Annotated in this window: 47 protein-coding genes (1 of these 47 only partly in view); 30 read left to right on the plus strand and 17 right to left on the minus strand. The window is 50.0% G+C overall.

Going from position 1 to position 57,671, the window contains the following annotated elements:
• Window positions 1-138 precede the first annotated feature (138 nt).
• The 3 genes from BLQ88_RS30650 to BLQ88_RS30660 all read right to left on the minus strand — a co-directional run bounded on the left by BLQ88_RS30650 (window position 139) and on the right by BLQ88_RS30660 (window position 3,823).
• Entirely contained in the window at window positions 139-1,473 is a 1,335-nt protein-coding gene (locus BLQ88_RS30650; RefSeq protein WP_090156837.1) for a GntP family permease, read from the minus strand.
• Window positions 1,474-1,475: 2 nt separating this feature from the next.
• A complete protein-coding gene (locus BLQ88_RS30655) occupies window positions 1,476-2,627 on the minus strand; it encodes an alpha/beta hydrolase family protein (protein WP_090156838.1) in 1,152 nt (383 codons plus the stop codon).
• A gap of 299 nt (window positions 2,628-2,926) precedes the next feature.
• Window positions 2,927-3,823 (minus strand): diacylglycerol/lipid kinase family protein, encoded by an 897-nt coding sequence (locus tag BLQ88_RS30660; protein WP_090156839.1) that lies wholly within the window; start codon window positions 3,821-3,823, stop codon window positions 2,927-2,929.
• A gap of 45 nt (window positions 3,824-3,868) precedes the next feature.
• Between BLQ88_RS30660 and BLQ88_RS30665 the strand changes: the two genes are divergently transcribed.
• The 6 genes from BLQ88_RS30665 (at window position 3,869) to BLQ88_RS30690 (ending at window position 12,893) form a co-directional block, all read left to right on the plus strand.
• Window positions 3,869-4,906 carry an App1 family protein phosphatidate phosphatase gene (locus BLQ88_RS30665; protein ID WP_090156840.1) on the plus strand — a complete coding sequence of 346 codons (1,038 nt, stop codon included), beginning with the start codon at window positions 3,869-3,871 and terminating at the stop codon, window positions 4,904-4,906.
• Between the two features lie 108 nt (window positions 4,907-5,014).
• On the plus strand, window positions 5,015-5,701 hold the full coding sequence (locus BLQ88_RS30670) for a response regulator transcription factor (protein ID WP_090156841.1): 687 nt from the start codon (window positions 5,015-5,017) through the stop codon (window positions 5,699-5,701).
• Window positions 5,702-5,707: 6 nt separating this feature from the next.
• Window positions 5,708-7,075: a HAMP domain-containing sensor histidine kinase gene (locus tag BLQ88_RS30675; protein WP_090156842.1), complete on the plus strand. Its 1,368-nt coding sequence runs from the start codon at window positions 5,708-5,710 to the stop codon at window positions 7,073-7,075.
• 102 nt (window positions 7,076-7,177) lie between these two features.
• Window positions 7,178-8,425, plus strand: a complete 1,248-nt coding sequence (locus BLQ88_RS30680) for a TolC family protein (protein WP_090156843.1) — start codon at window positions 7,178-7,180, stop codon at window positions 8,423-8,425.
• A gap of 53 nt (window positions 8,426-8,478) precedes the next feature.
• Window positions 8,479-9,567 carry an efflux RND transporter periplasmic adaptor subunit gene (locus tag BLQ88_RS30685; RefSeq protein WP_090156844.1) on the plus strand — a complete coding sequence of 363 codons (1,089 nt, stop codon included), beginning with the start codon at window positions 8,479-8,481 and terminating at the stop codon, window positions 9,565-9,567.
• Between the two features lie 218 nt (window positions 9,568-9,785).
• Window positions 9,786-12,893, plus strand: a complete 3,108-nt coding sequence (locus tag BLQ88_RS30690; RefSeq protein WP_090156845.1) for an efflux RND transporter permease subunit — start codon at window positions 9,786-9,788, stop codon at window positions 12,891-12,893.
• Between the two features lie 51 nt (window positions 12,894-12,944).
• Here BLQ88_RS30690 and BLQ88_RS30695 read toward each other — a convergent pair whose 3' ends face one another.
• The 6 genes from BLQ88_RS30695 to BLQ88_RS30720 all read right to left on the minus strand — a co-directional run bounded on the left by BLQ88_RS30695 (window position 12,945) and on the right by BLQ88_RS30720 (window position 19,334).
• On the minus strand, window positions 12,945-13,802 hold the full coding sequence (locus BLQ88_RS30695) for a hypothetical protein (RefSeq protein WP_090156846.1): 858 nt from the start codon (window positions 13,800-13,802) through the stop codon (window positions 12,945-12,947).
• An 83-nt stretch (window positions 13,803-13,885) separates the two neighbouring features.
• Window positions 13,886-15,313, minus strand: a complete 1,428-nt coding sequence (locus BLQ88_RS30700; protein WP_090156847.1) for a hybrid sensor histidine kinase/response regulator — start codon at window positions 15,311-15,313, stop codon at window positions 13,886-13,888.
• Between the two features lie 20 nt (window positions 15,314-15,333).
• Window positions 15,334-16,797, minus strand: coding sequence for a sigma-54-dependent transcriptional regulator (locus BLQ88_RS30705; protein ID WP_090156848.1), 1,464 nt, complete (start codon window positions 16,795-16,797; stop codon window positions 15,334-15,336).
• Between the two features lie 26 nt (window positions 16,798-16,823).
• The gene (gene rpoN, locus BLQ88_RS30710) at window positions 16,824-18,266 is read right to left on the minus strand and encodes an RNA polymerase factor sigma-54 (RefSeq protein ID WP_090156849.1); all 1,443 of its coding nucleotides are present in this window, start codon (window positions 18,264-18,266) and stop codon (window positions 16,824-16,826) included.
• A 460-nt stretch (window positions 18,267-18,726) separates the two neighbouring features.
• Complete coding sequence (locus tag BLQ88_RS30715) at window positions 18,727-19,038, minus strand: hypothetical protein (protein ID WP_090156850.1); 312 nt, start codon at window positions 19,036-19,038, stop codon at window positions 18,727-18,729.
• A gap of 11 nt (window positions 19,039-19,049) precedes the next feature.
• Window positions 19,050-19,334, minus strand: a complete 285-nt coding sequence (locus tag BLQ88_RS30720; protein ID WP_090156851.1) for a YtxH domain-containing protein — start codon at window positions 19,332-19,334, stop codon at window positions 19,050-19,052.
• Between the two features lie 210 nt (window positions 19,335-19,544).
• On the opposite strand from BLQ88_RS30720, the gene BLQ88_RS30725 reads away from it, so the two are divergent.
• Window positions 19,545-19,922 carry a response regulator gene (locus BLQ88_RS30725; RefSeq protein ID WP_090156852.1) on the plus strand — a complete coding sequence of 126 codons (378 nt, stop codon included), beginning with the start codon at window positions 19,545-19,547 and terminating at the stop codon, window positions 19,920-19,922.
• Between the two features lie 126 nt (window positions 19,923-20,048).
• Here BLQ88_RS30725 and BLQ88_RS30730 read toward each other — a convergent pair whose 3' ends face one another.
• The 3 genes from BLQ88_RS30730 to pgmB all read right to left on the minus strand — a co-directional run bounded on the left by BLQ88_RS30730 (window position 20,049) and on the right by pgmB (window position 25,429).
• Window positions 20,049-22,160 (minus strand): tetratricopeptide repeat protein, encoded by a 2,112-nt coding sequence (locus BLQ88_RS30730; RefSeq protein WP_229212940.1) that lies wholly within the window; start codon window positions 22,158-22,160, stop codon window positions 20,049-20,051.
• 306 nt (window positions 22,161-22,466) lie between these two features.
• Window positions 22,467-24,782 carry a glycoside hydrolase family 65 protein gene (locus tag BLQ88_RS30735; RefSeq protein ID WP_090156854.1) on the minus strand — a complete coding sequence of 772 codons (2,316 nt, stop codon included), beginning with the start codon at window positions 24,780-24,782 and terminating at the stop codon, window positions 22,467-22,469.
• A complete protein-coding gene (gene pgmB / locus BLQ88_RS30740; RefSeq protein ID WP_090156855.1) occupies window positions 24,779-25,429 on the minus strand; it encodes a beta-phosphoglucomutase in 651 nt (216 codons plus the stop codon). Before pgmB ends, BLQ88_RS30735 begins: the two co-directional genes overlap by 4 nt.
• Window positions 25,430-25,559: 130 nt before the next feature.
• Between pgmB and BLQ88_RS30745 the strand changes: the two genes are divergently transcribed.
• The 3 genes from BLQ88_RS30745 to BLQ88_RS30755 all read left to right on the plus strand — a co-directional run bounded on the left by BLQ88_RS30745 (window position 25,560) and on the right by BLQ88_RS30755 (window position 29,336).
• Window positions 25,560-27,299 carry an alpha-amylase family protein gene (locus BLQ88_RS30745; RefSeq protein WP_090156856.1) on the plus strand — a complete coding sequence of 580 codons (1,740 nt, stop codon included), beginning with the start codon at window positions 25,560-25,562 and terminating at the stop codon, window positions 27,297-27,299.
• 131 nt (window positions 27,300-27,430) lie between these two features.
• Window positions 27,431-28,249: an N-acetylmuramoyl-L-alanine amidase-like domain-containing protein gene (locus BLQ88_RS30750; RefSeq protein WP_090156857.1), complete on the plus strand. Its 819-nt coding sequence runs from the start codon at window positions 27,431-27,433 to the stop codon at window positions 28,247-28,249.
• Between the two features lie 7 nt (window positions 28,250-28,256).
• Window positions 28,257-29,336 carry a mechanosensitive ion channel family protein gene (locus BLQ88_RS30755; protein WP_090156858.1) on the plus strand — a complete coding sequence of 360 codons (1,080 nt, stop codon included), beginning with the start codon at window positions 28,257-28,259 and terminating at the stop codon, window positions 29,334-29,336.
• 288 nt (window positions 29,337-29,624) lie between these two features.
• Here BLQ88_RS30755 and BLQ88_RS30760 read toward each other — a convergent pair whose 3' ends face one another.
• The 3 genes from BLQ88_RS30760 to BLQ88_RS30770 all read right to left on the minus strand — a co-directional run bounded on the left by BLQ88_RS30760 (window position 29,625) and on the right by BLQ88_RS30770 (window position 32,441).
• Window positions 29,625-30,995, minus strand: a complete 1,371-nt coding sequence (locus BLQ88_RS30760) for a HAMP domain-containing sensor histidine kinase (RefSeq protein ID WP_090156859.1) — start codon at window positions 30,993-30,995, stop codon at window positions 29,625-29,627.
• Window positions 30,992-31,669 (minus strand): response regulator, encoded by a 678-nt coding sequence (locus BLQ88_RS30765; RefSeq protein WP_090156860.1) that lies wholly within the window; start codon window positions 31,667-31,669, stop codon window positions 30,992-30,994. The genes BLQ88_RS30760 and BLQ88_RS30765 overlap by 4 nt, the downstream gene beginning before the upstream one ends.
• 211 nt (window positions 31,670-31,880) lie before the next feature.
• Entirely contained in the window at window positions 31,881-32,441 is a 561-nt protein-coding gene (locus BLQ88_RS30770) for a DinB family protein (protein WP_090156861.1), read from the minus strand.
• A 390-nt stretch (window positions 32,442-32,831) separates the two neighbouring features.
• On the opposite strand from BLQ88_RS30770, the gene BLQ88_RS30775 reads away from it, so the two are divergent.
• The 3 genes from BLQ88_RS30775 to BLQ88_RS30785 are packed head-to-tail and all read left to right on the plus strand — an operon-like array spanning window position 32,832 to window position 36,285.
• Window positions 32,832-33,443, plus strand: a complete 612-nt coding sequence (locus BLQ88_RS30775; RefSeq protein ID WP_090156862.1) for a DUF4136 domain-containing protein — start codon at window positions 32,832-32,834, stop codon at window positions 33,441-33,443.
• 3 nt (window positions 33,444-33,446) lie between these two features.
• Complete coding sequence (locus BLQ88_RS30780) at window positions 33,447-34,106, plus strand: porin family protein (RefSeq protein WP_090156863.1); 660 nt, start codon at window positions 33,447-33,449, stop codon at window positions 34,104-34,106.
• Between the two features lie 10 nt (window positions 34,107-34,116).
• Complete coding sequence (locus BLQ88_RS30785; protein WP_090156864.1) at window positions 34,117-36,285, plus strand: hypothetical protein; 2,169 nt, start codon at window positions 34,117-34,119, stop codon at window positions 36,283-36,285.
• Window positions 36,286-36,356: 71 nt separating this feature from the next.
• On the opposite strand, the gene pheA is transcribed toward BLQ88_RS30785, so the two are convergent.
• On the minus strand, window positions 36,357-37,430 hold the full coding sequence (gene pheA / locus BLQ88_RS30790; RefSeq protein WP_090156865.1) for a prephenate dehydratase: 1,074 nt from the start codon (window positions 37,428-37,430) through the stop codon (window positions 36,357-36,359).
• A gap of 109 nt (window positions 37,431-37,539) precedes the next feature.
• The gene (locus BLQ88_RS30795) at window positions 37,540-39,411 is read right to left on the minus strand and encodes a DNA topoisomerase IV subunit B (RefSeq protein ID WP_090156866.1); all 1,872 of its coding nucleotides are present in this window, start codon (window positions 39,409-39,411) and stop codon (window positions 37,540-37,542) included.
• A 275-nt stretch (window positions 39,412-39,686) separates the two neighbouring features.
• On the opposite strand from BLQ88_RS30795, the gene BLQ88_RS30800 reads away from it, so the two are divergent.
• The 17 genes from BLQ88_RS30800 to BLQ88_RS30880 all read left to right on the plus strand — a co-directional run.
• Window positions 39,687-42,227 (plus strand): SLBB domain-containing protein, encoded by a 2,541-nt coding sequence (locus BLQ88_RS30800; protein ID WP_090156867.1) that lies wholly within the window; start codon window positions 39,687-39,689, stop codon window positions 42,225-42,227.
• A gap of 2 nt (window positions 42,228-42,229) precedes the next feature.
• Entirely contained in the window at window positions 42,230-43,321 is a 1,092-nt protein-coding gene (locus BLQ88_RS30805; RefSeq protein WP_090156868.1) for a hypothetical protein, read from the plus strand.
• A gap of 2 nt (window positions 43,322-43,323) precedes the next feature.
• On the plus strand, window positions 43,324-44,157 hold the full coding sequence (locus BLQ88_RS30810) for an ABC transporter permease (RefSeq protein WP_090156869.1): 834 nt from the start codon (window positions 43,324-43,326) through the stop codon (window positions 44,155-44,157).
• 17 nt (window positions 44,158-44,174) lie between these two features.
• The gene (locus BLQ88_RS30815; protein WP_090156870.1) at window positions 44,175-45,431 is read left to right on the plus strand and encodes an ABC transporter ATP-binding protein; all 1,257 of its coding nucleotides are present in this window, start codon (window positions 44,175-44,177) and stop codon (window positions 45,429-45,431) included.
• Complete coding sequence (locus tag BLQ88_RS30820) at window positions 45,424-46,506, plus strand: DegT/DnrJ/EryC1/StrS family aminotransferase (RefSeq protein ID WP_090156871.1); 1,083 nt, start codon at window positions 45,424-45,426, stop codon at window positions 46,504-46,506. The genes BLQ88_RS30815 and BLQ88_RS30820 overlap by 8 nt, the downstream gene beginning before the upstream one ends.
• A 4-nt stretch (window positions 46,507-46,510) precedes the next feature.
• Window positions 46,511-48,568 carry an ArnT family glycosyltransferase gene (locus BLQ88_RS30825; protein ID WP_090156872.1) on the plus strand — a complete coding sequence of 686 codons (2,058 nt, stop codon included), beginning with the start codon at window positions 46,511-46,513 and terminating at the stop codon, window positions 48,566-48,568.
• 8 nt (window positions 48,569-48,576) lie between these two features.
• Window positions 48,577-49,275, plus strand: a complete 699-nt coding sequence (locus BLQ88_RS30830; RefSeq protein ID WP_090156873.1) for a WbqC family protein — start codon at window positions 48,577-48,579, stop codon at window positions 49,273-49,275.
• A 2-nt stretch (window positions 49,276-49,277) separates the two neighbouring features.
• Entirely contained in the window at window positions 49,278-49,934 is a 657-nt protein-coding gene (locus BLQ88_RS30835) for an acetyltransferase (protein WP_090156874.1), read from the plus strand.
• Between the two features lie 41 nt (window positions 49,935-49,975).
• A complete protein-coding gene (locus BLQ88_RS30840) occupies window positions 49,976-51,199 on the plus strand; it encodes a glycosyltransferase family 4 protein (RefSeq protein ID WP_090156875.1) in 1,224 nt (407 codons plus the stop codon).
• A complete protein-coding gene (locus BLQ88_RS30845; RefSeq protein WP_090156876.1) occupies window positions 51,196-52,179 on the plus strand; it encodes a glycosyltransferase family protein in 984 nt (327 codons plus the stop codon). The genes BLQ88_RS30840 and BLQ88_RS30845 overlap by 4 nt, the downstream gene beginning before the upstream one ends.
• On the plus strand, window positions 52,179-52,934 hold the full coding sequence (locus BLQ88_RS30850) for a DUF5672 family protein (RefSeq protein ID WP_090156877.1): 756 nt from the start codon (window positions 52,179-52,181) through the stop codon (window positions 52,932-52,934). Before BLQ88_RS30845 ends, BLQ88_RS30850 begins: the two co-directional genes overlap by 1 nt.
• Window positions 52,935-52,940: 6 nt before the next feature.
• Window positions 52,941-53,894, plus strand: coding sequence for a hypothetical protein (locus tag BLQ88_RS30855; protein ID WP_090156878.1), 954 nt, complete (start codon window positions 52,941-52,943; stop codon window positions 53,892-53,894).
• An 18-nt stretch (window positions 53,895-53,912) separates the two neighbouring features.
• On the plus strand, window positions 53,913-54,797 hold the full coding sequence (locus BLQ88_RS30860; protein ID WP_090156879.1) for a glycosyltransferase family 2 protein: 885 nt from the start codon (window positions 53,913-53,915) through the stop codon (window positions 54,795-54,797).
• Complete coding sequence (locus tag BLQ88_RS30865; protein WP_090156880.1) at window positions 54,794-56,140, plus strand: hypothetical protein; 1,347 nt, start codon at window positions 54,794-54,796, stop codon at window positions 56,138-56,140. Before BLQ88_RS30860 ends, BLQ88_RS30865 begins: the two co-directional genes overlap by 4 nt.
• 52 nt (window positions 56,141-56,192) lie before the next feature.
• The gene (locus BLQ88_RS30870; RefSeq protein ID WP_090156881.1) at window positions 56,193-57,242 is read left to right on the plus strand and encodes an acyltransferase family protein; all 1,050 of its coding nucleotides are present in this window, start codon (window positions 56,193-56,195) and stop codon (window positions 57,240-57,242) included.
• Between the two features lie 91 nt (window positions 57,243-57,333).
• On the plus strand, window positions 57,334-57,630 hold the full coding sequence (gene trxA / locus BLQ88_RS30875) for a thioredoxin (protein WP_041736444.1): 297 nt from the start codon (window positions 57,334-57,336) through the stop codon (window positions 57,628-57,630).
• 15 nt (window positions 57,631-57,645) lie between these two features.
• On the plus strand, window positions 57,646-57,671 hold the beginning of the coding sequence (locus BLQ88_RS30880) for a pentapeptide repeat-containing protein (protein ID WP_090156882.1). The gene runs 538 nt beyond the window's last position; 26 of the gene's 564 nt are visible here — the first part of the coding sequence; the start codon lies at window positions 57,646-57,648; its stop codon lies off the right edge, out of view.

The raw sequence follows: 57,671 nt of genomic DNA on the forward strand, positions 1-57,671 counted from the left end.
AGGTGCAGCGCACCGCAATATTTGTAAATAAACGGACGTCAACCATTAACCCAAACGCCCAGGTGCAGCGCACCGCAAGAAAAGCAACATTTGACGATTCCTGACAATACCTGACCTAATTATCCTCGCCACCTTTCCCTATCCAAGAATAAAATACAACACCATCGTCGCCGCAAAACTCGCAACGCCCTGCAAGCCGGTGAGAATGGTATGCGTGCGGTAGGTGTCTTTGGCTGAAATGCCGGTGAACTGCGATACCACCCAGAACCAGGCGTCATTCGTATGTGAAACGATCATCGCGCCGCTGCCTACGGCCATTACGACCAGCGTTATTTGAACGGGCGTTACAAAACCGAGCGATGCCAGTAATGGCGCCAGAATACTGGTAGTAAGTACCATCGCGGAAGTAGTAGATCCTTGCGCGGTTTTGAAGAATATTGCAATCAAAAACGCGATCACCAGCAAGTAGCCACCCGACATTTCATTGTGCAGCAGCCATTCGCTCACCATTTCTTTCAACGAAGTTTCTTTTAAAATCGCGCCGAATGCTCCTCCGGCGCCCACTAGCACGAGTGTGGTGCCGCAATGCTCGATACCGCTTTTGAAACAGGCCATCATGCGCTGCGAAGCATTCTCCGGAAATAAGGAGTAGCTGAAAAATATCGCGAGCAGGAACGATACGAGCGGACTTCCGAGGAAGCTCAGCCAATGCGTGAGTTCTTCCGGGAAATGCAGGATTTTGGCAAATGAGGCAAGGGTAATGAGCAAAATCGGCAGCACGATCGGCATGAATGCTTTCCAGGCCGGTGGTAGCAATTGTCCCTCGATCATCTGAGGCTCCTCTACGGCCGCATCGTCGACCAGTTTTACATTCTTTGCATATTTTCCGGCAAACCAGGTTGATAGGAAAAGACTGGGGATGGAGACGATCAAACCGATCAATATCACGAGGCCAATGGAATCCGGGATGCCCAGGTTACCGGCCGCGGATAATGGGCCGGGCGTCGGAGGGACTAATGTATGGGTTGCAAACAAACCGCCGGACAGCGATAATGCAATGGTAGCGAGCGGCTTACCGGTTCTTTTCGCGACGATCTGGTTGAGTTTATGCAAAATAATAAACCCCGAATCACAAAACACCGGAATACCAACAATGCCTCCGATAACCGACATGGCAAATGCAGGCCGCTTCTCTCCGAACAGCTTCAATATCACATCGGCTACTTTGATAGCCGCGCCGGATTTATCGAGAATTGCGCCTATTACACAGCCAAGGATTACCATTAGCCCTATTTTCGACATCAGTTCCCCAAAACCTTTGCCGATGGTTTCGGCTAGCTTATCAATGGGCAAACCGGCGAAAACGCCTACACCGATTGCCGCCAGCAGTAACCCGACCAGCGGGTGCATTTTTAAAACGGTGGAACTGAGGACGATAAACGCAATAGCAGCCAGTACGATGATGAAGATCATGCTTACAGGAGTTTGAGCACGGCTTCATCGCCCATTATCGCGTTGGCCGGACGTGGATGGCTGGCATCGAAAACGGCCAAATCCTTTTGTTCGAGCACTTTGGCCGGCTCCTCGTCGATTTGTCCGTCCTTGTTGGTGACGGCTTTCAGGTCGAGTTTCAAATGTTTGGCCATGAATGCGTACATCGCTTTCCGCTTCGACGGGCCGTAATCGTGCTTCTCGTCGGCCAAATGCATGGCTTCGAGGTTATCTTTTTTGTTATACAGCGAATAAATTTTCTGCATGAACGGATATTCGACATTCGGTGTGTTTTTGGTCCAGTCGCCGCCATCCGAGATCATGATCATAGGGCGCGGTGCGGTTAATGCGGCTATTTCCACATTGTTAGTTTGATATTCCCCTTTTTTATGAATAGGCAGACCACTTTCGCAAACGCAACCGCCGAAGAAATAAGCGGACACCATCACAACCGGCACAGAAACCTTCACCCGGTTATCCAATGCAGCGAGCAGGAACGTCTGCGTTCCCCCGCCCGATTCGCCGGTGCAAGCCACGCGGTTCGGGTCGACGCCCGGAACGGATAGCAGAAAATCTAAGGAACGAATGCTATTGATGGTCTGCAATTTCAATGCTTTGGCCATTTTATGTCCGCATTGGCCGGCATCACCCTGCCCTACCATGTCCCACACGAATACGATCGCGCCCATACGTGCGAGGGTCGCGCAGCGCTTCTGAGTCTGCTCGCGGAAGCGCCCGTGTGGGTTCTCGCCATGCCCGTGCGGCGCGAGGATGGCCGCGTAGGATTTCTGCTGTTTGGTCGGCCGGTACAAATTGCCGGTCACGTAAATGCCGGGCATGCTCTCGAATGCGACATTTTCGATGGTATAACCGTCCATTTCCTTTTTGGAATGGATGATCGGTTTCGAAGCCGGTTTCTCAGGCATTGATTGTAAATCCATACCATTGCGGATCTGCTGGCGGATTTCCGCGGCGCGGGCCTCCCATTCCACTTTGGAAGTGGGAACGTGCTTGTCGAGGAATGCTTTGCCTTGTTCTTCGGTGAAATAGGCCCCTTGGCAGAGTTCGGCCTGCTGGGCGTAGGATGCGGAAGCGAGGCCGAGCATTCCTGCAAGTATGGTATATCGGATTTTCATAGGGAATTGCAGTTTGGTAGCAAAAGCATGTCAAGCAAACAGAATACTGTAAAATACAGCCATTATTGGCCCAGAGGGCCATCCTGTTTATAGCAAAACGTGTTATGGTGAATGTTTACACCCCAGCGGGGTGTCCTGCGTCGTTTCGTAGCGTCGCAAAACAGGAGGCCCCGCCGGGGCCAAACCGCAGGTGATGCGGTCGGATTTGCTACAAACAGGAAGCCCCTACGGGGCGGTTTCGTTGTGAAATTCCGTTAATGGACCTCCGCCATCAGCCGTCGGCGGTCGGCCGTCGGCGGTCAAACCTCTTCCCGCAACCCGACCGGAATGGCGATCCGAACATAGCTTGGCAATATCACTGCTTCCAGCTCTTCCACAAGCCCCTTATATTCCCCATCGATCTGAAAATGCGCTGCTTTCTGCACGCATTCGATCTTCGCCTTTTCAACGGAAATTACCTTCATAATCTCGGGGTTGAAATCCGTACTGCCGGCGAGAATTTTGGCGGTTTCGATGAAGTCGAGCTTTTTGGCGATGACGAGTTCGAAAAAGCCGTCGCACATATCCCCTATTGGATTGATACTCACCCCCGTACCGTACTTTTTAGCATTGGCAATGATGACGATCAATGCCTCTGTTTCGAGCACTTCATCGCCCGCCGTGATTTTTACGTCGAAGTTTTCATGCTCGCTCAGCGTCCGCAGCATCTCCCGCGCATAGCCCAGTTTACCGCGCGTATCACTGTCCTCATAGTTTTTGACCAGTAATGCATTTAAACCAATATCCGCCAAATGCAAGCTGATTTCCCCATTGATTTCCACGGCGTCGATCGCGGAAACTTCGCCTTCGAATGCTACTTCCAGGGCCTGGTCGATGGAGCCGGTGAGCCCGAAATCTACGGACAGGCCGTTCGCCGAGCCGGCGGGGATAATGCAAAGAATAGAATCGGTACCATGCATTGCCTGTGCTACCATGGAAATAGTGCCATCGCCGCCGGCCACGAGCACGCGCTCCGGCCTGATATTTTCAACCATTTCTCTGATGGTCTGCTGATCGTCGTCGCCGGTGGTGTTGTAAATGCGCAGGTCGCAACCCTCGGCTTCCGATTTTTCAATAACCCTTTCAAAAATTACATCCTTGTTCACGTCCCCGGAAATGGGATTTACTACCAGCAAAACTTTCGGTTGTGAAGACATATTCGATAAATTAGGGACCTGATGTCGTAGAGGATAAAGATAGTTATGAAACGTTGTGACTTAAAACTATACCGCGGCTACGCCAACAAAAAGGAACTCGTTGTGTTTGGCCATGTGGTGAAAAAATACCCCTCGGGTGACCGGAAGTATACCAGACGCGGCTTTCGCTACGCAAAAACCATCATCGAGCTCTTTTCCATTAAAACCATTCCGTTCCTGACGCTCACGCTGCACGTGGGCGAAAAGACGTTCGAAACGACGGCGGAGGCGGATGGCTATTTCCGCTTCCAGGTGCCGCTCGACGCCGAAATTCCCGGCGGCTGGCATACCTACCGGGTTACATTAGACGACGAGATCAACGGCAAAAAGTACCACGCCGAAAGCTCCGAAGAATTTTTCGTGCCCTACAAAAGTTCGTACGGCCTCATTTCCGACATCGACGACACATTCCTGATTTCGCATAGCCGCCGTTCGTTCAGGAAGTTATTTGTCTTGTTATCCAAAAACGTGCAGGCCCGGAAGCCCTTCGACGACGTGGTGAAGCACTACCAGCTGCTTTCCTTCGCGAGCCGCACGCATCCGCAGAAGGACAGCAATATCTTCTTTTATGTGTCGAGCAGCGAATGGAATCTGTATGATATGATCGTGCGGTTCGCGGAGTTGAACGGGTTGCCGAAGGCTGTTCTGAAACTTAAAAAAATCAAATCGGGACTGGATGATTTTGTGATGACCGGCGGCGGTTCACATGAGCATAAGTTGCGAAAAATCCACAATATCATCAATTTTTACCCCGAATTGCAGTTCATATTGCTCGGCGACGATTCGCAGAAAGATCCTGAAATTTACGAGGAAATTTGTCGCACGTTCCCGCAAAGTATCCGCGCCGTGTATATGCGCCAGACGCGCCGACGGACCAAACCTCATACCACCGTATTGCTGAAAAGCATTCAGGAAATGGGTATCGATACCTGCTATTTCGCACACAGCAACAAGGCGATCATCCATTCGCTGGATACCGGCCTCGTGTTCCAGACTCCGGCCGAACCCGAGGTAAAAGAAATTGTGTCAAAAGCGATATCCTGACCGGCAAAGCAATGCAGGCAGGCTATTTCAATGGCGCCCGAACCGGCACGGGTTTGGGCAAATAACCACGGTTTCGTAACTTGACCCTCCCCATTATTTGGAATAACCATGAAAAAAATCCTGATCGTTGAGGATGACCGCAGGATCGCACAGAACATTTTTCGCGGGCTGGCTGCCGAAAATTTCGAAGCGGAGATTGCCTATGACGGCATTACGGGCAAGCAAATGGCCCTCGAAAAGAAGTTTGACCTGGTACTGCTGGATGTAAACCTGCCGGGCATGAAGGGCTATGACGTTTGCCAGCAGATCCGGATTTACAAGCCATCGCTGCCCATTATCATGCTCACGGCTTTCGGGGAAATCGAGGATAAGGTGGAAGGGCTCAACAGCGGCGCCGACGATTACATTGTTAAACCATTCGATTTCAGGGAATTACTAGCAAGGGTCAATGCCGCATTGCGCGTTTCCGAGCTCATGAATCCCGAAACTTCCGACAAAATCCTGCGCATTGCCGACCTGGAAATGAACCTCGGTACCAAACAGGTGAAGCGTGCCGGTAACATTATCGATCTCACGGCCAAGGAGTTTGCATTACTGGAATACTTCCTGCTCCATCGGGGAAGGGTAGTTTCGAAAATGGACCTGGCGGAGCACGTCTGGCACCTCAATTTCGACCCAGGGACCAATGTAGTAGAGGTGTATATCAATTATTTACGCAAAAAAGTCGATAAGGACTACCCTACCAAGCTCATCCATACCCGGCCGGGAATGGGGTACATTATGAAAGAAGAATAGCCTCCTATGAAGATCAAAGACCGTATCGCCCTTCAATTCACGCTCCTCGTGGCGGGGGTGCTGCTGGTGTTTTCCATTGCCATTTACAGCGTTTCGGAGCATTACCGACAGGAAGAATTTTATGATCGCCTCCGCGGCCGTGCCCGTACAACCTGCCGCCTGCTCGTGAAAGTGAAGGGTATAGACAAAGATTTGCTCAAAGCGATCGACCAGAACACGCTTTCGGAAATGCTGGATGAGAAGGTACTGATTTTTGATTCCAAGAACGAACTGATCTATTCTTCCGTCGACGACAAGCTGCTTACCTACCATACCTCCCTGCTGAATGATGTGCGGGAAAAGGAATATATGGAGTTTCACCAGGGCGAAAATGAGGTGATAGGCCTGCTGTACCAGGAGGGCGACGATCCGCTGGTGGTACTGGCGTCGGCTTACGATACTTTCGGGCATAGCAAGTTGCAGAACCTGCGGAGTACGCTCGGCTGGGGATTGGTGGCGGGGATAGCGTTGACGGTCGGGCTGGGGATTTACTTTGCAGGCAATGCATTGAAACCCATTAGCCGCATCAATGCGCAGGTATCCCTCATTACGGCGCAGAATTTGTCCCAAAAACTCGATGAAGGCAATCGGAAAGACGAGATTGCGCAACTCGCAATCAACTTCAATACAGTACTTTACAGACTTAATAAAGCATTTGAACAACAAAAAAGCTTTGTGTCCCACGCTTCTCACGAGCTCAGGACACCGTTAGCGGCCTTGAAATCCGAAATCCAGCTCGGGCAACGTTTCAACAAGGATAATCCTGAAATCGAGGAGGTTTTCGCGAACCTGTTTTCGGATACCGAACGGCTCATCAGCATTACCAACAACCTGCTGTTCCTCGCGCGCTCGTACGAGAATATGGGTAACATGAAAATGTCGCATATCCATATCGAGGACCTTGCCTTTGTGGCGAAAGAAGAGCTACTCTCCTCCCACCCCGATTACAATGTGGTGATCGACTACGAAACGATCCCCGAAAACGAGAACGAAACGGTGATCGAAGGCAATGAGGAACTGCTCAAAAGGGTATTTACCAACCTGCTCGACAATGCCTGCAAATATTCGTCCGACCACAGCGCGCAGATTCTGATCTCGTCGGACGACAAATCCTGCATTGTGAAAGTCCGCGACCGCGGCATCGGGATCAGCGAGGATGATCTTCCGCATATTTTCAACCCGTTTTTCAGGTCGTCCAATGCCACCGAACTGCCGGGGTTCGGCATTGGGCTCTCCATTTGCCAGCGGATCGTGGAGCTGCACCACGGTACTATTTCCGTGACCAGCGAGATCGGCCGGGGCAGCGAATTTCAGGTACAACTGCACCATGTTTGAGGCCCGCTGGTTAAGCCCCGGGCTTTCTAATTTTTTTCTAAGGTTATTTTAAGGCTGGTGTAATACCGGTGTCGGAATATCGCACATTCTAACACGGAAATTATGCGAATATACCTCACCGGGCTTTTAGTACTCCTAACAACCGCCTTACACGCACAGGACACGCTCCGGCTCTCGATCCGGCAGGCCGACAGCCTGTTTTTGCAGCACAACCTGGAAATCCTGGCCGAAAAATACCAGATCGACATTGCGAAGTCGGTTGAAATCCAGGACAAGCTTTGGAATAACCCTACTTTCGGGGTCGAAATCAGTGCCTATAACCCCTCACGCGGTGCGCTCGATGTGGGCAGGCACGGCCAGAAAGCATTCACGATCCAGCAACTCATTACCCGCGCAGGCAAGCGTAACAAGCAGGTCGCACTGGACGTGGAATCGACCCGGAAGACGGAATTTCAGTTCTATAATCTGATTCGCACATTAAAATTCGAGCTGCGCCAGATCTTCTTCGAGTCATACTACCTCGAACAGACCGTAGCGCTCTACGATAACCAGATCGCGACGCTCACCACGACCGTCAGCGCGTTTGATAAAGAATATAACCGCAAGAATATCTCGCTCAAAGAGGTCGTCCGTCTCAAAGCACTACTTTTCGAGCTCACTAACGAGCGGGCCAATATTCTTTTTGAATTACAGGAAAACCAGCGCGACCTCCGCACATTACTCAGCACGGAGCAACCTGTTAAATCGATCGTCGATAGCACTGAAATTCAGCGCTACCACCTCGACCGCTACAATCTTGCCGCATTGAAAGAAAAGGCATTGCAAAGCCGCGCCGATCTGAAAGTAGCGCAATCGGAGACGAAACAAGCGGAATTGAACTACACCTTGCAAAAAGCGTTGGCGAAACCGGACGTACAGGTAGGGGCGGTATATGACCAGGCCAGTAACTATCAGAACAACTATTTCGGCGTGAATGCGAGCATCGACCTGCCGTTTTTCAACCGCAACCAGGGAAATATCCGTGCGGCCAAAAGCAATATCAGCTACTACAAAACCGCCGAGAATGCCAAGCAGAACAGCGTGAGCAACGAGGTGGATGCCGCCGTTCAAAAAGTGGGCATTGCCGATAAGGCATTCCAAAGCGTCGAAGGGCAATTCACCGACCAGTTCCAGCTCCTCAGCAACGGCATTTATGACAATTTCCAGAAACGGAACATTACCCTGCTGGAATTCATCGACTTCATCGAAACCTACAACGAGAGCATCAAGGAATATAACCGCCTCCAAGCCGACCGCATCAAGGTATACGAGGAGCTCAATTACGTCGTCGGCGAAGAACTATTCAACTAACCATTCAAACTGAACACAACTTATTCACGGCATTGCCACTAATGCATTTCCCAATGAAAAATACACTGTATGTTGTCGTGCTGGCCGCTGTGGGCGTGTGGCTGACGTCCTGCGAGCAAAAAAAGGTTGAAAACGACGAGTCGAAAGCGTTTATGCTTTCGGATACCATGATGAGCCGCATTAAAATTGATACCGTGCGCACCGAGCCGGTCCGTAATGAGCTCACATTGGTCGGCAAGGTCGTTCCCGACGAGAACCAGGTCATTAAAGTATACCCGCTGGTGGGCGGTAATGTGGAAGAAGTGGATGTGGAGCTAGGCGATAACGTCCGCAAAGGCCAGAAACTCGCTACCATTCGCTCGGGCGAAGTGGCTGATTTCGAGCGCCAGATGATCCAGGCGCAGTCCGACTTACTTATTGCGCAGAAAAACCTTTCATCGACCGAAGATTTGTTCGAAAGTAAACTGGTACCGGAGCGCGATGTGATTTCGGCGCGTCAGATTGTCGACAAAGCGCAGGCGGAGCTGAACCGCGTGAAGGAGGTTTTCTCGATTTACGGTTTGGGTAAATCCACCAACTACACTGTCAAATCTCCTATCAACGGCTTTATCATCGACAAAAATGTGAACCGCGGCATGCAGCTGCGTTCCGATAACTCCGAAAGCCTCTTCACCGTGGGCCAGATCGCCGATGTGTGGGTGATGGCCAATGTGAACGAGAGCGACATTCCGCGCATCAAGCTCGGTATGCCCGCGGAAGTCCGCACGATCAGCTTTTCGGACGAAGTTTTTAAAGGTAAAGTCGATAAAATCTACAACGTCCTCGACCCCGACACCAAGGCGATGAAAATTCGCATTCAGTTGCAGAATGTGGGTTTCAAACTCAAACCCGAAATGCACGCGACCGTCAGCCTTAACTTCGAAGAGGGCGAACAGATGCAGGCGATCCCGTCCCAATCCGTCATTTTCGACCGTAGCAAGAATTGGGTAATGGTATATCACAGCCGCACGAAAATCGAAACGCGCCCCGTGGAAGTCTACCGTTCCCTCGCGAATACGACGTACGTACGCGAAGGCCTCAAACCCGGCGAGACGATCATTTCCAAGAATCAGCTGCTTGTGTATGATGCCTTGAATGATTAGTGTCGAATGATTGAATGATTGAATGATCGAATGATTGAATGATCGAATATTGCTTACGCATGAGTACTCATACAGCCATCTCCTGTGCAAGCCATCCACTCATTCGAAATTCGCTCATTCGCCATTCCACAGCCACCCATTCGCTCATTCACTCATTCACTCATTCACTCATTCAATCATTCAATCATTCAATCATTCAGTCATTCAATCATTGACTCATGAACAAATTCATTCGGGGAATCGTCGGGTTTTCATTGAAAAACCGGTTCTTCATATTCTTTATGACAGGCCTGCTGATCATTTCGGGCATTGTCAGCTACCAAAACACGCCGCTGGAAGCTTTTCCGGACGTGACCAACACGCAGATCATCATCGTAACGCAATGGAACGGGCGCAGCGCCGAGGAAATAGAGCGTTTCGTGACGGTACCGATCGAAGTCGCTATGAACTCCGTGCAGCAGAAAACCAATGTACGGAGCACGACGATGTTCGGTTTGAGCATTGTCAAGATCATTTTCGATGATAATGTCGAGGACTTTTTCGCCCGCCAACAGGTGAATAACCAGTTGCGCACCGTGTCGCTGCCCGACGGCGTCGAGCCTGACGTGCAGCCTCCTTACGGCCCTACCGGCGAGATTTTCCGTTTTACATTGCAAAGCAAGGACCGCGACAGCCGCGAGCTGCTTACCCTTCACAAATGGGTGATTGACCGCCAGTTGCGCAGCGTGCCGGGCGTGGCTGATGTGGTCGCATTCGGGGGCCGCGACAAGATTTACGAGGTACAGGTGAACCCCACCAAGCTCGTGAAATACAACATTACGCCCCTGGAAGTGTACCAGGCCGTTACGAAAAGCAATATCAATGTCGGCGGGGATGTGATCGAGAAAAACGGGCAGGCGTACGTGGTACGCGGGATCGGGCTGCTAAACTCCATTCCCGACATTCAGAACATCATTGTCGAATATGTGAAAGACTACCCCGTGCTAGTGAAGGACGTGGCCGACGTGAAGGAATCCGATATGCCGCGTGTAGGGCAAGTGGGACTCGATGGAAATGACGACGTGGTAGAAGGTATTGTAGTACAAAGAAAAGGCGAAAACCCGAGCGAAGTGCTGGCTCGGGTAAAGGATAAAATCGAGGAATTGAATACCAAAATCCTCCCGCCGGATGTCAAAATGGTCACATTCTACGACCGCGACAACCTCATCGAGTTCTGCGCGCATACCGTAAAGCATAACCTCGTGGAAGGCATCGTGCTCGTGACGGTGATCGTGTTCCTTTTCATGGCCGACTGGCGCACGACCGTCATCGTGTCCATTATCATCCCGCTCGCATTGCTGTTCGCATTCATGTGCTTGAAATTGAAAGGCATGTCGGCCAACCTGCTCTCGATGGGCGCTATCGACTTCGGGATCATCATCGACGGCGCCGTGGTGATGGTGGAAGGGATATTCGTGGCGCTGGATCATCTGGCGCACCGGAATGGTATGGACCGTTTCAACAAGCTCTCAAAACTAGGCCTCATCAAACGCACCGGCGGGGAGCTCGGTAAAGCCATTTTCTTTTCCAAACTCATCATTATCACCGCATTGATCCCCATTTTCAGTTTTCAGAAAGTGGAAGGCAAAATGTTCACCCCACTGGCTTACACGCTCGGCTTCGCATTGCTCGGAGCATTGTTGTACACGCTCACGCTGGTGCCGGTACTTTGTTCTATTTTGCTCAAAAAGAATGTGCGTGAAAAGAGCAATCCGGTCGTGCGCTTTTTTGACCACACGGTAATCAAAGGTTTTGAATGGTGCTATGCGCGCAAAAAACTGAGCGTCATCTTCGCATTCGCATTCCTTGGCATTACGCTCTTTTCGTCCAAATTCCTCGGTACCGAGTTCCTTCCGACACTGAATGAAGGCGCGTTGTGGGTGGAAGCCAAAATGCCGATGAGCAGCTCGCTGGCCGAAACCACCAAAATGGTAACGACGCTTCGTGCCAAACTCAATGAATTTCCGGAAGTGAATGGGGTATTGTCCCAAACCGGCCGTTCCAACGACGGTACCGATCCGTCGGGCTTCTATTATGTGCAAATGCAGGTGAACTTGAAACCGAAGGATGAATGGAAACGCAAGATCAGCCAGGACGACCTGATCGAACAAATGGACACGAAACTGAAAGAATTCCAGGGCATTAACTACAATTATTCGCAGCCCATTATCGATAATGTGGCCGAGGCCGTGGCGGGGATGAATGCAAGTAATGCCGTGAAAATCTACGGCGACGACCTCGAAACGTTGAACCAAAAGGCCAATGAGGTGTTGGAAAAAATCAAGGATGTGCCGGGTATCAAAGACGTGGGTATCCTGCGGAACATTGGCCAGCCGGAGATCAGCGTCATCCTCCACGACCACAAAATGGCGCAGTACGGTGTAAGCATCGCCGACGCTCAGGCGGTAATCGAGATGGCGATCGGGGGTAAAACGGCGTCGATCCTGTACGAAGGCGAGCGGAAATTCGATATTCGCCTGCGCTATGAACAGCAGTACCGCCGCACGGTCGACGATATTCAGCAGCTGATGGTACCTACATTGACCGGCGGGAAAATTCCGTTGAAGGAAATCTCGACCATCCGCACCGTTACCGGTCCGGCATTCGTGTACCGCGATAACAACAAGCGCTTCATCGGTGTGAAATTCTCCGTCCGCGAGCGCGATCTGGGCAGTACCATTGCCGAAGCGCAATCGAAGGTGAAGCCGTTGCTTTCATCGTTGCCAAAAGGCTATTCGGTAAGCTGGTCGGGCGAGTTCGAGAACCAGGTACGCGCTACGGCACGATTGGGACAAGTGGTACCGATCAGTTTGGTAGGGATATTCATATTACTCTTCATTATGTTCAGCAATGCCAAAGACGCGGGTCTGGTGCTGATCAACGTGCCATTCGCATTGATCGGCGGTATCCTCGCGCTGCACGTCACACATATGAACTTCGGTATCTCTGCAGGTGTAGGATTTATAGCCCTTTTCGGTCTCTGCGTTCAAAATGGGGTGATATTGATTTCGGTATTCAATAAAAACCTGGCTGCACGGATGACGCTCGACGACGCGATCCGCGAAGGCGTAAAATCGCGGATCAGACCGGTGATTATGACTGCCTTGATGGCCGCCATTGGTTTGCTCCCGGCAGCAGTCTCCACCGGTATCGGTTCTGAAACCCAAAAGCCGCTGGCCATTGTAGTAATCGGGGGATTGATCACCGCTACCGTGCTGACGCTGCTGATATTCCCGATCATTTACGGGTTTTTCAATAGGAAGGTGAAGGTTTCTAAGTATGCCTGATGAATGTTGTGAAGTAAGAGTGATGGCCATCTGCACACGCGGATGGCCTTTTTATATTTTACCATTATTCAAATTCGAGAAATCATACCCGATATGAAACACATACCGCAGCGACACCCCGAAATTCCACCCTGAGCCGTCGCCCTCGATCCGCGCGCGTTCTGTTTCTACGCCATTCACTTTGTATACCAAATCCGTAGTCAGGGAATTGCCCATACCCCATTGTTTACGGGCAAATAGCGACATATCAATCGACTTGACGACTTTGATCACATATTCTGCCGACGCTTCTACCAGGCCGGTCATGGATTTGGCAATGCGTGTGTCGCTTGACATAAACAAGGTGTCGACGCCCTGCCGCGGGCCTCGGTTGCGATAGCCGGAAAATTCCATATAATCCTTCGCCCGCCCGGAATTGGGCACGAGCCCAGCCCCGGCGCTGATCCAGAATGCCGATTTGCGAACGGAGGGCTTTCCGAAAAGCAGCCGCCATTTCCCACGGAGTATCAGGCTGTTTTTATCGTTTTCCATCTGGTATTTCAATGGGTTATCCCCGTAAATCATCAGCACATTATGGATGGCCGCGCGGTCGTATTCGAGCTCCACATTCCATTGCTCTTTAAAAACCCATCCGGCAGTAGCGCCCCAGGCCGATACCGTAGGTGACTCCGTGCCTATCAGTTGGTCGAAATCGTTGTTGATCGTGTTTTTATCATTCCGCACAAAACCACTAATGCCCACATACCAGCGATCATGCACCTTCACATCGCCGAACTTTTTAAGCAGTGATTCGGTGTTGTACGGCTTTGCGCCAATCGGCTTGGTGTAGATTTTCCGGTAGTAATCCGCGTCCTGCGCCCGGACCTGAATGAATGCGGCAAAGAAGAGGAATGTAAAGATGGGTTTCATAGAAGTGCCGGTTTTCTCTGCCCTTACGCGCGTCTCCGCCCGATCGTTGCATGAAAAACGTCGGCTAATGCAGTTGCAGGCAATTATTTGGCCGACTGGAAACTGATGGTGAAGGTAGTACCCTTGCCCAGCTCCGATTGCACCTCGATGCGCCCGTGGTGTGCGTGGATAATGCTCATGGTCGTCGACAAACCGATCCCCATTCCATTGTTTTTACCGGTAAAATAGGGTTCGAAAATCTTGTCCATATGCTCCTCGCTGATACCCGAGCCATTATCTACAAACACTACCTGGATATGGTCGCCGTGGTTGCGGGTCGAGATCCTGAGAATGCCCTTGTCCTCCTCCATGGCCTCGATGGCATTGGTAATGAGGTTCAGGAAAGCCATTTGCAGGGATACCGTGTCGAGCGGCAATGCGAGTTCTTCTTCGGCAAATTCGTTGACGATCTGGATCCTTTTGAGCTGCACGCGGTCCAGCGCAGCCGAAATAGCCTGGCTGAGTACCGAATGCACCGAACTCTCCACCAGCTCTATATCTTCCGAAGAAGATGGTTGCAGCAGTTGCGTGATCAGGTCGTTGATACGCGTGCAGTTGCGCTTGATGATTTGTGTATAAAACTTCTGGTCTTCGTCGGTAAGCTCCATTTCGAGCTGTTCGGCGGAGAGGTTCACGTTCGTGAGCGGGTTACGCACCTCATGCGCGAGCATACGCACGAGCCGGCCCGTTACCGCCATTTTTTCAGAAAACAACCTTTCTTTTTCCGACTGCTTCCGGGCGGTCATATCGTGTAACCGGCCCTGGATGTAGGGATGGTCGTCGTCCACTTCCACCGAGGCGGAGAAGAGGCAGTACTTCTTATCCGCATCTTTTGTGATCAGGCGTACTTCTTGATCGTGAATGGGCTGGTCGGCAATGTCCTTCCAGCGCGTCGCGAACAGAGGATCTTCCACGAATTCGGTGATCTTTTTCTCTTTCAACTCCTCACCTGAATAGCCCGTGAGAATGCTCGCAGCATCGTTGAAATCAATGATATTGCCTTCCAGATCGCTGATAAACAGGAAGTCGTTCGATTCTTCGAATACGCGGCGGTAACGGCGCTCGCTATGGCGCAATGCTTTGAGTACCGATGTGCGCTCCAATGCATACCGGATGCTCCGTTCCAGCTTTTCGGCGTCGAGTTCGCTTTTGATGAGGTAGTCGGCAGCTCCCAGGCGCAATGCCTCGACGGCTATCTTGGTATCGCCTTTGCCGGTCAGCAGGATAATTGGTTCCTCGCATTCGAAATTGCACGCAAGTTCGATGAGGTCGATACCGGTGTTTTCGCCGAGCAGGTAATCGAACAGGTACAGGTCGAATTTGTTGTTCCTGATCTGTGCCTCCGCATCTTTGAAAGTGGCGCACCAGGTGATATCGAACTTCCAGTTGACCAGATCCTGAAAATATTCACGGGTCAGGAAATAATCGTCCTCGTCGTCGTCTACCAGCAGTACCCTGATCAATTTATTCATTCCGCGCTCCGCTTCCGCTATCAGATATCAAATTGTTTCATTTTGTTATACAGCGTCTTACGGTCTATGTTCAGTAAACGAGCCGCTTTGCTTTTATTGAAATTGACATCCCGCAACACCTGCATAATCATGTCATATTCGGCCTCGTTGGCCACTGTTTTCAGGCTTGGCTTGGTTTCGTCGCCATCGGCATTGTCGGAAAGCAGCGAAGATGCCGCGCTTATCGCCGGGGTCGGTTCGTCGTCGAGGTCTTTCAGGCGCTTGTAGTTCACAATTTCGAACGGCAATGCCTTTTCTTCGATCAATTCACCGTCCGAAAGCAGCGTCGAACGCTTGATCACGTTTTTCAGCTCGCGAAGGTTACCCGGCCAGGAGTAATTCAGGAAGTCATTTTTAACCTCTTCCGAAAACCCTTTTACATTCTTGCCGAGCTCCGCATTGGTAGTTTCAAGAAACGTCGTAGCAAAAAGCATCAGATCATCCCTGCGGTTGCGCAATGCAGGCACTTCGATCGTGAATTCATTGAACCGGTAATAAAGGTCTTCACGGAACTTGCCATTACGCGCCGAATCGAGCAACCGCTCGTTACTCGCCACGATAATCCGCACGTCGAGATCGATCTCTTTCGAACCGCCGATGCGGCGCATTTTACGCTCCTGCACCACGCGGAGCAATGCAACCTGTATTTCGTAGGAAAGATTGGATACCTCGTCGAGGAACAGCGTACCGCCGTTTGCCAGCTCGAAATGCCCTATTTTAGTCTGTAATGCTCCTGTAAATGAGCCTTTTTCATGCCCAAACAATTCACTACCTGCCAGTTCTTTGGAAATAGCACCGCAGTCCATCGCCACAAACGGCATATCCCTGCGCTTCGAGCGGTTATGGATTTCCTGCGCAATGGCCTCCTTACCCGAGCCGCTTTCACCGTAAATAATCACACTGAAATTGGTAGGCGCAACCAGGTCCACCTGCCGGAAAAGGTTATCCGACACATCGCTGCTACCCATCACGTAGCCCGCTTTTGTACGCGACTGGCTTTTACGGCTGGATTTCACCGGCTCTGAAACGCCGTCGGAAGTGGCTGCCGGGGCGATATACTGCTGATCCTCGTTTTGCGCTGCCTCCGCGTCGGCGATGGCTTTTTTTACGGTAACCAGGATTTCGTCGGGGAAAAGCGGCTTGGTAATGTAATCGTAAGCGCCGAGCTTCATCACATTCACGGCCACTTTGATATCCGAATAACCGGTAATGATCAGGACGGGCACATTAGGCCTTTTGGATTTGATGGTCGTCAGCAGTTCGGTCCCGGTAATATCCCCGAGCCTGAAATCGGTCATGACAAGGTCCGGAGAAATGGATTCTATCAATGCGAGCCCGTCTTTACCATTCTGGGCTGTTTCTACTATAAAATCATTTTTTGACAAAAAACGCTTCAAAAGGAAGCAAATATCCGCTTCATCATCAACAACAACTATTTTTTTCATGCCGGGTGTAAGGGCTTAACTTGTTTTTAAATAGTAACTCTCAACCTCGCGGTGGGTATATTCAACTGCTCGCGGTACTTCGCCACCGTACGCCGGGCGACGGAATAGCTTCTTTCCGCAAGCATATCTGTAATTTGTTGGTCATTGTATGGATGGCGCTTATCCTCTTCCGCCACTATCTCGCGGATCGCCTCCTGGATCTCGCGGTTGGAAACCTCGGTACCGTCCTCATTCGTCACGCCTTCCGTGAACAGGTCTTTCAGCAGCACAATGCCGAATGGCGTCTGCACATATTTGTTGGTCGTAACCCGAGATACGGTAGAAATGTCCATATCGATGATTTCCGCCACGTCTTTCAGGATCATCGGGCGAAGTTTCTTGATATCGCCGGTTTGGAAGTAGTCGTATTGCAGCCTCACAATCGCCTTCAACGTATTCAGCATCGTGTTTTCGCGCTGCTTGATAGCGTCGATGAACCATTTGGCCGAATTCATCTTGTTTTTGAGGAACTGGTTGGTGGCCTTATCCCGCTTTTCCTCCGCCATTTGGGTAAAAACCTTGTTCAGCTTCAAGGCAGGGCTGTTTCCCCAGGTAAGCTGCACTTCGATCTCCCCGTCTTCCGTATACCACAGCATGAAATCCGGCTTAATGCTTTCGTTCACGATCGAGTCGTTGCGGAGGCCCGATGCCGGTTTCGGATTGAGTGTGGTGATCAGCTGAATGGCCTTTTTTAACGATTCCTCGTCCAGCCCGGTAATCCGCATGATCTTGTCGTAATTACGAGATCCCAGCTCGTCGAATGCATCGCAGACGATCTTGTAAGACCATTTCCAGGTATCGTTCTGGTTGTCCATACGGTTGAGCTGGATGAGCAGGCATTCCCGCAAATCACTGGCCGCTATGCCGGGCGGATCGAGCTGTTGGATAATTTTCAGCATCGTGTTCACTTCGTCGGTGTCGATAAACATGCTGTTCGCAAATGAAATATCGTCCGCAATCACATCGCTTTCCCTTCTGAGGAACCCGTCCTCGTCCAGTGAGTCGAGGATGAAGTCCGCGATCAGTTGCTGACGCTCATCCAGTTGCAGAAAGTGTACCTGCTGCTTAAGGTCGTCCCTGAAAGAGATCGCCTCCACCATCGGCCGGGTATATAATTCGTTGTCCGCCGACTGGTTGTTTGCATACGTTTTATAGTCGGGAATGTCGTCGTCGCGGAACTCGTCCCAGTCGTAATAATCTTGTACGGAATTATCTTCGCCGCCCGACGAATTGTCCGCATCGTCGAACTCTTCGGGTGCATCTTCCGACGTACTTTCCTCCTTCCCCTCTTCCAGTATAGGGTTTTCTTCCAGTTCTTCCTTAATCCTTTGTTCAAGCTCCATTGTAGTCAGGTGCAGTAAATTCAGCATCTGAATTTGCAAGGGAGAGTATTTTAAAGTCTGTCTCTGCGTCTGCGTCTGTCTTTGCATATAGCAACTAAGGGTAAAATTTACATTCTCTTGGTGCTTTAAATTTACGACTCTTTATCCAATCTTGACTCAACGGAGAGGTGCGTTACCGAAGATTGCGTAGTTATTTCCACATACTGAGTACAATATTTCAGAATGTAGAGCTACTCCCCATCCAAAAACGCCCCCGCAGCCACGCTGATCGGCTTTTGCCAAGGCGTCCGACACGGTGATAATCATACGGACACTTTACGCTTCTGCTACCAGCACCTGCTCGCTGGCCGCCTCATCTGACTGAAAATCAAAAGATATCGTATATTTAAAAGGATCACGACTATCGTTTCTCCCCGTGCCGTGATGCTGCCTGCGCAACATTACCCACGTTGAAACGGTACTATACGAAATGCAAAACCCTTGCCCGTCCATATACGACGAAACCCTCCGGCAAGGAAGGGTTTCGTTCAATGAATATGAATATTGGTCAGGCTGGCTGCAAAGGCTTCTCGTCGGTCGCATTCTTGACCCAGTACAAGCCTTTCAGCAACAACTCCCTTCCTTCTTCCACACCATGCTTCATAATGACTTTTTCAATCAGCAGCGGCGCGATCAGATTGAACGGAGCCGGAAGGCGCCTGAGCGCGGTTCTTCCCAGCAATGCACCTAGCCCGACTTCTACGCCCCGCCCGGCAATGCCCTCGGGGCCCGCAGCCATCAGGTCTTTGAAGTAGTCGATCGTCCCAGAAACGGTTTCTTTCACCTTCCGCGACTTCGCAGGTTCACCGGTTGAGTCCATGGCTGTTCATATTAAAGATTACCTACCTGTTCGCGTGCACTGTCGACGTACTCCTCAGCTTTTCCGGCTGCTTCGTCGGCGTACGCTTCGCCCTCCTTTTTGAGCTGGCCCGCTGCGTCGGCCGCTTTCGCTTTGCTTTTCTCCAATGCGGCTATCAGATCACCTGCGAGGTCGTTGGTTTTCTTTTTCAGTTTTTTGATCGTCTTCTTGCTATCCTCCGGTGCCAGCAGCAAACCGATCACCGCACCGGCTACCGCCGCTGTTACTATCCCTAAAATGATTTTGTTCGTTGACATAACACACGTGTTTTAATGTGGATCATTTGGTTTCAAACAAAACCGTCGCAAATCCTGTACCAATCGGGCTATGGCTTAGCCGCCTTTAAATGGCAGGATTATTGCCTTGCTTAACCCGAAAGGTTAGTTTGCAATCCAAATGCCGTGCATACGGCAAAGGAAAATACCTCCACTACCGATGACTGAAATTATTACTTCTCACACGGCGCTATGAAAATTGTTATAATTGAAGATGAAAGGGACTTGGGAGTGTTGATGCGCAATTTTCTGATAAGGCAACTGAATATTAAAACACCCGAAGGCAATGTCCGGGTGGTAGCTTCATTAACCGAAGGTCTTGATTGTGTCCGGGATATGAGCCCCGATTGGATATTCATAGACAACAACTTACCCGACGGCAAAGGCGTTCAGGCAATCCGCCAGATACGCGACGTACACCCGGGTAAAAATGCAAAAGTGGTGATGATGAGCGCCATGACGAATCTGAGAGACGAAGCTTTCAGAAACGGCGCCGACTTTTTCCTCGATAAACCCATAAGCTTTGTAGAAGTCAAGAATATCTTCACAAAACCAGCAACCGAAATCTGAGCATTTACAGGATTGGCATCACAACGAATCGTGGAAATACTTGCATCAATTGGGGATTCACCCTGGTTGTCCGTAGAAAATATTGCACAAAGCGAGCAACAGTAGTGGTTTAGCACGGGTTAACTTCTAAAACAGTACGGGGCATTTCGTCCCCGATCTCGCCCTGCTACCCGGCATTTTCACTTTCTGACTGCGGTAACGCGTGTGCTTTTTCTTCACCGCATCGCCTTTCTTTTTCTCGTAAGGAACGAGCTTGAAATCGTATTCGGGGATAAAATAATCTTCCTTGTACTCGGCCACCGGCAAAGGCATGTAGTGGCGGCCCGGGAAGGTAAGCACGTCGTATTCGTAGTCGTAGAGGTAGATTGTCACGAAACCGTCGCGGCTGTATTTAATTCCGATGTCGGAGAACGGACTATTTTCGTCGGACGACGCCACGAGCCGCATCATTTCCTGCTGCTTACCTTTCACGAGCACATTCATATTGTATTGGAACACACGGTGCAGCGAGTCGATCTGGATAGCAATGCCGAGGTAGTATTTTGCATCTTTGAGCCGTTCCTGGCCTGCATACATTATCGCCGTATTGTTCAATGCACTTTTGTCCTGGTAGTTCTGATAGCTCAGCTTCGCATCGTCGTATCGCTCCATGTAACGGTACACATTGCCCTGGTTCACATTATAGAACTTCCGGCCCGGTGCGGCAGCCATTGCAAGTTTGAAATCCTCGAATGCCCCGTCATACCGGGCGTTGGCTTCGTTCACCTGGTGTTTCTGGTCGTGCCGGTTACCAATGTACGCCTGCACGATGCCGTGGTTGTTGTGCAAAAACGGCAGCTCCGGCTTCTCGCGGACGAGGCTGTCGAAAACGGCCATGGACTTATCCAGCTGGTCGTTTTCCAGCAATGCGATCCCCCAGCCATTTTGCGCATTCACATTGGCCCGGTTCAGCGAAACCGCCTTTTTGAAAACCTGGTAGCCCTTTTTGTACATATCGAAATGCAGCAGCAGGTTGCCGTAGTTGCTCCACATCAGGTCGTAACCCTGCTCGTACTGCAACGCCTTGGCAAGGTATTGCCCCGCCTCCGAATACCGTTTCAAGTCGATCATAATGCCGCTCAATCCCGCCAGTGCCTCGTATCGGATCGGATCGAGCTTGATCGCCTTCTGGAAGTCCTCCTGCGCCAGGGCCGTCTTTTTTAAGTAGTATTCTGAAAAAGCTTTGGTCACAAAAAGATCGGCGAAGAACTTGTTGTCCTCGTTCAATGCCTTCTCGCCTTTCTTGAAATCTTTGAGCGCCTGGTCGTATTTCCTCTGACCGTAATTCGCGACGGCGCGGCCCAGGTAGGCAGGTAAATAGGTCGAATCCTTTTTGATTACCCGGTCGAAAAGCGTGAATGCCGTCTGGTACTCGTGTTTGGAAAGGTGCGTATTCGCGATGCCGGACTGTAATGCGGGTGTTTCGCGCTTCAACGTCGATGCCAGCTTGTAATACCGCTGCGCCTCACCGATCTGATGCAGGCCGTAGCACGAATGCGCCATCCCCAGGTAAGCATCGCCCCGGAAGGTGCGGTCGTCGGTTTCGAGGTATTTTTCAAAAACGGCCTTCGCCATTCCGAACTGGCTGAGCGAAAGCAGCGCATTCGCATAACGTATCTGCGCCTTCGGGTGCGTACGTGCGACTTTCTCGAAATCCTTCACGGCCCGCTTTTCGTTGCCGGTGCGCATCAGGATGTCGCCGCGTTGCAGGCGGTAAGCCATTTCGTCCTTCTGGCGGATCGCGGTCGTCAGCTCGTCCACCGCCTCTTCCAGCCTGCCGCCGTACTTGTGGACCATCCCGAGGTTGAAATTCCATTTACCACCGGTATTTTTTGCGGAATTATCGGTCGCGTACCTGGCGGCTTCATTGTATCGTTTCTGCTTGCCGAGCGCCACGAGGCTATTCACTATTGCCGCAGAACTACCGGGAGCATCGAAGAAGTCTTTACGTGCCGCATCATATTTACCCGATAGCATTGCAAAAAGCCCCCGGTTATAATGCAAAAGCGGATCGAGCTCGCCGAGGTCGAGCGTTTCCATAATGTGCAATGCCTTTTGATAATTGCCGGTAAGCGCGAGGATAACCGCCTCGTTGTTCATCCGCTGTACCGAATCGGAAGGTTGGAAAGCCTGTTTATGATAGGCAGCGTAGGCGGCCTGCAAGGTGCGGACGCCACGCTGATATTCTTCACCTCTCAATAATGCTGGATTATTTTCCTCGAAGGACTTATTAAAAACAGGTAGAAGTTCTTTTACAATTTTTTGGCACTCACTAAAATCCTGGGCTGCGACTTGCCGCGGCACTAACACCGTCAACATCAGCAACATACCTGTCATCACAAGTAAGCAGATTTTCTGTACCATAGGGGGTGCTTAATGGCTCAAAAGCCACTAACCTACAAGTAATCAGGGAAATTTACAATAATTGCTAAGACCGTTTGCTAATTTGCAGGTATAATATAATTTTTTAAATAAATAACATCATTTTAAGTAAACTACCGGTGATTAGAGTTGCACGGAAGCCAGCGCATCGATAAAAACCTGTTTATCATTAACCAGAACTGTCAGAGCACTTTCCGAGGCGTTTTCAATGGAAATCGACTGCTGCGAGACGGTTACCTTCAGCAATGTACCTCTGAACCCGATCCGGAACGAATATCCCTCCCATTGGTCGGGAATGTACGGTTTGAAGGACAGCATACCGTTCGTTACGCGCTGCCCGGCAAAGCCTTTCACGACGCTCATCCACGTACCGGCCATCGAAGTAATATGAAGGCCGTCCTCAGTGTCATTATTGTAATCGTCCAAATCCAGACGGGCCGTACGCAGGTACATTTCATAAGCTTTTTCCCGCAAACCAAGTCCGGCCGCGAGTATGGAATGCACGCAAGGCGATAACGACGACTCATGCACGGTCATCGGTTCGTAAAACTCGAAGTTGCGGCGGATAGTCGCTGCATCGAACTCGTGTTCGAAGAAGTACAGCCCTTGCAGTACATCCGCTTGCTTGATGAAGCATGAGCGCAATATCCTGTCCCACGACCACCGCTGGTTGATCGGACGCTGTCCGGCAATGTCCGTGACGGTCAGCAATTCTTTGTCGAGGAATCCCTGCTGCTGCAAATACACCTGCCTGTTTTCATCGAACGGATAATGCATGTTGTCCACAATGCGCTTCCAATCGGGGAGTTCCGCATTCAGTTGCAGGTTTGTTTTGAAAATGATTTCGTTGAGCTTGCGGGAATCTTCTTTCCACAGCTTATCGATCACTTCCAGCGTGTACCGCAGCGTCCAGCAGGCGATGTAGTTGGTATACCAGTTGTTGTTGACATTGTTTTCATACTCATTCGGCCCCGTCACGCCCAGCATTACATACTGTCCCTTATCCTTCGACCAGTTGATGCGCTGCTTCCAGAACCGGGAAATACCGATCAGCACTTCAAGACCCAGGTCGTTGACATAGCTTTCGTCGCCCGTGTAGCGGGTATAATCGTAAATGGCGTACGCAATGGCACCGTTCCGGTGGATCTCCTCGAAAGTGATTTCCCACTCGTTGTGGCATTCCTCGCCGTTCATCGTCACCATCGGGTAAAGCGCCGCGCCGTCGGTGAAACCCAGCTTCGCCGCATTCTCGATGGCTTTCTGCAAATGCTTATGGCGATAAACAAGCAGGTTGCGCGCCACCTTTTCGTCGGCCGTGGAGAGATAGAACGGAATGCAGTAAGCCTCGGTATCCCAGTAGGTACTGCCGCCGTATTTCTCGCCGGTAAAGCCTTTCGGGCCAATATTCAGGCGCTCGTCTTCCCCGGTGTAGGTTTGACCTAAATGAAAGATATTGAACCTTATACCCTGCTGCGCGGCCACGTCGCCGGCAATGGTAATGTCGTTTTTCTCCCACTTGCCTGCCCACGCCTGCACCTGCTCCGCGTACATGCGGTCGAAGCCCTTATCGGCAATGCGGGCAATGTAGGCTTTGGCATTGGGGATCAGCTCGTCGTGCGCATAGTTGGCCGATGAGAGGTTTACGGCATATTTATAAATCGTGAGCTCCTGCCCTTCCCGGACTTCCAGCTGCGTACTGCCGTGCACATACTTGTCGCGCGCGATGTATTGCACCGATGGCTCGGCGGGCAGGCCATTTAGTTTAAAATCAAATTTCATCCCGGTAGCGACGCGGAACTGCTCTACCTGGTAAGGATTGCTTTTCGTTTCGAGCACGAGATACCCTTCACACGCCTGCGCCTCGTGCGCGATGCCGTTCCAGAAAGACTCGTCGTAATTGGAATCGCGGTTGCGGATATTGCCGTCGAGGAAGGGCGTCATGCTGAAATGGTCGGTGAAGTTGAGCGGCACCATGCTGTAACTGATTGCTGCGGCCTCGTCGTCGGCCATGCTGCAAAAGCGTTTGGAATGAATGCGCAGCTTCCTGCCGCCCGAGAGCGTAACCGTGGCAGTGCGTTCGAGCACGCCTTCTTTCATATTGAGCACCCTGCGGAACTCCTCGATTTTGCAGGTATTCAGGTCGAGCAGCTCGGCACCGACGCGGATTTCGATGCCGGTCCAGTTGCAGGCATTGAGTACTTTGGCAAAATAGTTGGGATAACCGTTCTTCCACCAGCCTACCCGTGTTTTGTCAGGAAAATAAACACCCGCTACATAGTTACCGGGTAATGTTTTACCTGAATATCCTTCCTCGAAATTGCCGCGCTGGCCCATCCGGCCATTGCCGAGGCTCATGAGGCTTTCGGTGATTTCGTTATGTTCGGGGTGAAAACCTTCTTCTACGATGCACCATTCATCGTGCGTAATGTAATTCTTCATATGTTTTCCAATTGTGGCAAACCAAAATTTTCAAAACCGGGAACTACAATATCGGCCTCCATGAGTACCGATGCTTCCCCTATGCCGACAGCCAGCATTCCGGCCGCTTTGGCCGACTGGACACCTGCTACCGCATCCTCGAATACGGCGCAATGCGCCGGCGCAACATTCAAATCAGCCGCGCCCATGAGGAATACCTGCGGATCGGGCTTACCTTTCGTAATGCGGTTACCATCGACGATCGTATCGAAATAGTGCAGCATGCCGATTCTTTCGAGAATGACCTTCGCATTCTTGCTCGCCGAACCGAGTCCGCTCGGGATGCCGTTTTGTTTCAGCTCATCGAGAAAACGGCGTACGCCCGGCAATGCGTCGTCGGGTGTCATTTGCATGCAAAGTTCGAGGTAACGGGCGTTTTTGGCGGTGGCCCTGCGAAGCTTCTCTTCGTCGGACAGCTGAACGCCGCCGATCGATAGCACGATTTCGAGCGATTCCATGCGGCTTATGCCTTTGAGGCGTTCATTTTCTTCGCGCGTTAGGTCGAAACCGAGGTCTTGTGCCATTTCCCGCCAGGCAATGTAATGGAACTTGGCGGTATCGACGATTACCCCGTCGAGATCAAAAAGGCAAGCTTGTATTGAGGGCATAGATTCAAATTTAATATCTTGCAAAATAGTAAAAAATAGCAATTTGCTGCGTCAGGGCCGAAAGGCGGCCTGTAAGGTCTTGCGACAACGCGCTGCCGGCTTTCCTGTTACAACCATAAAACCGAAAGAAATGTCCGCCGACAAGAAGGATAAATTCGTTATATACCAGATATTTACACGCCTCTTCGGCAACCGGAATACGACCAATAAGGTGTACGGCACGATCGATGAAAACGGATGTGGCAAATTCAACGACATCGACGATACCGCGCTCAATGCATTGAAGGGTTTCGGAGTGACGCACCTCTGGTACACCGGCGTGCTGGAACATGCCACACTGACCGATTATTCGCAGTTCGGCATCAATCCCGACCATCCGCTCATTGTAAAAGGCATTGCGGGGTCGCCCTATGCCGTGAAAGATTACTACGATGTGGACCCCGACCTCGCTATGGATGTACCGAACCGCATGCAGGAATTTGAAAGCCTCGTGACACGTACGCATGCACACGACCTGAAAGTGCTCATCGATTTTATCCCCAACCACGTCGCCCGGCAATACCATTCGGATGCGCGGCCAGAAGGCATTAGAGATTTTGGGGAAGACGATGACAATACGGTCACTTTCAGTCCAAACAACAATTTCTACTACATCCCTAATCACGACTTCATCGTACCCGAAGGCCACAAACCGCCATTACCGGTAACAAACCCTTACCACGAGCGGCCAGCCAAAGCCACCGGCAACGACGTTTTCCAGGCCCAGCCGAGCCAGTACGACTGGTACGAAACCGTGAAGCTGAACTACGGCGTCGATTACCTCAGCGGCCGCACCCTCCATTTCGACCCTATTCCTTCCACCTGGCTCAAAATGCGCGACATTCTCGTGTACTGGACCCGGAAGGGCGTGGATGGTTTCCGGTGCGATATGGCCGAAATGGTGCCCGTCGAGTTCTGGGGCTGGGTGATCCCGGAAGTGAAGAAAGAAAACCCAGCAATCATATTTATCGCCGAGATTTATAACCCTTTTGAATACCGCAATTACATTAATGTCGGCAAATTCGATTACCTGTACGACAAAGTGGGGCTCTACAACTCGCTGCGCCGCGTTATCGAAGGGAATGGAAGTGCTTCGGACATTACGCGCATATGGCAGCACGAGTCGGGCGATTTCAGCGAGCATATGCTCCGATTCCTCGAAAACCACGACGAGCAGCGCATTGCCTCGCAGTATTTTGCGGGAAATCCATGGACCGCATTGCCGGCAATGGTACTCAGCGCCACGTTGCATACCGGTCCGCTGATGCTCTATTTCGGGCAGGAACTCGGCGTGGACCCTACCGAACAGGAGGGTTTTCAGGGCGAGGACGGCCGCACGACCATTTTCGACTACTGGGGCGTTCCCGAGTTTCAGCAATGGGTGAATGGCGGGAAATTCAATGAGGAACTGCTTACTACCGAGCAAAAGACGCTGCGGGAGTTTTATGGGAACCTGAATGCATTCGTACTGAAAAATGAGGCGGTGTACGCGGGCGCTTTTTATGATTTGCAGTATGTCAATGCCGACGGCCAGTCGTTCAACTATGACAAAAACATCATTTACAGCTATTTGCGCCACACCGAGAATCAGAAATTGCTCTTTGTATACAATTTTCACGAATCGCGAACCGTAGAAACGCTGGTGAAGGTGCCGCAGGATGCTTGGGCAAACGTGCTGAAACTGGGTAATACGGGTTCGTATAAATTGAAACCTGTGTTTCCCGTCGAAGTACCTCAGATACAGCTACCCGCGGCCGATATTACTTCCATGGGAGTCCATATCGAGCTTCCGCCGATTTCGTCATTTGTGTTCGAGATCGTACCGAAGTAGCGCGCCGCCTGGCCCGGTTATCTTTGCAAAAGGGGCTTATGATCATTAATTTTACAAGACTTGCGCGCTGCCGGCTTCGCTTGGCAAGTGTTTTTTGACGTTTACGTACCCTGGTTTAAAGAAATTCAAGTATGATCAGATTTGTAGTGCTTTCCGTTTTGTTGCTCGGGTCCGTTGCCTCTTTCGGGCAGGCCAGCCTGCAAAAGACTTTCGTGCAGAAAATGGAGCTGCCCGCCAGTCCGGACATCGGCACTCAGGTACTGCGGATCAGTGAATCCTTTCTGGGCACGCCGTACGTGGCGGGTACGCTGGAAGGCAACCCTACCGAGCGGCTGGTCTGCAAGTTCGACGGCCTGGATTGTACTACACTGGTGGAAAGCGTGATTGCACTCGCGGTCGCCAAAACCGAGAATTCGACTTTTGAAGAATATAAAAACGAACTGACCCGCCTCCGCTACCGGGAAGGGCTGATCGACGGATATCCCTCGCGGCTGCACTACATTCTCGACTGGATGTACGAAAACCAGAAACGCGGCCGGCTGGAAGACATTACCTCGAAAGTAGGCGGGGTTCCTTTCAACAAGCAGATCAATTTCATGACTACCCACGCCAATCTCTACCCTTCCCTGGCGGCTAGCGAGGTGTACGAAAAACTGAAAGAGCAGGAAGCGGTGATCAACTCGCGGGAACACAGCTATATTCCTAAAAACGCCATTCAAAAGGCCGAACCAATGCTGCACGATGGCGATATTGTCGCATTTACTTCCTCCGTGGAAGGGCTCGATGTGAACCATATGGGCATTATTTCGAAGGTAGGCAGCCGTGCTTACCTGATCCACGCCTCGCTGACGGGCAAAAAGGTGATTATGACAAACGTTCCCCTGGCCGAATATGTCGCTTCCGTCCCGAAACACACGGGCATGATCGTGGCCCGTCTCAACGATATCTGAACAGGGAATGGATTTAACCGAACTGATTAACTACCGCAATTCCCCCTGGCTTTTACTGCTGCTGAGCGGCACTATCGGGCTGGTCGTCAGCACTGTTGTCATTAGCCTCATTAACATTACGGCAAACCGGAAAGAATGGACGGCCGTGCGCGCGGTACGCGACAACCTCACCAGCGTGCTGCATTTCTTCGTGCCGATGGTACTCATCACCGCGGCTGCCAAAACGTACTCCTACTCCAACCCGCAATACGACTGGGTTTTCGGATTGAGTAAAACTGCGCTCATCGGCATTACCACCTGGCTGATGGCCCGGATCGTGATCATTATCGAAAAAATCCTGATTGATAAGCTCGACTTCAATTCGCCGGATAATAACCAGGCGCGGCGGCTTTTCACAAAGATCAAGTTTGTGAAACGCATTGTGGTGATCATGGTCGTCACGATCGGCGTTTCGATATTGCTGCTCAGCTTCGACAGTGTGCGGCAATATGGAGTGGGAATACTTACCTCGGCCGGTATAGCGTCGGTGATCATCGGTTTCGCGGCGCAGAAATCGCTGGCTAACCTGATGGCGGGCATTCAGATCGCATTCACCCAGCCGATCAAAATCGATGATGTGGTGATCGTGGAAGGTGAATGGGGCCGTATCGAGGAGATCAACCTGACTTACGTGGTGGTGAATATCTGGGATTTGCGCCGCATTGTTTTGCCCATTACTTATTTCATTGAAACACCGTTCCAGAACTGGACGCGTAACGAAAGCGCGTTGACCGGCGCTGCATTCTTCTACCTCAACTACCACACGCCCGTAGACAAGCTGCGCGCGAAACTGAAAGAGATCCTGGACGCCACACCGCTCTGGGACGGCCGCGCGTGGGCATTGCAGGTGACGGACACGCAAGGGCAGCTGATGGTGATCCGCGCGCTGATGTCGGCCCGGAATTCCAGCGAAACCTTCGATCTGCGCTGCCTGGTAAGGGAAAAACTCATTGAATTTATCGCAAACGAACACCCGGAAGCGCTGCCCACGACGCGTGTGGAAGAGCCTGTCCAGGTGAAATTCAGGGTTTCGGAAACGGGTATATAAAAAAATTGGCCTCCGGAAGATCCGAAGGCCAGTCTTTTCTTACTACTCACCTAACTCAATTTAACTCAATACAGTTTTCTTTGATATTTTGAACCGTATGTTCCCGCATTCTCACAGGCGCCGCTTTGTTTGAAAAAAGATGAATGACGGCCTGCAAAAAACGGCGAAAACCAACGGGTGAAAGCTACTGAAAATGCCTCGCGGCATGCGTAAATCCAAACGTGCGATTTACACTACAAAGGAGCTTTTTCGTTGTTAAAGAGGCATTAACGCTGAATTAAAAAGGAATTAAAAAGGTGGGAACTTCAAAATGAAGGTCGTGCCGGTGCCTAATGTAGACTCTACTTCGATGGTGGCGCCCTGCATGTTGATAATGCGTTTGGTCAATGCGAGACCTATGCCGTATCCCGCTTTGCTGATTGTTGACTGGCTGCGGTAGAAGGTATCGAAAATGTAAGGCAGCTCCTCCTTCGCAATGCCGAGGCCCATATCGCGGAAATAAATTACAATGAGCCTGTTTTTGATTTCCAGAAACACATTGCAGGTCTTGTCCGGTGAATACTTGCAGGCATTGTCCATCAGGTTCAGGAATGCCGTCCTGAGCAGGCTTTCGTCTCCGAACCGTTTCAGTTGCTCTTCGTCTTCCGGGATCTTGTCGTAATGGATATGTACCTGGTAACCGGCGTTTTTTTGCTGCACCGAGCCTTTTGCCTGCCAGAGCACCTCATCGACCCTGATTTTGGAAAAGGTTACCCTGAATGCATTTTCCTCCGTCCGCGCGAGTTCGAGCAGGCGGCTCACGAGCTCGTTCATTTCTTTCGCCTCAGACCATATTCCCTTCAATGCGTCCTGGTAATCGGCCGGGGAACGCTCTTTCATCAGACTGAGCTCGGCCTCGCTCATGATGAGCGCGAGCGGCGTGCGCAGCTCATGCGACGCGTGCGAGACGAAATTTTTCTGCGCCACGAATGCGATTTCTAGGCGGGTGAGCATTTGGTTGAATGTCTCGGCCAGCAATGCAAGCTCGTCTTTTTCACGCCCTACCCGTACTTTTTCATGCAAATTACCGGCCGAAATGTTGTTAACCTGGTCGATAATGTCTGCCACGGGCTTGATAGCGTCGTTCGAGAACTGCCAGCCGGCCACGCCTACCAGAATCATGGATAGCAACCAGCCAATCAGCAAGATTTCGCGCAGGCGATTCAACTGGTTCATACCCAGGTAATCGTTCGCGATCACGGCCACCACCCACGGCTTCCGGTGGTCCTGCAAAATATGCCGGATGATAATGACTTCTTTCTTCTGATGCTTGGTATGGACCTCCTTCCCGGCCCGCGCCTCGGTGAGCATGGGCTTGGAAAGTCTGAAATATTCCTTCCCGCTCACAAAAATGATCGAGTCGGAGCCGTCGTAAATCGTAATTTCTTCGTCGAGCAGAATGGTTTTGTTTTCCTTTTCGATCTTTTCGATATCGGCCTTGCTGATCCCCTGGCTTGCTTCCACGAGCTGGGCGATCGTCTGGCCGCGTTCGTTCAGGAAGGAGTAGAACTGCCTTTCGCGGTATTGGTCGTAGAAAAAGTAGATGGCAAGGCAAAACAGCGCCATGATGGAGCCTACCAGCATGGTAAACAGCAACGTCAGGCGCGTTTTGATATTCATTCTTCCTTGAAAATATAGCCCATCCCTACCACCGTGTGAATCAGCTTGGTAGGATAATCCTTATCGACTTTTTTACGGAGGAAATTAATGTACACATCGATCACATTGGTACCGGTATCGAAGCGGATGTCCCACACCTGCTCGGCAATATCCACGCGTGACACTACACGTCCGCGGTTGCGCATGAGGTATTCGAGTAATGCAAACTCTTTGGCGGTAAGGTCGATGCGGTTACCGCCGCGCCGGGCTACCTTTTCGTCGAGGTTCAGTTCGAGGTCGGCGAGGGTGAGCACCTGGCTGGATTGCTCGCGGGCGCTGTTGCGTTGCGAAAGCACCTTGATACGCGCAATCAATTCACGGAATTCGAATGGTTTTACCAAATAATCGTCGCCACCGGCTTCGAAACCGTCGAGCTTGTCGTCGATCGTGCCTAATGCGGTCAGGAACAGGATCGGGGTAGTAAGGCCGTCGGCGCGGAGCTGCTTGGCGAGGTCGTAGCCGTTGAGTAGCGGCAGGTTTACATCCAGAATGATCACGTCGAACCGGTAGTTGGAAGCCATTTTCTTGCCGACTTGTCCGTCGTAAGCCAATTCCACTTCCCACGATTGCTCTTCGAGGCCTCTTTTAAGAAAGCCCGCGAGTTTCGGTTCGTCTTCAACGATTAGTATTTTCATAGGATGATCATGCGGTTTAGAGTGCCAAATGTTGCACAGATTTTTGCTTAAAAAAAGGCTGCCCGAAATATCGGACAGCCTTTTCGTCTATATCCACACCATTAGAACGTTGGCATTTCTCAACATCCCACGTTCCATTATAATGCAAAATATAAAATTTAAATTATAAACAATAGGTAGTTGCCTATTTTTACAAAATTTCATGTAGGTATCAGTAATAATCTGCGGAATTGTCGTAGTCCGAACGATCACCAAATGCGCCGTAGTCGTCGTCCTCTTCCAGGCGCATGGCCTTCGCTGCTTTTTTAATGAGTCCGATCTGCCCCGCGTGGTAAACGTCGTGCTGGATCACCCCGTGGATCAATGTATAATAAGAGTAATCGCGGCCGGGCACGAATTCCTCGAGGAAGCTGTCGTCTTCAATTTTTTCCAATTCCGAAACAAGTTCTTCCTGCGACAGGCTCAGCTCCATCTGGATCGCCTCCCATTCGAACTCATCCACCACCGGAAATTTCTTCCAGTCCTTATCCTGCGTTTTAATATCGAATTCGGCGTCGCCCTGCAACTTACGAACGGCGAAAATGCGCCATGTAGTCATGTGGTACACGATTTCGGCGATCGAGTGCGTATTGCTGCTCAGCCGCGTTTCCGCGATTTTCGGGGTTACATCGCGCAGTGCTTCCACTACCGACGGCCCATACCATGCCTCTTCGCTTTCGTAGGTGTCGTTGAGTACATCTATGATTCTTAAAATCTCTTCTTTTGCTTCCATATGATTAGATTAAACAGCTGCAAATTTACGGGGATTCGGACGAAGATTATCCAAATGTGTTTTCAATTATAAAGAGACATTTTGCACGTTTCCATACTCTCCTGATCGTCTGCGCGAAAGCTCAACGTTCCAACCAATCGCTGAGGGATGCGGTCACCTTTGTATGTCGATGAGTTTGAAGTCTTTGAGTTTATGAGTTTAGAGTCTATGAGTTTAGAGTTTAGAGTCTGTGAGTTTAAAGTGTGCTGTTCGGAGTCATTGTTCATTTAGTTGAACCTCATGAACTCTGAACTCATAAACTTTAAACTCATCGACTCATAGCCTCGTAACGCTAAACTATTCGACTCTAAACTTTCGTTTATTTAACAAATTTTAAAAAGTCATATTCAAATGTTCAAGAAAGCCTCTTTCCTCTTACTGATCGTCGGCCTTGGGTTGGTGTCGTGTTCGAAAGACCCGATCAGCGACCTGTCCAACGAGGAGTCGTTGGTATACATCACCAATCACGATCAATCCGCCAATTACAAACAATACAAAACATTCAGCATCGTCGACTCCGTGCTGATTGTGGAAAATAACCGTGCAGGCGCTTCCCTGGATGATATCGACCGTGCCATGCTGCAAGGCCTGATCAAGAATATGGAAGCGATGGGCTATAAATATGTAGGCCGCAAGGAAAATCCGGATGTGGGTATCAATGTTTCGTGGATCACCAACACGTATCTCAATGTCGTTTCACAACCACTTTCCTCCTATTATGGCGGCTACTGGGGTGGTTATGGCTATGGCTACCCGAGCTATTACAGCTACTACGAAACCAGCGAAAGCTCGTGGCTGATTTCCATGCTCGACTTCAAAAACCCGCAAACCACACCATCCGGCAAGACCTTCAATGTGATCTGGGATGCGCAAATCCGTGGTTCGGCCATCGGCGACCAGAAACTCATCGACAAAATGGCGGATTCCATCTTCGGCCAATCCGGTTATCTCAAAATCAAGTAACAAATGAAACGAATCATCATCATTGCCCTTTTTCTTGGAAGTGTTTTGCCCGCATTGGCACAGGAAAAACCCCGGTTATATACCATTGCCTCACCGTTTGAACGGTATACCTACTATCTGGCGACCGCACGCTATACAGCCGCCATCCCGATGGGCTCTTTCAAGGACAATTATATCGACAAAGCTTCATTCCAGAATGCCTCGATCTCCATTGAATGGGTTTTAAGAAACTCGCCGCTTTCGATAGGCGGTGAGATCGGCTCTACCTATTTCGAGAAACGCGTACCACGTGCATTGTACGAAGGGCCTGACGGCACGATTTCGGCCGTACAGACCCGCACCGTGTCGCAATATCCCGTGGAGCTGTTTGCAAACTACCATTTCCTGCCCCGTAACTCGCAGGTGCAACCCTATGTGCAGGTGAGCGCAGGCGCGAGTATTCTCGATTATACAGTATATTACGGCTCGCTGGCATCGCAGGACCAGAAAGTCCGTTTTAAATACGGCGTAGGGGTCGGTTCCAAATTTTTATTCAAGAAAGATGGGTCCGTTGGCCTCGATGTACGTGTGAAGTACGATGCCACGGCTTACAAATATGACTACATCGACAAAGGCATATCATCCGTGAACGGCTCGATAGGCCTATTCTATCGTTGGTGGTAAACAACGCATCGTGACACAAAAAAAGAAGGTTTTGACCAAAACATCGCTTCTCTGGCTTAGTGGCATTCTCGCATTCCTGATCGGTTCCGGGCTTTGGGCCTGGAACCGTTTTGGTCCAAGCAGCCACAAAACTTACGCGCAGGTTAAAGAGGATTTCCCCATGGCGCGGACGCTCGACTCCGCTTCCCATGCCTGCGACCTCACCATCCGCCGATACCGCCAGATCGGCCGCGAAATGCAGTTCGAACTCGCAGCCAATGCCGGCGGACTGTCGCCTTATGACGTAAAAATTACCCAGAACGGCAAAACGCAAACCTTCCAGTCCGTACCGCACCGTTTCGGCGTGTGGCTCACGATCCCCGACGTACGGGTAGAAGGCGGCGAGGCGCAGATCCAGGTTTCCAGCCTCGGCCAGCAGGGCTGCCAGACAACCGCCGCATTCAATTTCGAAGCGGCTGTGGCCGATGAAGTAGTGGATACCAAAGAATGGACCCGCCAGGGAAGCAAGGATAACTGGCTCGATGTGCGGCCTGTTCGCAAAGACGGTAAACTCCTCCTCCGCGACTTCGCCAATTATAACGACAGCCGCACGAAGGTGGTCATGATCGACGGCATTGCCGTGCAAGGTTTGGAGAACGGTATCGAGGTAAAACCCGGCTATTTGTACTCGGTAACAGCCCGCTGGATTGACGCTCCTTACAACGACTGGTGGAATGCCGCCAAGAACCGCACCGTTCGTCAGCAGAACATTTACATTGCCGGCAAACCGGATCAGTCAGCGCCCAATGCACTCACACGCATCAGCATTCCTGAATGGTTTTCGCCTTCCCGCACCATTAATGTAGACTTCGACACCAAGTTCCCTGAATTCGAACCCATTAAAGGCAAGTTGGTAATGCAGTACCGGCTGAACAATTACGTGCCTTCCGATAATTACTACAAACGCGGGATCGGGTATTTATCCAATACCGAAAAAGAATTTCCTGCGGAAAAGCTGCATTACACAGCCACTCCCAATTACTTTGGAGATAAGGACGAAAAATGGTTCGCAAGCCTCTCCAAGGAGCAGGTAGAAGCATTGGCGGGCGTACCGGGCTTCGGTGTGTATGCCTATGATTTTGAATTCTGGAACCAGCATTATTCCAAAGAAGTCATTCAGCGGCTGATCTGGTTTTCGCGAGTGGTCAAAAAGAACCATCCGAACATGCATTTGATGGATTACTGGGGCGGCGGGGCTTATACTAACCCGCACATCAATACCGTCGGCGGGAAAAATCCGAAAGAGCTCATCAAGGAATACAGCGAACCAAAAGCCAACAATCCGAACTTCGAGCCGCTGCCGAATGGCGACAGTTTCCAGGAAATATTCAATACAGTACCTATCGATGTGTATCCCAAACCGATGTTTGGAATCGATAATGCGGGCAACTCGCCTAATAACTTCGTGCTGCTGTCGGCGATCCACTCGCTGCGCATTAACAAGCTCCTGCCCTATCAAAAAAACAACAAATTTATTTTCTACGGCTGGAACCGGTACATGCCTTTGTATAAAGACCCCATCGTACCCTGGAACTACCAGCTCACCGACCCGCAGGGCGAGCTAGTCATGAACCAGCTCGAAATGATGCCCGCCAGCCAGGCATTGAGCTTTTCACTATTCTCACTGATCTTATTCGACGGCTACTACCTCTGGCACGATGGCGGCCCAAGCGTGAAAAACCCGAATGCGTATAAATTATCCAAAGATATGTGGGGCTGGGGCTACGAATGGTACCCTGCCGACGGCAAGACGCCCGAAAACGAAGTGGGCCGCAACACTACCGGCGGTACCGCCGCGCCATACTGGGACTTCCCTACCGAATATTATGCGTTGGGCAACTGGATGGCCAAGCAAGTCGAGGACGTGATTGTAGGCGGCCAGAACCAGGACCTTGCATTCCAGCTGAACGGACAATGGGTTCAGCCTAAAAAGGAGCAGGCATTGCTGGCGATAGACGGCAAACAGCCTTTTGTTACTTCTATCGTGAAAGGGAATCAAATCGTGGTACTGGCAGTCGATTCATTCCAGCAGCCTTCCGCCCAGCGGAAAATGAAGGTACGATTGCCCGATGGCGCGGAAGCGGAAATCGAATTATACGGCAACTGGCCGTCGCTATACCGTGGAACTTTGAAGAAATAATTTTGCAATACATTATAAAAGCATAAAGCTCGCCGATGAAGCGAGCTTTTTGCTTTTATACAAGATGGACATCAAGCAACCCGTACATAACTTCCGAGCCATTTCAAATGCGTCCCATACTTGTGCATGATCTCCTGCACCTGCGGGTCGTCCATATGTCCGAGGAATTCCACGAGGAACCATGCCCGGAAAGACGCCTCGCCGCGCAATGGACGGCTTTCGATTTTGGTAAGGTTAATGCCGCGGTCGTTGAAATCTTTCAAAAACTCGTACAACACCCCGGGCCGGTTGGTATTCGGCAGGTTGGCGATGATCGTAGTCTTATCGTCGGCGCTCTTCACATTGGTAAAATCTTTCGCCAGGATGAGGAAGCGGGTCTGATTCTGGTCGCTGTCTTCGATATTGTCGAAAAGAATAGGTACACCAAACAGCCGCGCCGAAATGGACGAGCATATTGCCGCTGCGTCGGACTCTTCGGAAGCGAGTTTGGCCGCTTTGGAAGTGGAATCGACCGGGATCAGCTCGATACCCATGCCTTCCAGATATTCATTGATAAACTTCCCGCATTGCCGGAATGCGATGTCTTTGGAATAAATCCTTTTAATGGATTTCAGGCTATCCGATTGCGACGCGAATGTAAAATGCACTTTTAAAAGCATTTCAGCCACTATCGAGAGGTTTTTCTCCCGCAGGAAATCCACTGTTTCTACAACTATCCCCTCTTGATTATTCTCGATAGGCACCACGCCGAACTTGGCACGCCCGGTTTCTACACTTTCAAAAACCGAATGGATCGTTGGCAACACAAGGTACTCGCTCATCGCCCCGAACCGGCCTTCTGCCGCCTGGTGCGTGAAACTTCCTTCCGGACCGAGGTAGGATACCCGCTCGGGTAATTCCAGATTACGGGAAACGGCAAAAATTTCAAAGAAAATGGCGTCAATCGCCTGGCGGGTGAGAAGCCCGTCGTTATGTTTTGCCAACCGGTCGAGGATTTGTTTTTCTCGTTCGGGGCGGTAGATGATCGATTGGGAGGACCGTTTCAGCTCGCCTACCTCTTTCACGAGCTGCATGCGCTCGTTCAAAATGCTCAGCAACTGGTCGTCGAGCCCATCGATCCTGTTTCTTAAATCCGTTAATTCCACAAAGACACTTTAAATAGTTGTTCAAACCGGGAGGTGCGTTTACACACTTGCATAAAGGACTTCCCGGCCCGATATTACTTGACCACGCCAAAGATAATGCACTGCCGGCCTAGCCTGCGAGCGCAAGCTCTTCAACATTCTTCTCTACTTTGAGATTATCAATGATAAAACGTTGTCTTTCAGGCGTATTCTTACCCATAAAATAACTCAGCAGCTTTTGGATAGACGTTTCTTTTTGCAATATCACCGGTTCCACACGCATATCCTCCCCGATAAACCTGCCGAATTCCTCCGGAGAAATCTCTCCCAAACCTTTGAAACGGGTGATTTCGGGCTTGTTACCTAGCTTCTCAATCGCGGCCTGTTTTTCTTCCTCGCTGTAACAATAAATCGTTTCCTTCTTGTTACGGACGCGGAACAACGGCGTTTCAAGCACAAACAAATGCCCGTTCCGAACCAGATCGGGAAAAAATTGCAGGAAAAACGTCATCAGCAGCAAACGAATGTGCATTCCGTCCACATCGGCATCGGTAGCGATGATAATGCGGTTGAAACGCAAGTTTTCCACACCGTTCTCCACGTCCAATGCATGTTGGAGCAGGTTGAATTCCTCATTTTCGTAAACGATCTTCTTGGTAAGCCCGAAAGAGTTCAATGGCTTGCCGCGTAAACTGAATACCGCCTGCGTCTGGATGTCGCGTGATTTGGTAATGGAGCCGCTCGCCGAGTCGCCTTCGGTAATGAACAATGTGGTTTCGTAGCGATTGTCACTCTTCAAATCGGTAAGGTGAACGCGGCAGTCGCGGAGTTTTTTGTTATGCAAATTGGCTTTTTTCGCGCGGTCGTTGGCGAGTTTCTTGATACCTGCCAGTTCCTTGCGTTCCCGCTCCGATTGCTCGATCCGCTTTTTCAATGCATCGCGTGCTTCGGGGTTCATATGCAGGAAGTTATCGAGCCTTTCCTTCACAAAATCGTTCACAAATGTCCTTACAGTCGTGCTGTTAGGGTCGGGCGTGATGGTGTTGGAACCGAGTTTTGTTTTGGTTTGAGATTCAAAAACCGGCTCCTGAACGCGGATTGCAATGGCGCCGATGATCGACGAGCGAATGTCTTCCGGCGCGTAGTCTTTATTGAAATGCTCACGCACGGCCTTCACAACTGCCTCCCTGAATGCAGCGAGATGGGTACCTCCTTGTGTCGTATACTGTCCATTAACAAAAGAATAGTATTCCTCACCATACTGGTTACCATGAGTCATCGCCAATTCAATGTCCTCGCCCTTCAAATGAATGATCGGATACCGCAAAGTTTCCGCATCGGATTTGCTTTTCAGAAGGTCCAACAGGCCGTTTTGCGAGAAGTATTTCTGCCCGTTGAAGTTAATCGTAAGCCCCGCATTCAGGTAGCAGTAGTTCCAGATCATATTATCCAGGTACTGCGGAATGTAGCGGAAGTTTTTGAAAATGGTACCATCCGGTTCAAACGCCACGTGCGTCCCGTTGCGCTGGCTGGTTGTGCCCTCCGTCGATTCACTCAGCAGCGCCCCCTGGTTGAACTCCGCACTTTTCGTCTTGCCATCGCGAAACGATTGTACCTTAAAATGGCTGGAAAGCGCATTTACCGCCTTGGTTCCGACGCCATTAAGCCCCACGGACTTCTGAAATGCACCCGAATCGTATTTCCCACCGGTATTAATCTTCGAAACGCAATCCACGACTTTGCCCAGCGGAATTCCACGGCCATAATCGCGCACTTCCACGCGGTGTTCGGATATTTTAATTTCAATCGTTTTACCGTTGCCCATCATGTGTTCGTCGATCGAATTATCGACCACCTCCTTCACGAGCACGTAGATTCCATCGTCCACCGACGAGCCGTCGCCGAGCTTCCCGATGTACATTCCGGGCCTCAGGCGGATGTGCTCTTTCCAGTCGAGCGACCGGATACTACTCTCGTCGTACTGAACATTTGTACTTTCCATATTTATAACTATTCTTTTAGGAGTATTGGCGCTTTTGGAAGCGGTATTTTAATATTTTGAATCTTTTGTCGTTACCCTGTTATAACTTTGCGGGGCTTCCCGGCAAGGGACCCCGATTAATAGAAATTCTTTAAAAATAGGAAAAATCTAATTTACTTTGCCATGATATACACTACCTCCTTATTACGTGTACTCGAATCCCAAATTCAAAAATACTAGTCTTATACATAGTTTTAATGAATTTCCAGACTTTCAATAGTACAATAATTCTTCTTATGAACAGATCCAGGTTGGCTAAAAGTTATAAATCTGTACTTCCCTATTTCCTGAGCTTAATCATTTCCCTACCCGCTTTTTCACAGGTTACTGCCCCAACAGCCCCTTCCGGAACCGCCCCGACGTCTACCGGCGCCCAGGGTACCCAGCAATCGGGTCCGCGAGGCAATGGCACAGGCACAACAGGCGGTAATTCACAATCCGGCCCCGGCGGTCAGCAAGGTACAGGCCAGGGCGGAAATCAGCAGGGAGGCAACCAGCAGTCGGGTAACCAGCAGCAGGGCAATGACGGCCAGGGTGGTGATAAAGGCAAAAATGCCGCTAACCAAAATGGTCAGAATGCCGAAGGCGGCGAGCAAAGCAAGATCAATACCAGCACCAGCACCACGCTATCGCCTGAGGAGCAAGCCAAGGAAGCATTTCGCCAGAAAATCTACGGCTATTCAATTTTCGCCGATAAAAAACTGGGGCTAATCCCTGATTTACAGATCGTTACACCAACAACATACGTAGTTGGCCCAGGTGACGAATTGAAGATCTACCTTTATAACTACGCGGAGAGCACTTACGAAACTATCGTCAACAAAGACGGTTTCATCAGCATTCCGCGCGTCGGCAACGTGATGGTGGCCGGTCGTACGATCGAAGAAATCAAGAAAATCCTGATCGATAAATTTGCCAAGTTTGTGCCGGGAATGATCGGTACAGGCGGCGAAGGAGCCCGTACCAAACTGATGGTAACGCTCGGAGAAGTGCGTTCCGTGAAAGTTTTTGTAACAGGTGAAGTGATCAACCCCGGAACCTATACGGTATCGTCGCTATCCTCCGCATTCAATGCATTATACCAGGCGGGCGGACCTAATGAAATTGGATCTTTCCGTGAAGTACGTGTCGTTCGCCAAGGCAAAGTAGTATCGAAACTAGACATTTACGACTACCTCGTGAACGGTAAAATCGACGGCGACATTCGTGTTCAGGAAAACGATAACATCGTGGTTGGCTACTACCTGAAACGTACCGAAATCGCTGGTATGGTGAAACGTCCGGGTATTTACGAACTCACACCGGAAGAAAAACTCGGCGATGTGCTCCATTATGCGGGCGGTTTCAGCGACAAAGCTTACCGTGCAAGATTGAAAGTACAACGCATTACTTCCAAAGAGCGCAAAATCCTGGATGTCCCTGAAACCCAATACGACTCATTTGAAATGGCTACCGGCGACTCCATTAACGTGGAAACGGTACTCGACCGCTTCGAAAACATTGTGACTGTTACGGGTGCGATAATGCGCCCCGGCGAATACTCGCTCGACAATAGCCCTACGCTCAAAGCATTGATCGAAAATGCACAGGGGATGCGTGAAGACGCGTTCGTCGGCCGCGTAAACGTACTCCGTACCCGCGAAGACCTGACCATCCAGACCATTCCGCTCAACTATACCGACGTGCTCAATGGTACCACGCCGGACCTCGTGCTGACACGCCTCGACGAAGTGATCGTGCCGTCCAAATTTGAAATGGCGGAAACGGCTTTTGTGAGCGTGGAAGGGGAAGTTAACAACCCGAAAGTCGGCGAGAATGAAGGTAAATTCCCATACACGACCGATATGACACTGGAAGACGTGCTGGTGCAGGCCGGTGGTTTGAAGGAATCAGCTTACACGTCAGAGGTTGAGGTAGTGAGAAGAAAAAGAAACTCGGTGGCCGGTGCTGCAAATGCGCAGATTTCGGAAGTATATAAATTCAACGTAAGCCGTGATCTGTCGCTGAATTCGAAAGCAACCAACTTCGTATTGTTCCCCTTCGACCAGGTAATCGTTCGTAAATCGCCCAATTACGTAGAGCAGCAGACTGTTTTCGTGGAAGGCGAGGTATTGGTGACGGGTCCGTATACGATCGTCAACAAAAACGACAAGATCAGCGACATTATCAAAAGAGCGGGTGGTCTGACAGAACTTGCCTATCCGGAAGGTGCGACGCTTTTGCGCCGTACGGTTGTGCAGAACCTCGATGAAGCTGTGGACTACGAGCAGGTTCAGCAGACAGAAAAGAGCATTAAACAGGGTACACTGACCGGCGACCTGCCGAACGTGAAAGAGGAAAAAATCGGTATCGTGCTGAAAAACATCCTGAAAAACCCTGGTTCGTTTGAAGATCTGGTCGTTCAGGAAGGTGATATTATCCGCATTCCGAAGCGTCTGGAAACTGTTCAGGTGACAGGCTCGGTGCTTTATCCTACTACTGTGAAATACGGCAAAGGCATGAACTTCTCCGATTACATTTCTCAATCAGGAGGTTTTACGGTGCAGTCGCTCAGAAAGAGCTCTTATATCAAATATCCTAACGGTAATATCGACCGCACCAGAAGATTCCTGTTTTTCAATGTGTACCCGAAAGTTCAGCCAGGCTCGGAAATTTTCGTTCCTACACGAACTGCTCCTGCGCTCAGTACGCAGCAAACTATTTCAACAGCAACAACCCTGTTGAGCTCAATCATGGGATTAATCGTAACAGTACTGGCATTCCGTTCACTTAACTAACTATGGCGACAACTACACAGCAAATCCCGGAAGACGAGTTATCTCCAAAGGAAGTCGTTGAGAAAATAATAGTAGTAAAGGATGCATTGCTCCGCAACTGGAAATGGCTTTTGCTCTTACCTGTTGTAGGTTTCGGTATCGGCTATGCCATGGATACTTACCAGAACAAGCCGCCAACCTATGACGCGAACGTAGTGTTTAACCTCGGTGCTGCCGGTGCAAGCTCCGGCCTTGGAGATGTTGCGGGACTTTTAGGTCTCGGCGCACAGCCGGACGCGAATATTTTCACGGGTGAAAACTTCTTCTATTTCGTAAAATCTCGCCCGGTTTTGGAGCGGAACCTGATGAAAGAGATCGAGATCAACGGAAAAAAACAGATCCTCGCAAACTTTTACATCGATTCAAGCGGTATCAAAACTTCCGACTGGGCAGATTATCCTGATTTGCAGAAGTTCCATTTTACGACAACGGATGTCAAGAAAATGGACCTCAATGCTCGCATTAATCTGAACGCCATTGTGAAGCGTACAGCGGAGGCAACGGAAATCGCTGCCCTGGACCGTAAGTCGTCCTTCACCCAGATTTCCACAAAGATGGAGAACGAACACCTGGCCGGGCTATGGGTAACCACCCTGCTGGAAACGGTGGAAGAAATGTACACGGAAAACCAAACCCAGAAAACGCGGAAAACACTGCGCCTGCTCCAACACCGCGCCGATTCACTCGCGGCGGTACTGGGCATTGCAGAGCATAAACTGGCCAAACAGCTCGATTACAGCGCGCAGATCATGATGCCGGAGGCGAAAGTATCGGCCAACAGCATGGAAAGAAAATCTTCCTTCCTGCAACAGCTGTACTACGAAGCCATGGCGAATGCCGAAAAAATGCGAATTTCCCTCGTAAAAGAAGCTCCTCTGTTTACGGAGATCGAAGGTATCAAAGTGCCTTTGGATGTGAAATATGAAGACAAGCGTAATGCTAAAATCGGCGCACTGGCAGGTTTGATGATCGCACTGATCTTTGTTTATTTCAGAACAGTGTTTTCTTCACCTACCACCACCACTACCGTGCGTAAGGAGGCAGTAACGGCGTAATCATGGCAACTCAACACTCTATTACAATCAAGGCCGGCGGGTCTGAAAAGGATTATTGGAAAGAGCTTTGGCTGAACAAGCAATTACTCTGGATACTTTCAAAAAGAGACCTGTCCGTCCGCTACAAACAAACGCTCCTTGGCGTTGCGTGGAGCGTATTGCGCCCGCTCATGACAATGTCCGTCATGGTGTTCGTTTATAGTTATGTAGCTAAACTGAAAGCAGATCCCGGCATTCCGTACCCATTGATGGTACTCGGCGGCCTCACGATCTGGACATTTTTTGCCAACACATTTACCCAGATCAGCAACAGTATCCTGATCAACCATAACCTGGTTTCGAAGGTTTATTTTCCGCGGCTGCTCATGCCGCTGAGCTCTGTGGCTGTTGGTTTTGTCGATTTTCTGATCACTTTCGGCATTTACCTGGTGGTTACGGTAATCTTCCAAACCCCCATCAGCTGGCAGATCGTTTTTCTTCCTTGCTTCATTTTCCTTACTTTTATCACATCGATGGGCTTCGGCCTGTTTTTTGCTGTGCTGAATGTACGCTTCCGGGACATCGGACAGTTGATTCCCTTCATGGTTCAGGTGGGCATGTACGTTTGCCCTGTGGCTTATCCCAGTAGCCTTGTGAAAGGCACCTGGTATGAGAAATACTATAACCTTAACCCGCTGGTAGGGATTATCGACGGTTTTCGCTGGTGCCTCCTGGGAAGCAAATCCTATTTCAACCCGCAGAGTTTGTATTCAACGGTTATTACATCATCGATCATTTTGGTTATTTCGCTGATCTATTTCCGCAAAAAAGAGAATACTTTCGTTGACCATATCTGAAATAACTACTCTTGGGCATGTCTGTAATTGTAGCTGAAAACATCAGCAAAAAATATATCATCGACCATCAGCGTAAAAACGGGTCGTCCGGCCTGCGTGACATTGTTTCCGATACGGTAGACAAGTTGTTCCGCAAGCAGGCAAAAAACGATTTCGCCGAAAAAGAGGAGTTCTGGGCGTTGCAGGATGTAAATTTTAGTATTGATAAAGGAGACCGCATTGGTATCGTAGGCCACAATGGCGCCGGCAAATCTACTTTGCTGAAAATCATGAGCCGCATTACCGAACCTACCACAGGCCAGATCAAAATCGACGGCCGCATTGCCAGCTTGCTGGAAGTAGGTACCGGCTTTCACCCCGAGTTGACAGGACGCGAGAACATTTTCCTTAACGGCGCTATTCTCGGTATGTCAAAAGGTGAAATACGTGAGTCATTCGACGCGATCGTTGATTTTGCCGGGGTTGAGAAATTTCTGGATACACCGGTTAAACGCTATTCATCGGGTATGTACGTACGCCTCGGTTTCGCAATTGCGGCGCACCTTAACCCGGAAATCCTGATTGTGGACGAGGTACTCGCCGTGGGTGACACCGAGTTTCAGAAGAAATGCCTCGGTAAAATGCGCGATGTGTCGGAAAGCGGCCGCACGCTGCTTTTCGTAAGCCATAACCTTACCGCCATTCAGGCACTTTGTAACAAGTCTTTTTATTTTGAGAAAGGCCGTTTGATAGATCAGGGCGACACTACGCACATTGTCACCAATTATCTCAGCAAGGTTTCACACAAATCGCTGGAAAAGCATTGGGACAATATCGAAGCAGCCCCCGGCAACGACCAGGTGCGCGTGAAGAGTTTCAAACTTTTCCCCGAATATCAGGACGACCTGAACCATATCGACGTGCGTACGCCGATCAACTTCCAGTTCGAGTTCTGGAACCTGGTGGAAGGCGCTTCTTTGAACCTGAGCATGCACCTGTACACATTCACGGGTGAATGTATTTTCAATGTAGGCACACCGGCGGAGAATTTCGGTAAAGGACTGGTGAGCGGCACGTGCGAAATCCCCGGCAACTTCCTGAACGACGGCTCGTACGTGGTATCGATGATGATCGTGAAGGACACCAGCACCGTGCTCTACAATATGGAGGAAGCCCTTGTTTTTGATATCGAGGATTACCGTGAAAATGTGACCTGGTATGGCAAATGGCCCGGATATATTCGCCCTCAACTCAATTTTTCCATTCGCCAATCTGAACACGTAGTGAATGATTAACGTCACTAAAACCTTTCTACCTGACCAGGAAGAATATCTGCAATATGTCCGTGGAATCTGGGAACGTGGTTATCTGACCAACAACGGCCCGCTTTTACAACAGCTCGAAGGACAACTTAAAGCATATCTGGATGTCGATCACCTCTACTTTTGCGGTAATGGAACGATCGTCCTGCAAATCGCGATCAAGGCGCTGGAACTGAAAGGCGAGATCATCACGACGCCCTTCTCCTACGTCGCTACTTCGAATGCGATTTTGTGGGAAAACTGCACGCCGGTTTTCGTGGATATCGACGCTGCCACATTCAATATCGATGCAGAATTGATCGAAGCGGCCATTACACCCGCCACATCGGCCATTCTCGCGACGCACGTGTACGGTAATCCTTGCGACATCGAGGCGATCGAGGCGATTGCAAAAAGACACAATCTGAAAGTCATTTACGACGCCGCACATGCATTCGGCGTTACTTATAAAGGAAAATCATTGCTTTCGTACGGTGATCTGAGCACTTGCAGCTTCCATGCCACGAAAGTTTTCCATACCATCGAAGGCGGTGCATTGATTTCCAACCATCCGGAGCTCGACCGCAAGCTGCATTTGCTGCGTGCATTCGGCCACCAGGGCGACGAACATTATGAGTTTGCCGGAATCAACGGAAAGAATTCCGAATTCCATGCGGCAATGGGCCTCGTAAACCTGCCGCAGGTACCGGCGATTATCCAGGCCCGCAAAGAAGTTTTTGACGCTTACGACAGCCTGCTCAACTGGGATATTTTATTTAAACCCACTTTGAGCACCGATATTGAATATAACTACGCTTATTACCCTGTCGTGTTCCCTTCGGAGGCCATCATGTTCAAGGTAATGGAGGCATTGAAAGTGGAAGAAATCATTCCAAGGAGATATTTTTACCCGTCGCTTAACACCCTTTCCTTCATGCCGAGGCAAATTGCATGTCCAGTTTCTGAGGATATCGCGGCAAGAGTGTTAAGTTTGCCATTATATGTAGGGCTTCCTTACGAAGATATCGAAAGGATTTCCCGCATTATCAACGGTCATCTATCACCATAATCGCATGGTCATTTTTTATTGGCTAAGTTTTTTCCTGTTTTTATACGGTATCAGCTTTGTTGCAAAAAAGATTGCTCAACCTTCGCTCACGGAGCTGCTCATTACCTTCTTCATTCTTTTTGTCGGTAGCATTATTCCTACCGGCTTTATTCTGTCGGCGCTCGACCTTACGGCGAACGTTTTCGCGTGGATCGGCGGCACTTTCCTAATTCTCGCATTACAATACCTGCTTTGGACACGACTTGTGCCGCAGCAGGCGCATTACACCATCCGCGGGCTCATTGCCAACCGGCTGAGCGCATTCCGGGTTTGGGGCAGGGAGCTATCCCTCTACCTGAAAGTCATTTTCGGGGCGATGTTCCTGACATTCGCGATTATCGGCATTACGAACCTGATACTCGTGCTCTTCACCCCTCCCAACGAGTGGGACAGCATGACAGGCCACTTGAACCGCGCCATCCGTTACATTCAGCGGGGTACCATGGAGCATTTCGGAGGTGCCAACTGGAATATGGACACCTATCCGAAGAGCCTCACCACAATCCACATTTATTCCTACCTGATCAGCGGGGACATTGAGAATGCATTCAAACTCATTCACCAGCTGGCCTATTATGTGACATTGGTTTCGGTATTCGGAATTGCCCAGAGAATCGGCAGAAACCTCTCGGCCAGCTTTTTCTGTGCTTTGGCGTACAGCGTGTTCCTGGATTTTCTTATGCAGGCCGTCACTACGGAAACCGACATTGTGCTGACGGCTTATCTCAGCTGTATCCTGTATTTCCTTTTCACATACTACACCAGCCGCGACAATCGCTACCTCTATCTCACAGGGATTGCATTTGCGATCGTTACGGGACATAAGGCCACGTTTGCATTGCTTATGCCTTCGGTGTTTGTGATCATGATTTATACGGTTTTCCTGGCACCGAGTTTTAAAGTATTTTTTGAAAGAACTTTAAGACTAGGCCTCGCGATTGCATTTTTTGCAGTGATATACACTATACCTACGGGCTATATCCGCAATATTCAGGTTTTCGGGCACCCGATCGGCCCTCCTACTGCACGGTACCACCAGTCATACGAGCGCGCGGGCGGCGCGGCTAACCTGTTCGAACAAGGCAGCCGGAATGTGATCCGATATACGTACGACTTCTGCAATCTCGACGGCATCCGGAATGCGCAATGGGGTTATGATTTGAACACCGCAATCCGGAAACCATTGGTAATACTCGAAGATAAGCTGCGGATGCGCCTCGACGAAGAGCAGGACTTTACCATTGTTCCGTTCTCTTTCCAGCGCGGATTCTATTATTATAATGCAAATCCTTACTGGGGCGTGTTCGGCTTTGCACTGATCCTGCCGCTGATGTTGCTGGTGCTGATCCGTGTTTTCAGATCGCGCGTGCACTTTTTCCTTGTCATCGCATTCTGCCTCAACCTTGCGGCTATCTCCTATTCGGCGGCTTACGATCCATTCAAAGGTCGGTATTTCATGGAAGCGGGGCTTTTCGGCGTGCTTTTCCTACTGTTGCTTTTCTCGCACCACCGGCTATCGATCATCAAGCCGCGCAGAAATGTTTGGAAAGGATACATTATGGTAGTAGTGGGACTTGCCTGCATTTCGGGCATTATGGCTGTTTACCTAAACATCCGCTGCCTCCCGTTTGCATCTTACGGCATGGAATCCGCATTGACGATGGACCGCATTCCTTACCAGACTTTCGCAAGACCTGATATTACAAAAGCATACGTCCGTTTCGATTCCATTGTGCCCGAAAATGCTACCGTGGCCCTCGCGACTGTGAACAGTGACTTCGAGTACCCGCTTTACGGCAAGGACCTGACCCGCAAACTGATTTCCATTAACCCGTTCGAAGAGGGCCTGCGCCCGATCCCGAAAGATGCGGACTATCTTTTCTATGCGCGCAAAGTCGTGAATGACACAAGCAAGATCCGTGCATTGCCTACCGACATCCGGCTCGGCTCCGACACCACTTTATACCGCCGCATGTTCCTGAGCGAGCGGGGAGAAGATTATTATCTGAGAAAACTCAAATAGCCCAAGCCATGACTATTGCTATCATGCAGCCGTATATTTTTCCATATATCGGCTATTTCCAGTTGATCAATGCCGTGGACAAGTTCATTATTTACGATGATGTGAACTTCATCAACAAGGGCTGGATCAACCGGAACAACCTTTTGGTAGGTGGAAAAGCACACTTGTTTACCCTCCCGCTGAAAGACGCCAGCCAGAATAAACTGATCCTTGAAGTGGAATTGGCCAGGCATGAGCAGTGGCAGAAAAAGTTATTAAAAACCATCCAGCAATCATATCAGAAAGCTCCCGGTTATCAAAAGGTTTTTGAACTCTTAGAAGAAATCGTAAATTTAGAAGTTGATTCAATCAACGAGCTATGTATATACGCATTGAAAAAAACTTGTGCGTACATGGGCATAGGCACGGAGATTGTTCCCTCTTCAACGATATATAATAATAAACACCTGAAAGGACAGGACCGGATTCTGGACATCTGTAAACAGGAACAAGCAACCCACTACATCAATCCGATTGGCGGAGTGGAATTGTACGACAAAGGGAAATTTGAAAACGAGGGAATAAGACTGGACTTCATAAAAAGTATATCTAGCCCGTATCCCCAATTTAAAAATGCTTTCGTACCTTGGTTGTCTGTTATAGACGTTCTGATGTTTAACGATCCCAACGATATCAGGAAACAATTAGAGGCATACGAACTGATTTAGTAATGGCGAAGATTATCGTTTTTGGAGTACTCGACACAGCAGAACTAGCGCACTATTATTTGACCCATGACTCTGAGCATGAGGTCGTTGCATTCACCGTCAATCGCCAATACATCGAACACGACAAATTTCACGGCCTGCCCGTGGTAGCGTTCGAAGATGTGGAGAACCTCTTCCCGCCTTCGGAATACAAGTTCTTTGCGCCTATGACGGGCCGCAATATGAACCGTAACCGCGAGGCGATTTACAACCACGCCAAGGCGAAAGGCTACCAGTTCATTTCCTATATCAGTTCCCGTGCGACGCTTTTCGATAACCAGATCGGCGAGAACTGCTTTATCCTGGAAGACAATACGATCCAGCCGTTCACGACCATCGGGAACAATGTAGTGCTCTGGAGCGGCAACCATATCGGCCACCACGGCCAGATCAAAGACCACGTTTTCTTTACTTCGCATGTGGTGCTTTCGGGGCATTGTGTGGTAGAATCGTACTCATTCTTCGGCGTGAACAGCACCATCCGCGATTACATGACCATCGCACAGGGTACGCTCGTTGGAATGGCGTCGGCCATTATGAAAGAGACCGAAGAATGGGGTGTGTACGTAGGAAACCCTGCGAAAAAAGTACCCGGAAAGATGAGCTACGAAGCTTATTGAGTCGATCCGGTGACGAAAGTTTGAGCTAGCTAATATCGGTAATGGAGCAGAAGAAAATACTTTTTGTAAGTCATGATGCTAACAGGGCAGGAAGTCAGTTGCTGCTGCTGCAGTTATTGCGGCTATTGAAAGAACGCGGCGTTCCGATGCACCTGCTGCTCTGTAACGGAGGGGACCTGGAAGCGGAGTTTGAAGAAGTTGTGGGCGTTACACGGCTGAATCAGACCAAAAAGATTACTACTCCACCATTTACCGGCAAAATCCTTCGCAAGACCAATCTGCTGAAAATGTATGAAGAGCGTTCGCATCAAAAGGGTAACGAGCGCGTGCTTGCAGAACTGGAACAGCAGAATATCGGCCTGATCTTCATCAACTCCATTGCCAATGCCGAGGTTTATTTCAATTTCCTGAAACCATTCCACCATTTACCGCTCGTGCTGTTTGTGCATGAACTAGCGATGTCGGTAAAAATTTATACACACGAAAAATACCTCGATTTCCTGCTGAAAAAGACCGGCCACCTGATCGCCGTTTCGAATGCCGTCGCGGACTTTTATGTAAGGAAATATGATTTCCCGGCCGGTAACGTCAGCACATTCACGCTCATCGACCACGAGCACATCGACCAGCGTTTGCTTTCGGTGCAGCACGATATTCTTGAAAAAACCTATAAAATCCCCCAAGACGCCATTGTGATCGGCGGCTGCGGGAATGCCGAATGGCGCAAGGGTAACGACATATTCAATTGGATTGCCAGTCGGGTAATCCGTAAAACACAGCCGCTGCCCGTTTACTTCGTGTGGGTAGGCGCGGGCCCGCAGCATGAGATATTCGAGCTGATCGAAAACGATATCCGGCTTATGGGTTTAGGTGAAAAAATCATCCTCATTCCGCCGACGCCGCGGGCACTGGACTATATCAACCGTTTCGACGTACTGCTACTGAGTTCCCGCGAGGACCCTTACCCATTGGTGGTAATGGAAGCCGCATTGCAGGAAATTCCCGTGGTATGTTTTGAAGGAGCGGGCGGCGCGCCGGAACTCATCGAGGGCGATGCCGGGTTTGTAGTTCCGTATATGGATATTTCGGCGGCATCGGATGCGATCATCCAACTTATCCTCGACCCGTCGCTGCGGAACTCGTTCGGGCAGAATGCACGTAAAAAAGTATTGGAAAGGCATAACACAGACAAAAGCGTAGCGAGCGTCGAAGCCATTATTCAGAAGTATTTACCTTTGCAGGTTTCGGAACAGCACAATCAATGACCATTGCCTTTACAATTTGCTCCATCAATTACCTCGCGCAAGCCCGGACATTAGGAGACTCGCTCAAAGCGACCAACCCGGATGTCCGGTTTTTCATTGGCCTGGTGGACACGCTCCAAGGGGTTGCATTTGAAGATTCGTACGCACCCGCCTATCCGATGATCGAGATCGATAAGATCGAAATCAGGGATTTTCAGGAAATGTGCGCGCGCTACAATATCACCGAGCTGAACACGGCGGTAAAGCCTTTTTATTTTACCTATTTTTTCAAACATTATCCCGAAGCGAAAAACGTCATCTATTTCGATCCGGATATCATTGTCTTTCAGCCGTTAACAGAACTTAAAAATTCGCTGGCGAAGCACAATGCCGTGCTTACCCCGCATATCAACACGCCGATCAACGACCAACTGACGCCCAACGAGCTGCATCACCTCAATACCGGCGTTTACAACCTGGGCTTTGTTGCATTCAGCCGATCGGAAGAGAATGACCGGTTTATCGCATGGTGGGAAGAAAAATTGCGCTATGAATGCCTGATCGACCTTTGTAACGGGCTTTTCGTAGATCAAAACTGGATGAATTTCCTACCGGTCTTTGTCCCTAATACTTACATCGAGCGCAGCCCGGGATATAATGCGGCTTACTGGAACCTGCATGAGCGCCAATTCACGCAACGCGACGGACATTGGTATGTGAATGAAGAGAAGCCATTGATTTTCTTCCATTACAGCGGTTACGACCCGGCTAAGCCTGAGATTCTGTCCAAATACCAGGACCGTTTCGAGCTCAGCGCCCGCCCCGACCTGACGGAGCTTTTTGCATTATACAAAAACAGCCTCATCAACAACGGGAATGCGTATTACCGCAAATTCCAGTGCGCGTACATCAAGCCTGCACCTGTGCGCCGGTACCTGCGTGTGAGGAAGTATCTCAAAATGCCTTTCAACTACCTGATCGGCAAGCTGGAAACGATCTGATGAAAGAGCTGGTTACGGTTATCATTCCTATTCTCGAAACTCAAATCAATCCCACCGAGGAAAAGCTGCTGCATCACGCGCTGGAAATCCTTTCGGGTTACGCGATTATTTTTGTCGCGGGCGAAGGGGCCGACCTTTCGGTGGTGCGGGAGCATGCGGAGCATATCGACGTCGTGCATTTCCCGAAGCGTTATTTTGAATCCCGGCAGCATTTGGCGCAGCTCTTGTTAATGCCCGATTTCTATGATCGCTTCAATTGGTGCGACTTTTTGCTGATCCATGAGCTCAACAGCTGGGTCGTTAAAGACGAGCTGCATTACTGGTGCAAGCAGGGATATGATTATCTGCAAGCGGCCCCTGCACTTACCGGTCCTAATGCCTCACCGGGCATCTTGAAACGCATTTCAGGGCTCTCGGGCGAGGAAAAACAATTATACGGGCAGGGTTATGCCGGCAACGGGCTGTACCTTTGCCGCATCGAACGGATGACCGCCACTTTGAAAAGCAAAAGAAGCGTCGCCCATCAATACCGCCACAATGCAAGCCTGGTCAACGCCGATGCCTTGTTCTGGGAGCTTGAAGCGAACCGCTTCCTGCCGCATTTGCGAAAGCCAACCGACATTGTACGCAGCCATTTTGCGCAATTGGGTGTCGAATACCAGGGTAATACAACATTGCCTTTTGCCTTAACGGGCATTTCGCGGGACAATATCCACGAAATACCCTACTTTAAAAATTTGCCTGAAACGGAATAATCGTTCATGAATATTATATACACAGTTTGTAACCGAACCAACCTGGCGCATGCACTGGCTCTGGCGGATTCTGTGTTACAACACCAGCCGGACGATGTTTTTTACATCGGACTGGTTGATTCCCTCCCTACTGACAAGCTCCCAGAACGCGTGAAGCTGATTCCGGTCTCGGAGCTGGCAATACCTGATTTTAACGGGATGGCCGCCGATTACTATGATTTCGAGCTGCTGCCTGCCGCGCGTCCGTGGTTTGCATTGGGTTTATTGCAAAAACATCCGGAGTGCGTACGGCTGACGTTTCTGAGCCCGACTGTCATACTAAAAAAGTCCTTCGACAGCCTGCTGGATCCAGATTCGGAAATGTTTTTAACACCGAATATTTCAGCTCCATTAAAACAATCACCGATCCTGGACGATAAGCGCATTCTGAATGCGGGCATGTTCCATTCGGGAAGTTGGACGTTGCGGCCTTCGGAGAAGACGACCGCTGCGCTGGAATGGTGGGCAAAACGAACAATCGACCGCGCGCATTTCGACCTTTGCAATGGCATGAATACCGACCAGCTCTGGCTGAATTACATGCCTGTATGGATTCCTGCATTAAAGACCTTGCACAATCCAGGCTGGCATTATGGTTTGAATGCAGTTTTGAACAAAAACCTCACAGCAAACGGCAACGATTACAAAGTGGACGGCCAGCCCCTGATCTCGCTTGACTTCGCCGGGCTCGGGCATTTCGATCCGATCTGGTCGGACCATGCGGCATTAGTTACGGAAAACAAGGTTTTTCAGGCATTGTTTATGGAGTACCAGCGCATTGTGATCAGGAAGAAACAAGAACTGGAATTCAGCGGCGAGCCTGCATTCGGGAAGTATGCCGATATCCTGCCCAACCGGCTTATGCGAAAAGGCATTGCCGCCAAATTGAAAGAATTGACCACCTATATCGATCAGTTTTAACCAGCGAAACAGGATTCCATGCATTTTTTAGAACAAACCACACAGGACCTGCGGAACTTCGTATCGGCATTGAAACCGGCTAATATCGCCGGTAATATCCAAAAATACCCGAAACTGACGGTCATTACACCTTCCTACAATCAGGCTGCTTTCCTGGAAAGAACTATTCTGAGCGTGCTTAACCAGGGTTACCCGAACCTCGAATACATTATTGTAGACGGCGGCTCAAACGACGGCAGCGTGGAGGTGATTAAAAAATATGAAAAGTACATTTCCTGGTGGGTTTCCGAAAAAGACCGCGGGCAGGTGCATGCGATCAACAAGGCTTTGGAACGGGCTACGGGCGAGTATATCAGCTTCCAAAATTCGGACGATGTATATTTTCCCGGCACTTTCGCGCGTTTTGGAGAAGCAGCTTTGAAATACCCGGTCGATATTCTTTACGGCGACCTGTACATGATCACCACCGACGACGAAGTGACCGAAATACTCAAAACAACTTCCTACGACTTCGATTGCCAGATCCTGGAAGGGATGCAGATCCATAACCAGTCGCTGTTTTTCAAGCGCTCGCTTGTGGAGAAGTACGGGATGTTCGACGAATCGTTCCGTTTTGCATTCGATTACGACTTCATTACACGGTACACATCCCACAAATCGACGACCACCAAAAAGATTGACGGCCTCGGGGGCGCGTTACGCGTTCACGCGGAGGCGAAGTCGTCGACCATCGCCACGACCATCGGCCGGGAGGAGCACGCGAGGGTACAAAAATTGTACATTTCAACGATCGGTTCCCCGGGACTCAACAAAATGAAGTATCTTTGGTGCCGTGTCCGAAAAATCGCCTATTTCGTTCTGCGATTAGATATTCAGTACATCAGATTCAGGCTTTCCAGATGAATTGGAGCTTATTTAATGTAGCCAATAATTTTAACTATCTCCGGTATTCGGTGGGCATCGCGATGATGTTCAACGGGTTTCCGCTGATATTTTTTATTCGTGATACACTCGGTATAGGGCCTGCGAGCAGTGTTTTTACGGCCATGTTCTTTTCACTGGCCCTGTTGCTGATGGTCCCGCCTACGCTTTTCAAGAAACTTTACAAGCCAAATACGATCCTGATCAACCTCGGGGCAGGATTTCTGCTGCTGACGCTCTGGTATTTCTTCTTTATGAACCACCAGGGTAAACCGATCGCCGATATCGGTAACTTCGTATTCACTTTTGGTTTCCTGGCATTGCTGTTACACGTACCTAACGACGTGAAAGACACGCTGATACAGGTACTTTTCCTGTTTTCATTTTTTACCAACATTACCCTCGTTTACTCGATCCTTACCGACCCGAACTGGACGCCAGGAATGCGGGCCGCGGTAAGCTTTGCCAATGAAGGTGCCCAGCCGGGTGGTAATCCGCACATTACGGCGCGCAACGGGATCATAACGATGTTATCGGCTTTGGTGCTGCTCGGCAACACCAAACACCTGATTACCAGGCTTTTTCTATTTTTTTCGGTCTTGTTCGGATTGGGAGTAGTGGTGATTTCACTCGCTAAATCCAGTTATCTCGGTCTGGGAATTGCATTCGGTGCCTATTTCCTGCTCCACTTCAAGTTTTCAGATATTACGTCGGCTATCGGGAATGCATTCAAATTCCGGAATATGGTTTTTATCATACTGATACTTCTGGCAATCAACTATTTTCTCTCCCGATACGGTAATGTCCTCAACATGCTCCTCGGTTACTGGGACATCTTCCAGGACCGGATCATGAACGTGATCTTTACCTCCACGGGGGTGAGGCTGTCGGAAGAAGCCGATGTCGACTACTCTGCAATGGGGCGTGTGAGTGGCTTCGGCGAATTTTTAGAAACAATATATTCGTGGGACATTTTCCTCGGTAGAGGCTACAAGAATGACTATCTCGACGTTCCGCTGCTGGAATCATGGGTGAACCATGGCATTTTCGGGTTTGTATTCTTTGCCAGCTTCAACTTCTTCCTCTTCCTGTATGTAATACGCGAAGTACGCCGCCATACCAACCCGCTGACTACGTTTCTGGCCTATTTCTTCCTGTCGATGATGGTACTGCTCTTCACAGGAGGCCGACCCTACGATATCGCCTTCTGGTTCCCGTATTCGGTCATGATCCGCTTCCTGGGTATCAAATACCTGGATGCGATTCCGAGATTCAGGAAGATTACCCGGCCCGAACCACAACCCGTAAGCACCGTAACCACCTGATACGCTCCCCCGAGCCGTGGGACCTTCATCAAAGGGTCTCAGCATTCCACACATGAAGAACAGAGTTGAACAACTGGATGGGTTAAGGGGCATTTTTGCCGTCCTGGTCATTGCCCACCACCATAATGCATTCAAGGAGTCGATTCTTTACAACAACTTTTTCGTCATAAACGCGAGCCTGTTTGTCGATTTCTTCTTCGTGCTGAGCGGCTTCGTGATCGCATTCAACTACGTCGACCGCATTCATACCACGGGTGATTTCCTGACATTTCTCAAAAAACGATTCATACGGCTCTACCCGTTGCTGTTTTATACGGAAGTCGTTTTCGTGGCCGCCAACCTGCTCGGCGAACACAGCACATTTAAAAACGTCGGTGGAATGGGTTTGGACTACTATTTCTACACTTCCCTCGACGCACTCACATTCATGGGTTCCAGCACGGTTTTCGGAGGATGGATCAGCAATAATTATCCCTCGTGGTCTATTTCCGCCGAAATGATCTCCTATGTCGTATTCGGGCTGGTGGTATTAATGTTGCCGAGGTTCAAATATGCTGCATTCATGCTCATCGGGCTGCTGTCGGGCATTTTTATCTATTCGAGGGGTGAATACCTGCTGGCATACGACTACGGCTACGTGCGCGGGCTTTTGTGCTTCTCGCTGGGCATATTCACCCAAAGGTTATTACGGCAAAAAACATTTGAGCTTTCCGCATTCGAAATCCCGTTTCTGCTTTTCCTGGTAGCAGCCATGTATTTCGTCCACCATTGGGAGCTGAACCTCTGGAAACTCGTTTTCCCGTTCATCTTCTCGGTGGGAATCGTCATTTTCGCCAGTTCTACCGGCGTTGTGACGCAAATGCTGAACAGTAAGCCATTTCAATATCTGGGTAAAATATCCTACTCGATTTACCTGAACCACGCCATCGTGCTGATATTCGTCAATATCGTTTTATTCAGGTTTCTCAAATCGCCCGAAAACGAAGTCATGTTCGGCATTTCGCTGCTCAGCTCGATAGGGCTTACCATTCTTTACTCGCATTTCACTTACGAATTTGTGGAAAAGCGTGTAGGTAAATTCCTGAGGGACAATTGGGGTTAATGGCATGATCTTTACCCTGGTTTTTCTGTCGGCCCAGAGTAAACCTTTCGCGGTCCGGATGGGTTATCATTACAGACAAAACATTGCAGTCATGGCAACATTCTCAGAATTGATCAACAGCGATAAACCGGTTTTGGTAGACTTCTCCGCCGAATGGTGCGGGCCTTGTAAAATGATGAAACCGATCCTTGAAAAGGTAAAGGCTGATCTGGGCGATTCTGCGACGATCATTAAGGTCGATGTGGATAAAAACCAGTCGGCAGCGCAGGCGTACCGCATTCAGGGCGTTCCTACGCTGATCGTTTTCAAAAACGGCAAGCCGCTCTGGCGCCAGTCGGGCGTGGTACAGGCCGACCAGCTCAAATCCGTTATCCAACAATACATTTAATATCCCTTTGCCTCAATGCGCAATACCCGCAATTTCGATAC

The sequence above is a fragment of the Dyadobacter soli genome (assembly GCF_900101885.1).
GTDB classification, from domain to species: Bacteria; Bacteroidota; Bacteroidia; order Cytophagales; family Spirosomataceae; genus Dyadobacter; species Dyadobacter soli.

Bases quoted from the DNA above. Each gene is read 5' to 3' on its own strand.
- BLQ88_RS30650 (WP_090156837.1), bottom strand. From the start codon at position 1,473: ATGATCTTCATCATCGTACTGGCTGCTATTGCGTTTATCGTCCTCAGT.
- BLQ88_RS30655 (WP_090156838.1), bottom strand. From the start codon at position 2,627: ATGAAAATCCGATATACCATACTTGCAGGAATGCTCGGCCTCGCTTCC.
- BLQ88_RS30660 (WP_090156839.1), bottom strand. From the start codon at position 3,823: ATGTCTTCACAACCGAAAGTTTTGCTGGTAGTAAATCCCATTTCCGGG.
- BLQ88_RS30665 (WP_090156840.1), top strand. From the start codon at position 3,869: ATGAAACGTTGTGACTTAAAACTATACCGCGGCTACGCCAACAAAAAG.
- BLQ88_RS30670 (WP_090156841.1), top strand. From the start codon at position 5,015: ATGAAAAAAATCCTGATCGTTGAGGATGACCGCAGGATCGCACAGAAC.
- BLQ88_RS30675 (WP_090156842.1), top strand. From the start codon at position 5,708: ATGAAGATCAAAGACCGTATCGCCCTTCAATTCACGCTCCTCGTGGCG.
- BLQ88_RS30680 (WP_090156843.1), top strand. From the start codon at position 7,178: ATGCGAATATACCTCACCGGGCTTTTAGTACTCCTAACAACCGCCTTA.
- BLQ88_RS30685 (WP_090156844.1), top strand. From the start codon at position 8,479: ATGAAAAATACACTGTATGTTGTCGTGCTGGCCGCTGTGGGCGTGTGG.
- BLQ88_RS30690 (WP_090156845.1), top strand. From the start codon at position 9,786: ATGAACAAATTCATTCGGGGAATCGTCGGGTTTTCATTGAAAAACCGG.
- BLQ88_RS30695 (WP_090156846.1), bottom strand. From the start codon at position 13,802: ATGAAACCCATCTTTACATTCCTCTTCTTTGCCGCATTCATTCAGGTC.
- BLQ88_RS30700 (WP_090156847.1), bottom strand. From the start codon at position 15,313: ATGAATAAATTGATCAGGGTACTGCTGGTAGACGACGACGAGGACGAT.
- BLQ88_RS30705 (WP_090156848.1), bottom strand. From the start codon at position 16,797: ATGAAAAAAATAGTTGTTGTTGATGATGAAGCGGATATTTGCTTCCTT.
- rpoN (WP_090156849.1), bottom strand. From the start codon at position 18,266: ATGCAAAGACAGACGCAGACGCAGAGACAGACTTTAAAATACTCTCCC.
- BLQ88_RS30715 (WP_090156850.1), bottom strand. From the start codon at position 19,038: ATGGACTCAACCGGTGAACCTGCGAAGTCGCGGAAGGTGAAAGAAACC.
- BLQ88_RS30720 (WP_090156851.1), bottom strand. From the start codon at position 19,334: ATGTCAACGAACAAAATCATTTTAGGGATAGTAACAGCGGCGGTAGCC.
- BLQ88_RS30725 (WP_090156852.1), top strand. From the start codon at position 19,545: ATGAAAATTGTTATAATTGAAGATGAAAGGGACTTGGGAGTGTTGATG.
- BLQ88_RS30735 (WP_090156854.1), bottom strand. From the start codon at position 24,782: ATGAAGAATTACATTACGCACGATGAATGGTGCATCGTAGAAGAAGGT.
- pgmB (WP_090156855.1), bottom strand. From the start codon at position 25,429: ATGCCCTCAATACAAGCTTGCCTTTTTGATCTCGACGGGGTAATCGTC.
- BLQ88_RS30745 (WP_090156856.1), top strand. From the start codon at position 25,560: ATGTCCGCCGACAAGAAGGATAAATTCGTTATATACCAGATATTTACA.
- BLQ88_RS30750 (WP_090156857.1), top strand. From the start codon at position 27,431: ATGATCAGATTTGTAGTGCTTTCCGTTTTGTTGCTCGGGTCCGTTGCC.
- BLQ88_RS30755 (WP_090156858.1), top strand. From the start codon at position 28,257: ATGGATTTAACCGAACTGATTAACTACCGCAATTCCCCCTGGCTTTTA.
- BLQ88_RS30760 (WP_090156859.1), bottom strand. From the start codon at position 30,995: ATGAATATCAAAACGCGCCTGACGTTGCTGTTTACCATGCTGGTAGGC.
- BLQ88_RS30765 (WP_090156860.1), bottom strand. From the start codon at position 31,669: ATGAAAATACTAATCGTTGAAGACGAACCGAAACTCGCGGGCTTTCTT.
- BLQ88_RS30770 (WP_090156861.1), bottom strand. From the start codon at position 32,441: ATGGAAGCAAAAGAAGAGATTTTAAGAATCATAGATGTACTCAACGAC.
- BLQ88_RS30775 (WP_090156862.1), top strand. From the start codon at position 32,832: ATGTTCAAGAAAGCCTCTTTCCTCTTACTGATCGTCGGCCTTGGGTTG.
- BLQ88_RS30780 (WP_090156863.1), top strand. From the start codon at position 33,447: ATGAAACGAATCATCATCATTGCCCTTTTTCTTGGAAGTGTTTTGCCC.
- BLQ88_RS30795 (WP_090156866.1), bottom strand. From the start codon at position 39,411: ATGGAAAGTACAAATGTTCAGTACGACGAGAGTAGTATCCGGTCGCTC.
- BLQ88_RS30800 (WP_090156867.1), top strand. From the start codon at position 39,687: ATGAACAGATCCAGGTTGGCTAAAAGTTATAAATCTGTACTTCCCTAT.
- BLQ88_RS30805 (WP_090156868.1), top strand. From the start codon at position 42,230: ATGGCGACAACTACACAGCAAATCCCGGAAGACGAGTTATCTCCAAAG.
- BLQ88_RS30810 (WP_090156869.1), top strand. From the start codon at position 43,324: ATGGCAACTCAACACTCTATTACAATCAAGGCCGGCGGGTCTGAAAAG.
- BLQ88_RS30815 (WP_090156870.1), top strand. From the start codon at position 44,175: ATGTCTGTAATTGTAGCTGAAAACATCAGCAAAAAATATATCATCGAC.
- BLQ88_RS30820 (WP_090156871.1), top strand. From the start codon at position 45,424: ATGATTAACGTCACTAAAACCTTTCTACCTGACCAGGAAGAATATCTG.
- BLQ88_RS30825 (WP_090156872.1), top strand. From the start codon at position 46,511: ATGGTCATTTTTTATTGGCTAAGTTTTTTCCTGTTTTTATACGGTATC.
- BLQ88_RS30830 (WP_090156873.1), top strand. From the start codon at position 48,577: ATGACTATTGCTATCATGCAGCCGTATATTTTTCCATATATCGGCTAT.
- BLQ88_RS30835 (WP_090156874.1), top strand. From the start codon at position 49,278: ATGGCGAAGATTATCGTTTTTGGAGTACTCGACACAGCAGAACTAGCG.
- BLQ88_RS30840 (WP_090156875.1), top strand. From the start codon at position 49,976: ATGGAGCAGAAGAAAATACTTTTTGTAAGTCATGATGCTAACAGGGCA.
- BLQ88_RS30845 (WP_090156876.1), top strand. From the start codon at position 51,196: ATGACCATTGCCTTTACAATTTGCTCCATCAATTACCTCGCGCAAGCC.
- BLQ88_RS30850 (WP_090156877.1), top strand. From the start codon at position 52,179: ATGAAAGAGCTGGTTACGGTTATCATTCCTATTCTCGAAACTCAAATC.
- BLQ88_RS30855 (WP_090156878.1), top strand. From the start codon at position 52,941: ATGAATATTATATACACAGTTTGTAACCGAACCAACCTGGCGCATGCA.
- BLQ88_RS30860 (WP_090156879.1), top strand. From the start codon at position 53,913: ATGCATTTTTTAGAACAAACCACACAGGACCTGCGGAACTTCGTATCG.
- BLQ88_RS30865 (WP_090156880.1), top strand. From the start codon at position 54,794: ATGAATTGGAGCTTATTTAATGTAGCCAATAATTTTAACTATCTCCGG.
- BLQ88_RS30870 (WP_090156881.1), top strand. From the start codon at position 56,193: ATGAAGAACAGAGTTGAACAACTGGATGGGTTAAGGGGCATTTTTGCC.
- trxA (WP_041736444.1), top strand. From the start codon at position 57,334: ATGGCAACATTCTCAGAATTGATCAACAGCGATAAACCGGTTTTGGTA.